Annotated in this window: 44 protein-coding genes and 2 riboswitches (1 of these 46 running past the window's edge); of the genes, 26 read left to right on the top strand and 18 right to left on the bottom strand. The window is 72.0% G+C overall.

What is annotated here, in order from left to right:
* The coding region (locus tag ACZ6B8_RS33080) for an alpha-1,4-glucan--maltose-1-phosphate maltosyltransferase (protein WP_471609584.1) at positions 1 to 1961 on the bottom strand (1961 nt) is incomplete at its 3' end.
* Positions 1962 to 2357: 396 nt separating this feature from the next.
* On the bottom strand, positions 2358 to 2786 hold the full coding sequence (locus tag ACZ6B8_RS33085; RefSeq protein ID WP_471086074.1) for an RICIN domain-containing protein: 429 nt from the start codon (positions 2784 to 2786) through the stop codon (positions 2358 to 2360).
* Positions 2787 to 3095: 309 nt separating this feature from the next.
* Between ACZ6B8_RS33085 and ACZ6B8_RS33090 the strand changes: the two genes are divergently transcribed.
* The 5 genes from ACZ6B8_RS33090 to ACZ6B8_RS33110 all read left to right on the top strand — a co-directional run bounded on the left by ACZ6B8_RS33090 (position 3096) and on the right by ACZ6B8_RS33110 (position 12925).
* Positions 3096 to 3572: a nuclear transport factor 2 family protein gene (locus ACZ6B8_RS33090; protein ID WP_471086077.1), complete on the top strand. Its 477-nt coding sequence runs from the start codon at positions 3096 to 3098 to the stop codon at positions 3570 to 3572.
* A 102-nt stretch (positions 3573 to 3674) separates the two neighbouring features.
* Positions 3675 to 5024 carry a carboxylesterase/lipase family protein gene (locus ACZ6B8_RS33095; RefSeq protein ID WP_471609585.1) on the top strand — a complete coding sequence of 450 codons (1350 nt, stop codon included), beginning with the start codon at positions 3675 to 3677 and terminating at the stop codon, positions 5022 to 5024.
* Between the two features lie 105 nt (positions 5025 to 5129).
* On the top strand, positions 5130 to 7760 hold the full coding sequence (gene glgP, locus ACZ6B8_RS33100) for an alpha-glucan family phosphorylase (protein ID WP_471609586.1): 2631 nt from the start codon (positions 5130 to 5132) through the stop codon (positions 7758 to 7760).
* Positions 7761 to 7899: 139 nt separating this feature from the next.
* Positions 7900 to 12354 carry an RHS repeat-associated core domain-containing protein gene (locus tag ACZ6B8_RS33105; protein WP_471609587.1) on the top strand — a complete coding sequence of 1485 codons (4455 nt, stop codon included), beginning with the start codon at positions 7900 to 7902 and terminating at the stop codon, positions 12352 to 12354.
* Positions 12355 to 12358: 4 nt separating this feature from the next.
* Positions 12359 to 12925 (top strand): hypothetical protein, encoded by a 567-nt coding sequence (locus tag ACZ6B8_RS33110; protein ID WP_471609588.1) that lies wholly within the window; start codon positions 12359 to 12361, stop codon positions 12923 to 12925.
* 58 nt (positions 12926 to 12983) lie between these two features.
* On the opposite strand, the gene ACZ6B8_RS33115 is transcribed toward ACZ6B8_RS33110, so the two are convergent.
* The 5 genes from ACZ6B8_RS33115 to ACZ6B8_RS33135 all read right to left on the bottom strand — a co-directional run bounded on the left by ACZ6B8_RS33115 (position 12984) and on the right by ACZ6B8_RS33135 (position 22615).
* The gene (locus ACZ6B8_RS33115; RefSeq protein WP_471609589.1) at positions 12984 to 14606 is read right to left on the bottom strand and encodes a M4 family metallopeptidase; all 1623 of its coding nucleotides are present in this window, start codon (positions 14604 to 14606) and stop codon (positions 12984 to 12986) included.
* A gap of 388 nt (positions 14607 to 14994) precedes the next feature.
* Positions 14995 to 17070 carry a M4 family metallopeptidase gene (locus ACZ6B8_RS33120; protein ID WP_471609590.1) on the bottom strand — a complete coding sequence of 692 codons (2076 nt, stop codon included), beginning with the start codon at positions 17068 to 17070 and terminating at the stop codon, positions 14995 to 14997.
* A 723-nt stretch (positions 17071 to 17793) separates the two neighbouring features.
* Complete coding sequence (locus ACZ6B8_RS33125) at positions 17794 to 18612, bottom strand: PaaI family thioesterase (RefSeq protein ID WP_471609591.1); 819 nt, start codon at positions 18610 to 18612, stop codon at positions 17794 to 17796.
* A gap of 107 nt (positions 18613 to 18719) precedes the next feature.
* The gene (locus ACZ6B8_RS33130; RefSeq protein WP_471609592.1) at positions 18720 to 20624 is read right to left on the bottom strand and encodes an ABC transporter ATP-binding protein; all 1905 of its coding nucleotides are present in this window, start codon (positions 20622 to 20624) and stop codon (positions 18720 to 18722) included.
* A complete protein-coding gene (locus tag ACZ6B8_RS33135) occupies positions 20621 to 22615 on the bottom strand; it encodes an ABC transporter ATP-binding protein (RefSeq protein ID WP_471609593.1) in 1995 nt (664 codons plus the stop codon). Before ACZ6B8_RS33135 ends, ACZ6B8_RS33130 begins: the two co-directional genes overlap by 4 nt.
* Positions 22616 to 22836: 221 nt before the next feature.
* Between ACZ6B8_RS33135 and ACZ6B8_RS33140 the strand changes: the two genes are divergently transcribed.
* The 4 genes from ACZ6B8_RS33140 to ACZ6B8_RS33155 all read left to right on the top strand — a co-directional run bounded on the left by ACZ6B8_RS33140 (position 22837) and on the right by ACZ6B8_RS33155 (position 26477).
* Entirely contained in the window at positions 22837 to 23739 is a 903-nt protein-coding gene (locus ACZ6B8_RS33140) for an ABC transporter ATP-binding protein (protein WP_471609594.1), read from the top strand.
* Positions 23736 to 24518: an ABC transporter permease gene (locus ACZ6B8_RS33145; protein ID WP_471609595.1), complete on the top strand. Its 783-nt coding sequence runs from the start codon at positions 23736 to 23738 to the stop codon at positions 24516 to 24518. Before ACZ6B8_RS33140 ends, ACZ6B8_RS33145 begins: the two co-directional genes overlap by 4 nt.
* 83 nt (positions 24519 to 24601) lie before the next feature.
* A complete protein-coding gene (locus tag ACZ6B8_RS33150; RefSeq protein ID WP_471609713.1) occupies positions 24602 to 25855 on the top strand; it encodes a sensor histidine kinase in 1254 nt (417 codons plus the stop codon).
* A complete protein-coding gene (locus ACZ6B8_RS33155) occupies positions 25845 to 26477 on the top strand; it encodes a response regulator (RefSeq protein ID WP_471086116.1) in 633 nt (210 codons plus the stop codon). The genes ACZ6B8_RS33150 and ACZ6B8_RS33155 overlap by 11 nt, the downstream gene beginning before the upstream one ends.
* A gap of 76 nt (positions 26478 to 26553) precedes the next feature.
* Here the strand turns inward: ACZ6B8_RS33155 and ACZ6B8_RS33160 are convergent, their stop codons facing one another.
* From ACZ6B8_RS33160 to glgX, 3 genes are all read right to left on the bottom strand, one after another.
* Positions 26554 to 27942: a carbohydrate-binding protein gene (locus ACZ6B8_RS33160; protein WP_471609596.1), complete on the bottom strand. Its 1389-nt coding sequence runs from the start codon at positions 27940 to 27942 to the stop codon at positions 26554 to 26556.
* Between the two features lie 204 nt (positions 27943 to 28146).
* A complete protein-coding gene (locus ACZ6B8_RS33165) occupies positions 28147 to 29100 on the bottom strand; it encodes a LysR family transcriptional regulator (RefSeq protein ID WP_471609597.1) in 954 nt (317 codons plus the stop codon).
* A gap of 102 nt (positions 29101 to 29202) precedes the next feature.
* Entirely contained in the window at positions 29203 to 31536 is a 2334-nt protein-coding gene (gene glgX, locus ACZ6B8_RS33170) for a glycogen debranching protein GlgX (protein ID WP_471086125.1), read from the bottom strand.
* Positions 31537 to 31808: 272 nt separating this feature from the next.
* Between glgX and ACZ6B8_RS33175 the strand changes: the two genes are divergently transcribed.
* The 7 genes from ACZ6B8_RS33175 to ACZ6B8_RS33205 all read left to right on the top strand — a co-directional run bounded on the left by ACZ6B8_RS33175 (position 31809) and on the right by ACZ6B8_RS33205 (position 39035).
* Positions 31809 to 32903, top strand: coding sequence for a L,D-transpeptidase (locus ACZ6B8_RS33175; RefSeq protein ID WP_471086129.1), 1095 nt, complete (start codon positions 31809 to 31811; stop codon positions 32901 to 32903).
* Positions 32904 to 33123: 220 nt separating this feature from the next.
* Entirely contained in the window at positions 33124 to 34365 is a 1242-nt protein-coding gene (locus tag ACZ6B8_RS33180) for a L,D-transpeptidase (RefSeq protein WP_471086132.1), read from the top strand.
* A gap of 86 nt (positions 34366 to 34451) precedes the next feature.
* Positions 34452 to 35219: an enoyl-CoA hydratase/isomerase family protein gene (locus ACZ6B8_RS33185; protein ID WP_471609598.1), complete on the top strand. Its 768-nt coding sequence runs from the start codon at positions 34452 to 34454 to the stop codon at positions 35217 to 35219.
* A 128-nt stretch (positions 35220 to 35347) separates the two neighbouring features.
* Complete coding sequence (locus tag ACZ6B8_RS33190) at positions 35348 to 36007, top strand: ATP-binding protein (protein WP_471086138.1); 660 nt, start codon at positions 35348 to 35350, stop codon at positions 36005 to 36007.
* A gap of 386 nt (positions 36008 to 36393) precedes the next feature.
* The gene (locus ACZ6B8_RS33195; protein WP_471609599.1) at positions 36394 to 37188 is read left to right on the top strand and encodes a polysaccharide deacetylase family protein; all 795 of its coding nucleotides are present in this window, start codon (positions 36394 to 36396) and stop codon (positions 37186 to 37188) included.
* Positions 37188 to 38372: a YncE family protein gene (locus ACZ6B8_RS33200; protein ID WP_471609600.1), complete on the top strand. Its 1185-nt coding sequence runs from the start codon at positions 37188 to 37190 to the stop codon at positions 38370 to 38372. Before ACZ6B8_RS33195 ends, ACZ6B8_RS33200 begins: the two co-directional genes overlap by 1 nt.
* A 111-nt stretch (positions 38373 to 38483) precedes the next feature.
* Entirely contained in the window at positions 38484 to 39035 is a 552-nt protein-coding gene (locus ACZ6B8_RS33205; protein WP_471086147.1) for a glycoside hydrolase family 25 protein, read from the top strand.
* Positions 39036 to 39053: 18 nt separating this feature from the next.
* On the opposite strand, the gene ACZ6B8_RS33210 is transcribed toward ACZ6B8_RS33205, so the two are convergent.
* The 3 genes from ACZ6B8_RS33210 to ACZ6B8_RS33220 all read right to left on the bottom strand — a co-directional run bounded on the left by ACZ6B8_RS33210 (position 39054) and on the right by ACZ6B8_RS33220 (position 40855).
* The gene (locus ACZ6B8_RS33210) at positions 39054 to 39713 is read right to left on the bottom strand and encodes an NADPH-dependent F420 reductase (protein WP_471609601.1); all 660 of its coding nucleotides are present in this window, start codon (positions 39711 to 39713) and stop codon (positions 39054 to 39056) included.
* A 128-nt stretch (positions 39714 to 39841) separates the two neighbouring features.
* Positions 39842 to 40054, bottom strand: coding sequence for a hypothetical protein (locus tag ACZ6B8_RS33215; RefSeq protein WP_471086153.1), 213 nt, complete (start codon positions 40052 to 40054; stop codon positions 39842 to 39844).
* A 108-nt stretch (positions 40055 to 40162) separates the two neighbouring features.
* Positions 40163 to 40855, bottom strand: a complete 693-nt coding sequence (locus ACZ6B8_RS33220) for a FadR/GntR family transcriptional regulator (RefSeq protein ID WP_471609602.1) — start codon at positions 40853 to 40855, stop codon at positions 40163 to 40165.
* Between the two features lie 227 nt (positions 40856 to 41082).
* Between ACZ6B8_RS33220 and leuA the strand changes: the two genes are divergently transcribed.
* Complete coding sequence (gene leuA / locus ACZ6B8_RS33225; protein ID WP_471609603.1) at positions 41083 to 42885, top strand: 2-isopropylmalate synthase; 1803 nt, start codon at positions 41083 to 41085, stop codon at positions 42883 to 42885.
* Positions 42882 to 43694: an ABC transporter ATP-binding protein gene (locus tag ACZ6B8_RS33230; protein ID WP_471609604.1), complete on the top strand. Its 813-nt coding sequence runs from the start codon at positions 42882 to 42884 to the stop codon at positions 43692 to 43694. Before leuA ends, ACZ6B8_RS33230 begins: the two co-directional genes overlap by 4 nt.
* An 81-nt stretch (positions 43695 to 43775) precedes the next feature.
* On the opposite strand, the gene ACZ6B8_RS33235 is transcribed toward ACZ6B8_RS33230, so the two are convergent.
* Positions 43776 to 43988 carry an EF-hand domain-containing protein gene (locus tag ACZ6B8_RS33235; RefSeq protein WP_358709394.1) on the bottom strand — a complete coding sequence of 71 codons (213 nt, stop codon included), beginning with the start codon at positions 43986 to 43988 and terminating at the stop codon, positions 43776 to 43778.
* 155 nt (positions 43989 to 44143) lie between these two features.
* On the opposite strand from ACZ6B8_RS33235, the gene ACZ6B8_RS33240 reads away from it, so the two are divergent.
* Entirely contained in the window at positions 44144 to 45739 is a 1596-nt protein-coding gene (locus ACZ6B8_RS33240) for an alpha/beta hydrolase (RefSeq protein WP_471609605.1), read from the top strand.
* 30 nt (positions 45740 to 45769) lie between these two features.
* Here ACZ6B8_RS33240 and ACZ6B8_RS33245 read toward each other — a convergent pair whose 3' ends face one another.
* The 4 genes from ACZ6B8_RS33245 to gcvT form a co-directional block, all read right to left on the bottom strand.
* Positions 45770 to 47140, bottom strand: a complete 1371-nt coding sequence (locus tag ACZ6B8_RS33245) for an L-serine ammonia-lyase (protein WP_471609714.1) — start codon at positions 47138 to 47140, stop codon at positions 45770 to 45772.
* Between the two features lie 189 nt (positions 47141 to 47329).
* The gene (gene glyA, locus ACZ6B8_RS33250; RefSeq protein WP_471086167.1) at positions 47330 to 48592 is read right to left on the bottom strand and encodes a serine hydroxymethyltransferase; all 1263 of its coding nucleotides are present in this window, start codon (positions 48590 to 48592) and stop codon (positions 47330 to 47332) included.
* Positions 48593 to 48615: 23 nt separating this feature from the next.
* The gene (gene gcvH, locus ACZ6B8_RS33255; protein WP_471086169.1) at positions 48616 to 48993 is read right to left on the bottom strand and encodes a glycine cleavage system protein GcvH; all 378 of its coding nucleotides are present in this window, start codon (positions 48991 to 48993) and stop codon (positions 48616 to 48618) included.
* Positions 48994 to 49090: 97 nt separating this feature from the next.
* A complete protein-coding gene (gcvT, locus tag ACZ6B8_RS33260) occupies positions 49091 to 50224 on the bottom strand; it encodes a glycine cleavage system aminomethyltransferase GcvT (protein WP_471609606.1) in 1134 nt (377 codons plus the stop codon).
* A gap of 35 nt (positions 50225 to 50259) precedes the next feature.
* A riboswitch (glycine riboswitch) is annotated at positions 50260 to 50373 on the bottom strand.
* A riboswitch (glycine riboswitch) is annotated at positions 50374 to 50482 on the bottom strand.
* Positions 50483 to 50641: 159 nt separating this feature from the next.
* Between gcvT and ACZ6B8_RS33265 the strand changes: the two genes are divergently transcribed.
* The 7 genes from ACZ6B8_RS33265 to ACZ6B8_RS33295 form a co-directional block, all read left to right on the top strand.
* Positions 50642 to 51334: an AAA family ATPase gene (locus ACZ6B8_RS33265; protein ID WP_471086803.1), complete on the top strand. Its 693-nt coding sequence runs from the start codon at positions 50642 to 50644 to the stop codon at positions 51332 to 51334.
* 44 nt (positions 51335 to 51378) lie between these two features.
* Positions 51379 to 52158, top strand: coding sequence for an enhanced serine sensitivity protein SseB (locus tag ACZ6B8_RS33270; protein WP_471609607.1), 780 nt, complete (start codon positions 51379 to 51381; stop codon positions 52156 to 52158).
* Positions 52159 to 52357: 199 nt separating this feature from the next.
* A complete protein-coding gene (locus tag ACZ6B8_RS33275) occupies positions 52358 to 53170 on the top strand; it encodes an enhanced serine sensitivity protein SseB C-terminal domain-containing protein (protein ID WP_471086178.1) in 813 nt (270 codons plus the stop codon).
* Between the two features lie 332 nt (positions 53171 to 53502).
* Positions 53503 to 54507: an ABC transporter permease gene (locus ACZ6B8_RS33280; protein WP_362373856.1), complete on the top strand. Its 1005-nt coding sequence runs from the start codon at positions 53503 to 53505 to the stop codon at positions 54505 to 54507.
* A 101-nt stretch (positions 54508 to 54608) separates the two neighbouring features.
* A complete protein-coding gene (locus tag ACZ6B8_RS33285) occupies positions 54609 to 56363 on the top strand; it encodes an ABC transporter substrate-binding protein (RefSeq protein ID WP_471086182.1) in 1755 nt (584 codons plus the stop codon).
* Between the two features lie 132 nt (positions 56364 to 56495).
* The gene (locus ACZ6B8_RS33290; protein WP_362373859.1) at positions 56496 to 57497 is read left to right on the top strand and encodes an ABC transporter permease; all 1002 of its coding nucleotides are present in this window, start codon (positions 56496 to 56498) and stop codon (positions 57495 to 57497) included.
* Positions 57494 to 57671: the 5' end (the start) of an ABC transporter ATP-binding protein gene (locus ACZ6B8_RS33295; protein WP_471086186.1), read on the top strand. The gene runs 920 nt beyond the window's last position; 178 of the gene's 1098 nt are visible here — the first part of the coding sequence; the start codon lies at positions 57494 to 57496; the stop codon falls past the right edge of the window. Before ACZ6B8_RS33290 ends, ACZ6B8_RS33295 begins: the two co-directional genes overlap by 4 nt.

A 57671-nucleotide genomic window follows, 5' to 3' on the forward strand; every position in this document is an offset into this window, starting at 1 on the left:
GGTTCGAGGCGCACGTAGTTGGTCCTGCCCCAGTGGTAGGTGTCGCCGGTGAGCTCGTCGCGCACCGGCACGGTCTCGTCCCAGCCGAGGCCGAGTTGTGGCATGTTCAACGAGACCGTCGCCTCCTGGGTGTGGTGCGGGTCCAGGTTGACCACCACCAGAACCGTGTTCGAACCCTGCGCCGTGGCGGCCGACTTGGAGTAGGCGATCACCGCGTCGTTGTCGGCCCGGTGGAAGTGCAGGTCGCGCAGTTGCTGCAGGGCGGGGTTGGCGCGCCGGACCGCGTTGAGCGCGGTGATGAGCGGGGCGATCGTGGTGCCCGAGCGGGCGGCGGACTCCCAGTCGCGGGGCCGCAGTTCGTACTTCTCGGAGTGCAGGTACTCCTCGCTCCCGGGTCGCGCGGGGACGTTCTCGCACAGCTCGTATCCGCTGTAGACGCCCCAGGCGGGCGAGAGCGTGGCGGCGAGCACGGCGCGCGCCTCGAAGGCGGGCCGGCCGCCCTCCTGGAGGTAGGCGTGCAGGATGTCGGGGGTGTTCACGAAGAAGTTGGGGCGCAGGACGTGGGCGGTCTCACGCGACAACTCGGTGAGATAGTCGGTGAGTTCTTCCTTGCTGTTGCGCCAGGTGAAGTACGTGTACGACTGCTGGAAGCCGATGGCCGCGAGGGTGCGCATCATCGCGGGGCGGGTGAACGCCTCGGCGAGGAAGACGACGTCGGGGTCGGTGGCGTTGATGTCGGCGAGGACCCGCTCCCAGAAGACGACCGGCTTGGTGTGCGGGTTGTCGACGCGGAAGATCCGTACGCCGTGGTCCATCCAGAAGCGCAGCAGCCGTACGGTCTCCGCGACGAGCCCCGGCATGTCCTGGTCGAAGGCGATCGGGTAGATGTCCTGGTACTTCTTCGGCGGGTTCTCCGCGTACGCGATGGAGCCGTCCGCGCGGCGCCGGAACCACTCGGGGTGCTTCTCCACCCAGGGGTGGTCCGGGGAGCACTGCAACGCGAAGTCCAGCGCCACTTCGAGCCCGAGCCGCCCCGCCTCGCCCACGAACGCGTCGAAGTCCTCCAGCGTGCCCAGATCCGGATGGACCGCGTCGTGACCGCCCTCGGGTGAACCGATCGCCCACGGCACCCCGACGTCGTGCGGCCCCACCGAGAGGGAGTTGTCGGGACCCTTGCGGAAGGTGGTGCCGATGGGGTGGATCGGCGGCAGATACACGACATCGAAGCCCATGGCCGCGATCTCCGGGAGCCGTCGCGCGGCCGTGCGGAACGTACCCGAGACGGGCGGCGCGTCCGCGCGCACCTCGGCGCCCTCCGAGCGCGGGAAGAACTCGTACCAGGAGCCGTACAGCGCCCTGCGCCGCTCCACGATCAGCGGCAACTCCTCGGATGCGGTGACGAGTTCGCGCAGCGGGTGCCGGGCGAGGACGTCCTCGACCTCGGGGACGAGGGCGGCGGCGAGCCGGGCCGCGGGGGAGCGGCCGGTGTCGCGCAGGGCGTGGGCGGCGCCGGTGACCACGGCCCGTTCGGCGCGGGGGACGCCGTCGGCGGCGCGTTCATGGAGGCGGGCGCCCTCCTCCAGGACCAGGTCGGTGTCGAGGCCCGCGGGTATCTTGATCCGCGCGTGGTGGCGCCACGTCGTGAGCGGATCGCCCCAGGCTTCCACGGCGTACGTCCAGCGTCCCTCGGCGTCCGGGGTGACGTCGGCGCCCCACCGGTCGGTGCCGGGCGCGAGCTCCCGCATCGGGGTCCAGGGACCCGGCCGGCCCGCGGGGTCGCGCAGCACGACGTTGGCGGCGACCGCCTCGTGCCCCTCGCGGAAGACGGTGGCGGTGACCTGAAACGTCTCTCCCGGCACCGCCTTCGCCGGTTTTCGCCCCCCGTGGACGACCGGGCCGACGTCCAGGACGGGGATGGTGGGGTGTGCGGGTGAGCCTGGCGGGGTTGAGCCAAGAGGCATGTCTGACCGCTCCTGTCCGCGTGCACGGATACGTGGGTGGGGAGGGGTTCCGCGGGGCGTGCCGGCCGGTGCGCCGACATGCGTACCGCAGGAGCCTTCCCACTCCCTTCGGGTGCGCAATCCGGCGCTTTGTTAACTACTAGTGCGTAAGGACCCGTGCAAGACCGGCCCCGCCATGAATGGCGTGACCGGACCAATTCGCATATGCCGTAGGACGTGTTGCCCTGTCCGCATATGCCGCGGGGGTGAAGGGGCGCCGGAAGAAGTCTCATCCGGCACGTGCGGAGGAAGTCGGGAGGGCGAAAAGACTGGCCGGAAGTCCCGGGTCGCCGGGGCGTGGAAAAGGCCCACCGCCGGGTGACGGTGGGCCATGAGAGGTCGGTCGGATCGGCCGGATCAGATGGAGTCGAAGCGCCACATCTGGCTGTTCTCGCCCTGCCAGGGCTCCAGCGTGAGCTGGGTTCCCTCCTTCTCCGACCTGAGGGTCGCCACTCCGTCCATGTACGGGAAGTGGATGCGGAACTTGCCGTCGCCGACCGGCTCGATCGACCACCGCTCCGGATAGGGCTGGTTGGCGATCATCGGCGGGAAGATCTTGAGGTCGCTGAGGGCGAAGTGCGCCTCGTGCGAGGTGACCTTGGACCGGAACACGTAGAGGTTGCCGCTGGTGTGGGTGACCTCCCACTGCTGGTTCTCGCCCTTGTGGTAACTCCAGCCGATGATCGGCACGTTGGGCTCGGCGGTGCCTCCGCTCAGGTCGACGACCCGGTCCTCGTACGCCGCGTTCCTGAGCACGTACACGCCGTTGGAGATGATCTCGGCCATGAGGCCTCCCTGGTGTGTCGCACGCGCCGGCCGCGGTGGTGCGGGCGGTCCGGCGGCGCCTGTCGATCGGACGCCCTCAACCTAGGAGGCGACCGGATGGCCCGATAGATGTGGTTCTGGTCGTGGCAGGGTGTTTTGGTGCGGCTGAAGTGCATCGTCACGTACGTCACCCTTCTCCCGGGGCGCACTGAACCACCGCACCCGGTCCGCCCGCCGCCCCGGTCCCAGAGCAGGACCGGCGGATCACCGGCGGACCTCGAGGTCCGATACCCGCCGGTGCCGGGCGGCCCACCGCGATCGGATGGGGGCATGACGACACAGACGGACGCCGCGCCCCCGGCCGAGAGCCTGCGGGTGCTGACGGCCATGTACGCGGCCGAGGCGGAGTACCTGGCGGCGGGCGGCCCCGGCCGCGCCTCGTTTGCCCTGCTCGCGCCCTACTTCTCGCCCGAGGTGGTCCTCCACCAGGCGGCCGCGCTGCCCTACGGCGGCACCTGGCGGGGCCACGACGGCATGGCGCGGTTCTTCCTCGCCATGAGCGAGGCATGGGAGGTCTTCGACATCACCCGGCAGGAATTCCTCGCCACGGGGGAGACGGCGGTGGTGCACAGCGACATCCGCGCCCGCGCCCGCGCGACCGGACGCACGCTCGCCTTCCCGGTCCTCCAGACGCTCACGGTCCGGGACGGACGCATCACCGAGGTCCGGCCCTTCTACTGGGACACGGCGTCGATCGCGGCGGCGTGCGGGGCGGGCCGCGGCCGGCAGGCCGGGCCCGTCGAGTAGGGGCGCGATCCGCCGAACAGGGCACTCTCTCAGGCGAGTTCCGTCCCGCACCCCGCGGACCCCTGTTGCGTACGGATCCGCATGTGGTGTCAGGTGGCACCCATGACCCACCGCCCGCACCCGGCCGCCGTCGCTGCCACCACCCATGGACCCGTGCGCGGCGAGCACCGGCCCTACGGGACGCGTTTCCTCGGCATCCCGTACGCCGCCCCGCCCGTCGGCGCCCTCCGTTTCGCGGAGCCGCGGCCGCCCACGCCCTGGGCCGAGCCGCTGGACGCCACCGCGTACGGCCCGACCGCCCAGCGCCGCGGCTTCGGCGCGGACGCCACCATCCCCGAGCCCTCGATCCCCGGTGAGGGCACCCTCAACCTCAACGTCTTCACCCCCGCCGCGGACGCCTCGGCCGCGCTGCCCGTCCTGGTCTGGATCCACGGCGGCGGATACGTCGCCGGATCCGCCGCCAGCCCCTGGTACGACGGGTCCGCCTTCTGCCGCGACGGAGTCGTCCTCGTCTCGATCGGCTACCGGCTCGGCATCGAGGGGTTCCTGCACCTGGACGACGCCCCCGACAACCGCGGCGTGCGCGACTGGATCGCCGCCCTGGAGTGGGTGCGCGACAACATCGCGGCCTTCGGCGGCGACCCCGCCGAGGTCACGGTCGCCGGGCAGTCCGCGGGCGGCGGCGCCGTCCAGACGCTCCTCGCCGCGCCCGCCGCCCGCGGCCTGTTCCGCGGCGCGCTCGCGCTGTCCGCCGCGCTGCCGCACCCGCAGGACCGGCGGTCCGGCCACGCCGTGGCCGCACTGTTCACCGCGCGCACCGGCGTACCCGCCACCGCCGCCGCCCTGCGAGACCTGCCGGACCAGGAGCTGCTCGCCCTCCAGGACGCGCTCGACGCGCCGGGACCCGACCGCGCCGGGCTGCCGGGCCTGCTCCTGGCCCCCTTCGCCGACGGCGATCTGCTGCCCCGCCCGGCGCTCGACGAGCTCACCGAGGGAGAGAGCGGCGCCGACGTGCCGCTGCTGCTCGGCTTCACCCGGCACGAGTTCAACGCGTTCGGCGGCCAGGACCTCACCGACCGGGTCTTCCGCCGGCCGAACCTCGCCGTCGCCGAGGCGCGCGCGGCCCGCGGTTGCCCCGTTTGGCTGTACGAGTTCGGCTGGCCCTCACCGGTGCCCGGCGCCACCGAGGGCCTCGCCTTCCACTGCCTCGATCTGCCCTTCGCCTTCGACCTGCTCGACGCCGAGGGCGTCACCGCCGCCGCGGGCCACGCGCCGCCGCAGGCGCTCGCCGACGCGATGCACGGGGCGTACACGGCCTTCGCGCGTGACCTCGACCCCGGCGAGGACTGGCCCCGCTACACGCCGGAGCGGCGCGCCGTCCGGATCTGGGAGGCCGGCGCCCGCACCGCCGACGACCCGCTGCGGGTGCTGCGGGAGGCCCTCTCCGACTGATGTGCTCCCCGTGCGCCGTGGTTGAGGAGGGCGGCACACGGCTACCGTCGATGCGAGCCGTCGACACGCTCACGCGCACGTACACGCCGTACGAAGGTGGAGACCGTGAAGGCAATCCGTCGATTCACCGTACGACCCGTCCTGCCCGAGCCCCTCGCCCCGCTGGCCGAGCTGGCCCGCAACCTGCGCTGGTCCTGGCACCCGCGCACCCGCGACCTCTTCCGCGCCGTCGACCCGCGGCTGTGGGAGGCGTCCGGCTGCGACCCCGTGCGCCTGCTCGGCGGTGTGCCGGCCGCGCGGCTCGCCGAGCTCGCCGCCGACGCCGAGTTCCTGCGGCGGCTCGCGGAGGCCGCCGACGACCTGCGCGAGTACGTCACCGGTGACCGCTGGTACCAGGAGCAGGCCAGGGGCGACGGCGGCCTCCCGCGGGCCGTCGCCTACTTCTCGCCCGAGTTCGGCATCACGGCCGCCCTGCCGCAGTACTCCGGCGGCCTCGGCATCCTCGCCGGCGACCACCTGAAGGCGGCCAGCGACCTCGGCGCCCCGCTCATCGGCGTCGGGCTGCTCTACCGGCACGGCTACTTCCGCCAGTCCCTCTCCCGCGACGCCTGGCAGCAGGAGCACTACCCCCTCCTCGACCCGAACGAGCTCCCCCTCACCCTGCTCCGCGAGACCGACGGGACCCCCGCGACCGTCGCGCTCGCGCTGCCCAGCGGCCGCTCGCTGCGCGCCCACGTGTGGCAGGCACAGGTCGGGCGGGTACCGCTGCTCATGCTCGACTCCGACGTGGAGGAGAACGACCCCGGCGAGCGCGACGTGACCGACCGGCTCTACGGCGGCGGCAGCGAGCACCGGCTGCTCCAGGAGATGCTCCTCGGCATCGGCGGCGTGCGCGCCGTCCGCGCGTACTGCCGGCTGACCGGCCACCCCGACCCCGAGGTCTTCCACACCAACGAGGGCCACGCCGGCTTCCTCGGCCTGGAACGCATCCACGAAATGGCGCTGGACGACGTCGGGTTCGACGCGGCCCTGGAGTCCGTACGCGCCGGGACCGTCTTCACCACCCACACCCCGGTCCCCGCCGGCATCGACCGCTTCGACCGCGAGCTGGTCGCGCGCCACTTCGGCCCCGCCGCCGAGCTGCCCCGCATCGACGTGGCGGACGTCCTGCGGCTCGGCATGGAGACCTACCCCGGCGGCGAGCCCAACCTCTTCAACATGGCCGTGATGGGGCTGCGCCTCGGCAGCCGCGCCAACGGCGTGAGCACCCTGCACGGCGCGGTCAGCCGGGAGATGTTCGCGGGCCTGTGGCCGGGCTTCGACGCCGACGAGGTGCCGATCGACTCCGTCACCAACGGCGTGCACGCCCCGACCTGGGTGGCCCCCGAGGTCTTCCGGCTCGGCGCCCGCCAGATCGGCGAGCGGCGCACCGAGGACGCGCTGTCCGTCGGCGGCTCCGACCGCTGGGACGCGGTCGCCGACATCCGGGACGCCGACATCTGGGAGCTGCGCCGGACCCTGCGCGAGCAGCTGGTCCACGAGGTGCGGCGGCGGCTGCACGCCTCCTGGCGGCAGCGCGGCGCGGCCACCGCCGAGCTCGGCTGGATCGACGGCGTCCTCGATCCGGACGTCCTCACCATCGGCTTCGCCCGCCGCGTCCCTTCGTACAAGCGGCTCACGCTGATGCTGCGCGACCGGGACCGGCTGATGGAGCTGCTCCGCCACCCCGAGCGGCCGGTGCAGATCGTCGTCGCGGGCAAGGCGCACCCGGCGGACGACGGCGGCAAACGGCTCATCCAGGAGCTGGTCCGGTTCACCGACGACCCGCGGGTGCGGCGGCACATCGTGTTCCTGCCGGACTACGGCATGGCGATGGCGCAGAAGCTCTACCCGGGCTGCGACGTGTGGCTGAACAATCCGCTGAGGCCCCTGGAGGCGTGCGGGACGAGCGGGATGAAGGCCGCCCTGAACGGCTGCCTCAACCTCTCGGTCCTCGACGGCTGGTGGGACGAGTGGTTCGAGCCGGACTTCGGCTGGGCCATCCCCACGGCGGACGGCGCCGCCATCGACGAGGACCGCCGCGACGACCTGGAGGCCGCCGCGCTCTACGACCTCCTGGAGCAACGCATCGCGCCCCGCTTCTACGAGCAGGGCCCCGGCGGTCTGCCCGACCGCTGGATCGAGATGGTCCGCAGGACCCTGACCCGGCTCGGCCCGAAGGTGCTCGCGGGGCGCATGGTGCGCGAGTACGTGGAGAAGCTGTACGTTCCCGCGGCGCGGGCGCAGCGCGCCCTGGACGCCCCGGCCGCCGTCGAACTGGCCGACTGGAAGGCCCGGGTGCGGGCGGCCTGGCCGCGGGTCGGCGTCGACCACGTCGAGGCGTCGGCGAGCGGCGCGACGGCCGAACTGGGCGCCACGCTCTCCCTGCGGGTGCGGGTGCACCTGGGCGAGCTGACCCCGGACGACGTGGAGGTGCAGGTCGTCACGGGCCGCGTCGACCCGGAGGACCATCTCGCCGACGCCTCTTCGATGCCGCTGAAGCCGGTCAGCGGGCCCGACGGGGAGGGGCGTCGGGTGTACGAGGGGCCGCTGGCGCTGGACCGCACCGGGCCGTTCGGCTACACGGTGCGGATCCTGCCGGCGCACCGGCTGCTGGGCGGCGGGGCCGCCGAGCTGGGTCTCGTCGCGATTCCGTCCGAGGCGACGGGGGAGGAGGCGGGGGTCCTGATGCGGTGAGGGAGGGGTCCGGTCACCGGGCGGCGGAACGAACTTCAGCTTTGCGGAGTGGCTGGGTATCGTCGTAGCGCCCTGGAGCCTCTCGCTCCACCAGGAGTCGAGAAGGCCGGGGTGCGCGACTTTTACGGGGGAATGAGCAGTGTCGTACCGTCCTGCCGATTGGCATGTCCTTGACCTGGAGAAGGATCCGACACCGGGTGATCCGCACCGGGTGCGGTCGTTGGCCAAAAATCTCCACGACTTCTCCGACGACGTCGGCCGGGTGCTGCGGGACATCAAGGGGATGGCGGGCGAGGACGCGATCCTCAAGTGGGCGGGCAAGACGGCGGACGCGTTCACGGAGAAGTTCGAGGACGCCCCGGAGAAGCTGAAGAAGCTCAAGAAGAGCTACTCGATGGCCGGGGACGCGCTGGCCGCGTACTGGCCGGAGCTGGAGCGCGCCCAGTCCCTCGCGGACAAGGCGCTGGCCAAGGGCCGCGAGGCGCAGGCGGACCTGTCCTCCGCCAAGTCCCGCCTGTCGTCGGCCGATTCGTGGGTGGAGAGGGCCGGCAAGGAAGCCGACAAGTACAAGGACGACAAGGACTCCGGTGGCGGCAAGGACGTGCCCGAGCCCGACCCGGACAAGGTCAAGGCCGCCACCCGTAACGCCACCTCCGCGGAGAAGGCGCAGAAGTCCGCCCAGGGTGACGTGGACTCGGCCAAGAGCGCGCTGGACGCGGCGAAGAAGATGGCCGAGGACGCGCGCAAGATGCGCCAGGAGGCGGCCGGGACTGCGAAGAAGAAGATCGACGAGGCCTCCGACGCGGGCATCCGGAACCGGCACTGGTGGGAGGAGGTCGGCGACTGGGTCACCGACAACTGGGACACCATCGTCGCCGTCTGCAAGGTCGTCGTGGCGGTCGTCGGCGTCATCGCGATGATCGTCGGCGGACCGATCCTCGCGGCGATCGTCATCGTGGCCGGTGCGATCGTCCTCGCGGACACCTTGAGCAAATACGCGAAAGGCCAGGCCACGTTGATGGACGTGGCGTTCGCGGCGATGGACTGCATCCCCGGCGGCAAGGGCCTCACCACCGTCGCCAGAGCGGCCAAGGGCCTGAAGGCCGCCGCCCGCGGACTGCGCTCCGGGGGAGTCCGCAAGGCCCTCGCCGGCGGACTGAAGAAGATGGCGCGCAAGGCCAAGTCGAGCAAGGGCCGCTGCAAGAACGGCGACCCCATCGACATGGTCTCCGGCGAGATGCTCATGGAGCGGGCCGACGTCGAACTGCCGGGCCTGCTCCCGCTCGCCCTGCGGCGCACGCACCTGTCCACCTACCGCTGGGGCCACTGGTACGGCGACTCGTGGGCCTCGACGCTGGACGAACGGGTCGAGATCGACGACCAGGGCCTCGTCTACCTCACCGAGGACGGCCAGTTGCTGTCCTACCCCCACCCCGGGCCCGGCGGCGATCCGGTGCTGCCCGCGCACGGCCCCCGCTGGCCGCTGCACGTCGACGCCGCGGGCACGGTCACGGTCAGCGACCCGCACGCCGGTCACGTCCGCCACTTCCCGTCCACCCCGCCCGACACGCCGGAAATGGGCGCCACGGAACGGTGCCTGCCGCTGCGCGCCATCACCGACCGCAACGGCAACCGCGTCGACATCGACCACGACGCCACCGGCACGCCCACGGCGATACGCCACACCGGCGGCTACCACCTGAAGGTCGACACCGACGACCACCGCGTCACCGCGCTGCGCCTGCTCACCCCCGGCGCGGGCGCCGAGGACGCCCTCAGCGGCACGCTGGTCGCCGCGTACGGGTACGACGAGGTCGGCAATCTGGCCGAGATCCACGACTCGGCGGGGCCGCGGCTGCGGCTCGACTACGACGACGAGGCCCGCATCACGTCCTGGACCGACAGCAACGGCACCTGGTACCGCTTCCGTTACGACGCCGAGGACCGCTGCGTCCGCGGCGAGAGCACCGCGGGCCACCTGGCCTGCACCATCGAGTACCGCCCCGGCGAGCGGGAGACCCGCTACACCGACGCCCTCGGCCGGACCACCGTCTACCGCTACAACGACCTCAGCCAGCTCACCTCCGAGACGGACCCGCTGGGCGGCACGGTCCACACCGAGTGGGACGACTGGAACAACCTGCTCGTCCGCACCGACGAGCTGGGGCACCGGACCGAGAACACCTGGGACGAGCGGGGCGACCTGACGGAGATACGTCTGCCGGACGGCACCCGCACCAGCGCGGCGTACAACGACCTCCACCTGCCGATCGAGATCGTCGGCGCGGACGGCGCCGTCCTGCGCCAGACGTGGGACGAGCGCGGCAACTGCACCGGCATGACCGGCCCCGACGGCCTGACGTACCGCTTCACCCACGACGCCACCGGAGCCGTGGCCACCGTCACGGACCCCCTCGGCCACACCACCGGACAGCGCTGCGACGCGGCGGGCCTGCCGCTGCGGGTCACCGACCCGACGGGCGCGGTCACCCGCTACGACCGCGACGCCTTCGGCCGCGTGGTCACGGTCACGGACCCGACGGGTGCGCTCACGCGCCTGGAGTGGACGGTGGAGGGCAACCCGTCGCGACGCACGGAGGCGGACGGCTCGACGCAGTCGTGGACGTACGACGGCGAGGGCAACTGCGTCTCGCACACGGACGCGACGGGCGCGACCTCGACGTACGAGTACACCCACTTCGACCTGATCGCGGCCCGCACGGACCCCGACGGCGTCCGCCACGAGTTCCACCACGACACCCAGTTCCAGCTCCGCCAGGTCACCAACCCGCAGGGCCTGACCTGGAGTTACGAGTACGACCCGGCCGGCCGGATGGTGGCGGAGACGGACTTCGACGGCCGCGCCCTGACGTACGCCCTGGACGCGGCGGGCCGGCTGGTGAGCCGTACGACGCCCGCGGGGGACGAGATCACCTTCGAGCGGGACGCGCTGGGCCGCACCGTCACGAAGCACGTGGCGGGCGCCGGGACCACGCACTACGCCTACGACGCGACGGGCCGCCTCGTCCGGGCGGCGAACCCGGACGTCACGCTGACCCTGGAGCGGGACGCGTCGGGCCGTCTCCTCTCCGAGACGGTCGACGGCCGCACCCTGACCTACACCTACGACGCCCTGGGCCGGCGCACCGGCCGCACCACACCGTCCGGCGCGACGAGCACCGGGACGTACGACGCGGCGGGCAACCGCACCGGGCTGACCACGTGCGGGGTGCGGATGGCGTTCACGTACGACCGCGCGGGCCGGGAGCTCACCCGCACGGTCGGCGCGGCCCTGCGCCTGTCGAACGTGTACGACGCCGTGGGCCGTCTGGCGCGACAGGACCTGACGGGCCCGGGCGGCACGCACGTCCAGCACCGCGCCTACACCTACCGCGCGGACAACCATCTGACCGGCGTGGCGGACCGGCTGGGCGGCGAGCGGCGCTTCGACCTGGACGCGGTGGGCCGCGTCACGGCCGTCCACGCGGCGGGCTGGACGGAGAGCTATGCCTACGACGAGGCGGGCAACCAGACCCACGCCTCCTGGCCGGCCTCCATGCCGGGCCACGAGGCGACCGGCGCCCGCACCTACACCGGCACCCGCGTCACCGCGGCCGGCGGCGTCCGCTACGCCTACGACACGGCGGGCCGCGTCACCCTGCGCCGGAAGACCCGCCTGTCCCGCACGCCCGACACCTGGCACTACGCCTGGGACGCGGAAGACCGCCTCACGTCCGTGGTGACCCCCGACGGCACCCGGTGGCGCTACCTCTACGACCCCCTCGGCCGCCGCACGTCCAAGCAGCGCGTGACCAAGGACGGGGTGGCGGAACAGGTCGACTTCACCTGGGACGGCACGACCCTCTGCGAACAGACGAGCCACGCTCCGGGCGCCCCGGAATCAGTGACCCTCACCTGGGACCACGACGGTCTGCGTCCCCTGGCCCAGACGGAGCGCAAACACCTCACCGACGAGGAGGTGGACGCGCGCTTCTACGCCATCGTCACCGACCTCGTCGGCACCCCGACCGAGCTCCTCGACGAGAACGGCGCCATCGCCTGGCGCACCAGGACCACCCTGTGGGGCACCACGGTCTGGAACCGGGGCGCCACCGCCTGCACACCGCTGCGTTTCCCCGGCCAGTACCACGACCCCGAGACGGGGCTGCACTACAACCACTTCCGGCACTACGACCCGGAGACCGCCCGCTACCTCACCGCGGACCCGATCGGCCTCAACGGCGGCTTCGCGCCGCACAGCTACGTCCCCAACCCGTTCATGTGGGCCGACCCTCTCGGCCTGTCGCTCCTCGACGTCAGCAAGAACGGCGTGCACATCGTCGTGCACGAGTACGACGTCGACAAGCCGGCGCACGCGCACGTCACCGGTGGCGGCGGGCGCGAGGTCAGGATCGGGCCGAACGGCAAACCCATCGACGGACAACCGGAGTTGTCGCGCAAACAGCAGCAGGCGGTGGAGCATTACAAGCCGGAGATCCGGAAGGCCGTCAGGAAGCTCGGTCGGCGAAACCAGGCGGAGGAGCGGGCCGAACGGGAGCAGCGCGAGACCGCCAAGAAACCCTGCAAGGGATGAAGCGATGACATTGCACTCCGACGTGGCCGCGCTGCTGGCGGAGGCCGGCATCGAGGACGTGGACGTCGACGAGATCGTCGCGGACGACCACGCCCGGACGGCCGCGTACCTCCGCGTGGTCTCGGTGCTCGCCGCCTCGCGGAACCGGGACCGGGACCGGGACCGGGACCGGGCGATCGTGGCCGCGATCCTGCGCGACCCCGACGTCATGGGGGCCAGGACGGCGGTGGTCGCCCTCGTGGACGCGATGGCGCGCGAGGTGAGCGGGCCTGCCGAGTTCCGGCAGTGGTCGGACGAGTTGCTGCCGGAGATCGACCGGTTCGAGGCCGAGGGGGGCCGCGCGTTCATCCGCCGCCGCATCCAGGACTGGCTGTTCTGGCTCACCGTCAAGGACGGCCACGTCCCGACCCCGGACGAGTTGGCCGAGGTCACCGACTGGATGCAGCGCCACCTCGCCGAGTTCTCGACGTCACCGGAGGTGCTCGCCGTGGTGGCCGAGTCGGCCCGGACCAAGAAGACGCGGAACATCGCGAAGAACCGGGCGGGCAGCCGCGAGCTCAGGGCGGAGTGAACGAGAAAGGCGGCACCCGGGGGAGGAAGGACCCCCGGATGCCGCCGGTCGCGCGTCGTTACTTGACCGCGACGCCCGTCCAGGCCGCGCCCACGGCCTTGGCCTCGGCCGAGTCCGCCCCGTACAGGTCCGTCGCCGCCTTCAGCGTGCCCTCACGGGCCGCCTTGTAGTCGGTCGTCGACGTGAAGTACGTCGTCAGGGCCTTGAACCAGATCTTCTCGGCCTTGTCGCGGCCGATGCCCTCGACCTTGGAGCCGTCGGCGGTCGGGGAGTCGTACTGGACGCCGTTGATCTCCTTCGCGCCGCTGCCCTCGGACAGCAGGTAGAAGAAGTGGTTGGCGATGCCCGAGGAGTAGTGGACGTCGACGTTGCCCGCGTCCGCGCTCCAGCTGTCCAGGGACTGGCCGTCCTTGGAGGGCTTGTCCATGTAGCGCAGCGGGGAGCCGTCGCCGTTGATGTCGATCTCTTCGCCGATGAGGTAGTCGCCGATGTCCTCGGGGCTCTTGGCGTTGAACTCGACGGAGCTGCCGAAGATGTCGGAGGTGGCCTCGTTCAGGCCGCCGGACTCGCCGGAGTACTCCATGTTGCCGGTGGCCGAGGTGACGCCGTGCGACATCTCGTGGGCGGCGACGTCGATGGAGGTGAGGGGCTTCTTGTTGCCCTCGCCGTCGCCGTACGTCATGCAGAAGCAGCTGTCGTCCCAGAAGGCGTTGACGTAGCTGTCGCCGTAGTGGACGCGCGAGGTGGCTCCCTTGCCGTCGCCCTTGATGCCCTCACGGCCGTGCACGTTCTTGTAGTAGTCCCAGGTGACCTGGGCGCCGTAGGCGGCGTCGACGGCGGCGGTCTGCGGGTCGTCCGGCTTGCCGGTGCCCCACGTGTCGTCGTCGTCGGTGAAGAGCTTGCCCTCGCCGCTCTCGCCGTTCTCCAGGTTGAACGTGGAGTGGCCGCCGCGGCTGTCGTCGGTCAGCTCGAAGCCGCTGCCGCCCTTCTTGGAGCCGATCTCGACCTTGCCGCTGTACTGGCTGTTGCCCGTGCCGTTCTCGACGGCCTGGTGCTCGAACAGCTTCTTGCCGGTCACGGCGTCGGTGATGACGTGCAGTCTGCTGGGCGTGCCGTCCTTCTGCACCCCGGTGACGACCGTCTCGTAGGCGAGGACCGGCTTGCCGGTGGCGGCCCAGATCACCTTGCGCGGCGACTGCGCGTCGGCCTTGGCGGTCTTCGCCTCGGCGGCCGTGGACTCGGCGGACTTGGCCGCGGTGCCCTTGGCGACCTTGGCGTCGGTGGAGGCGACCTTCACGGACGCCTTGGTGGCCTTGGTGACGCCCTTCACCTCGCCGCTCTTGGCGGTGTGCACGACGAGGTCGCCGCCGAGGACGGGCAGGCCGTCGTAGGTGCGCTCGTAGCGGGTGTGGACGGTGCCGTCGCGGTCCTTGACGACATCGCGGACGACGAGGTTCTCCTTGGCGCCCAGGCCGATCTTCTCGGCGGTGGCGGCCTTCTCGGCGTTCGCGTCCTTGAGCAGGCCCGCCTTGGCCGAGGTGGAGAGGGCGGCGGGGGCGCCGGACGGCGCGGCCGGCTGGGCGGAGGCGCCGGTGGTCAGTCCTGCGGTGAGCAGCGCGCCGGCCGCGACGGCGGTCGCGATGGCCAGGGTCGAACGCTTACGGGATATGTGGGGGGTCACGCAGGCTCCTTCTGTGGGGGGCCCGGGTGGTGTTGGGGAACTACCCGGGCATGAAAGATGCGGTGCGGGTGTGGTTCTTGTGTCGTGCGAGGGAAGAGTGTCATTCGAGCCAGGTACATGTCAGCCCTTGAGCTGATGTTGGCCGGAAATCGTCCGTTGAGCGATGGTCAACATACGTAATGCGAACAGGGTGTGAACGGAAATGCCCTGTGAACGAGCGCGCCGCCCCGGGGAGTTGATCAACCCGGGGCGGCGGCGTTCGTCGTGCTCGTGGTGCGCGGGAGGGACGCCCCGCCCGCTGTTCACGGGTGGGGCGCCCCTCCGGGCCGTTTGCGAAGGGAACCTTGCGGTGCCTTCCGGCCGGTTTACCGGAGAGTGAGCTTCCGGTTTACGGGAAGGTGACCTTCCAGCTGTTGATGTAGCCGGTGTCCTGCGCGGCCTTGTCCTGGACGCGCAGCTTCCAGGCGCCGTTGGCCACCTCCGAGGAGGCGTTGACCGTGTAGGTCTCCTTGACGTTGTCCGCGGAGTCCGAGGCGCTGGTGCCCTTCAGCGGGTAGACCGTCCCGTCGGGGGCCAGCAGGTCGATCTTCAGGTCACCGCGCCAGGTGTGCACGATGTCCACGCCGACCTTCAGGGCGCTCGGCGCGTTGCCGGTGCGGCCGGTGACGTTGACCGTCGAGGTGACCGCGGCACCGTTGTCCGGGATGCTGACGTCCGTGGTGTTCTCGAAGGACGTGCCGCCGCCCGGGTCGCCGCCGGGACGGCCGCCGACGTTCACGCCGGCCCAGGCGTTCGCCACGGCGTTGTACTCGGCGCTGGTGGTGCCGTACAGCTCACCGGCGGCGGCGAGCGTACCGGTGCGCGCCGCGGCGTAGTTGGTCGTGCTGGTGAACTTGGTGGTGAGCGCCTTGAACCAGATCAGCGACGCCTTGTCCCGGCCGATGCCGGTCACCGGCAGCCCGTCCGAGGTGGGCGAGTTGTAGGAGACGCCGTTGATGACCTTGGCGCCGCTGCCCTCGCTCAGCAGGTAGTAGAAGTGGTTGGCGACACCCGACGAGTAGTGCACGTCGACGTTGCCGATGCCGGAGTACCACGAGTCCTTGGACGCGCCGTCCTTGCTCGGCTTGTCCATGTAGCGCAGCGGGGTGCCGTCGCCGTTGATGTCGATCTTCTCGCCGACGAGGTAGTCACCCACGTCCTGCGGGTTGTTGGCGTTGAACTCCACGGCCGCCGCGAAGATGTCCGAGGTGCCCTCGTTCAGGCCGCCGGACTCACCGCTGTACGTCATGTTGCCGGTCGCCGACGTCACGCCGTGCGTCATCTCGTGGGCCGCCACGTCGATGGACGTCAGCGGGGCCGCGTTGCCCGAGCCGTCGCCGTACGTCATGCAGAAGCAGCTGTCGTCCCAGAAGGCGTTGACGTAGTTGTTGCCGTAGTGCACCCGGGAGTACGCGCCGACGCCGTCACCGCGGATGCCGGAGCGGCCGTGCACGTTCTTGTAGTAGTCCCAGGTGAGCTGGGCGCCGTAGGCGGCGTCGGCGCCGGCGGTCTCGACGTTCGAGGGCTGGCCGTTGCCCCAGATGTCGTCCGGGCCCGTGAAGAGGGTGCCGGTGCCGGAGGTGCCGTGGTTCAGGTTGTACGTCTTGTGGCCGCCGCGCCCGTTGTCGGTGAGGGTGTAGTTCGACCCCGACTGGGCGCTGCCCACGGTGACCTGACCGCTGTACTGCGTGTTGCCCGTGCCGTTCTCGATGCCCTGCCACTGGAAGAGCTTCTTGCCGGTGGCGGCGTCCGTGATGACGTGCAGCTGGTTCGGCGTGCCGTCGTGCTGCAGGCCGCCGACGACCGTCTCGTAGGCGAGGACCGGCTTGCCGTCGGCCATCCAGATGACCTTGCGGGGCGCCCGGTCCGCGTCGGCCTTCTTCGAGCCCGCCGCCTTCGCGGCGCCGAGCGCCTGCTTCTCGGCGGCCGACGCCTTCACGTCGGCGCTCATGTCGACGCCCTTGAGCTGCGCCTTCGCGGCCTTGGTGACGCCCTCGGTCTTCCCCGACTTCGCGGTGTCGACGACCAGGTCGCCGCCGAGGACGGGCAGGCCGCCGTAGGTGCGCTCGTAGCGGGTGTGGACCGTGCCGTCACGGTCCTTGGTGACGTCGCGGACGACGAGCTTCTCCTTGGCGCCGAGGCCCAGGTCCTTGGCGGTGTCCGCCTTGGTGGCGTTGGCGTCGCGGAGGAGTTCCGCGCGCTGGGCGGGGGTGAGCTTGGCGGCCAGCGCGCCGGGGTCGACCTTGCCGAGCTTCTGGGCGGAGGCCTTGGGGGCGTCCGCCTTCGGGCCGTCGGCGGAGGCGGGACCCGCCTGCACGGCCACCGCGAGCAGAGCGGCGACTGCGGAGAGGGCGCCGGCGGCGGTCGCACGGGTGCGGACCGAACGGCTGTGGGAGGTGGGTCTGTGGGAGGTGTTTCTCAACACGGACTCCTTCTGCGCGGCCGCGGGGTTGCGCGGCCAGAACTACCGGACGGCTGGGTCGCCGTCCGGGCAGAGCAAGGCGGAACGCAGAACTGGGCGGTGCACAACGGGTATTGCGTGAAGAGGAACCGTCGCCTTGTTGAAAGCCGTGCGGCGGTCGAGGGGAAGAGTGGCACCAGAGCCGTGTGTCTGTCAGGAGCGCATCAAGAGTTGGCCGGAATCAGTCCGTTGGCCGGTGGGACGCGTTCGGTATGCGGAGTTCGGCCGAGCGGGCCCGCCGACCGGTGTCGGGCCCGGAGGGCGGGCGGCGGTCACGGAGTGGCGGTGGGGCATTCCGGTTGACCCCGGGCGCGGCGATCTCCGTCCCGGGTGGCGGGGGCGCACGGCATGGCGTCCGTGGCCTGGTGAGCGGTCCGGCGCCGGGCGAGGTGCGTACCGGTGGGTACGGAAAGCGCCGTCCCGTCGGCCCCTGGCGCGGTGGCGCGTACGGGGCGCGCGGGGGTTCCGTGCCGGGGGCCGGGCGGCCCGGCGGGAGGGCCGGCGCGGGCCCGGAGTCGACCGTGTGACGCCCCCCGGGCCGGGCCTGCGCCCGCTGTTCGAAAGCCGGTGTGCGGCACGATGAGGGGCCGCATGTGGCTGTATTTCGCCGGTGGTCCACTCCTGTGGCGTGCGGGCGCTGCGGCACGGCGCGGGCGTTTCGGCCCGGAACGTCCCGGCCGTGGCGCCTCACGCCCCGGCCGGCTCCTCCTCCCGCGGGCTCCGCGGTGCGATCCACAACGCCTCGCCCACCGCGCACAGTTCGCCCGCCGCCGTGGCCACCGCCACGCCCATCGTGTGTTTGCGGCCCGACCTGGCCGTCGGCCAGGCGAAGGTGATGTGGTCCTCGCCCGTCGCCGCCGGGCGCAGCAGGGTCGCCGTCAGGGAGGCCGTGAGCGCGCCGGCCGGCAGCTCGCCGAGGTGGATCCCGGCCCACGCCGTCGCGCAGTCCAGGGTCGCCCAGAGCATCTCGGGCCGCAGCCCTCGGTCGTCCGCGAACGCGGGGTGGGGTGTCCAGGCCGCCGCCACGATCTCCCGGCCCGGCACCCGCGTGCAGTGCTGGCGCAGGCCGCGGTCCGGCGTCCGGTGGCCGCAGCCGAAGCAGTCCAGGGGCGTTCCGTCCTCGGCGCGGCCCACCAGCCCGGCGCTGCGGAACGCCTCGGAGGCCGCCGTCGCCTCCGCCAGGGTCGGCGAGGGCGGCGCGGCGGTCGCGGCGAGCTCCGGGGCAGGGGTCGCGGTCGCGAGTAGGGTGCCGGACGCGTCCGTCAACCGGGCGCCGCCTGCGTCGAGTCCGGCCAGGTGGAGCGGCGCGTCGACCGGCGTCGCCGCCCGGAAGTCGATCCGTACGGTGCCGGCCGCCGCGCGTTCGGCGAGCAGTCCCGCGACGTAACCGCCGTAGGCGACGCCCGGGTAGCCCTGGTAGAGCGCGGGGATGGTGAGGACGTCCCGTAGTCCGGGGCCCGCGCCGGTGTGGGTCCCTGTGTGGGGCCCTGTCTTCGTCTCCGTCATGAAGTCACTCAACTCCCCGTTCTCGTGCGGTTCTTGGTTGCCTCTGCCGGTTCTCCGTACGTGGTGAGAGTCATCCGCTTCCGGATCGCATACGGGACATCCCGCCCTCACCCCACCACGCTGTCCCGCCACGCCCGGTGCAGGTCGGCGAACGCCCCGGTACCCGCGATGAGTTCGCCGGGGCTGCCGTCCTCCACGACGCGGCCGTGTTCCATGACGAGGACGCGGTCGGCGATCTCCACCGTGGAGAGGCGGTGGGCGATCACCACGGCCGTGCGACCGCGCAGCACCGTGTGCATCGCGCGCTGCACCGCCCGCTCGCCCGGGATGTCCAGCGAACTCGTCGCCTCGTCGAGGATCAGCACCGCCGGGTCGGCCAGCAGTGCCCGCGCGAACGCCACCAACTGCCGCTGGCCCGCCGAGATCCGGCCGCCCCGCTTGCGCACGTCCGTGTCGTACCCGTCCGGGAGCGAGGCGATGAAGTCGTGGGCGCCGATGGCCTTCGCGGCGCGCTCGACCTCCTCGCGGGTGGCGTCCGGGCGGCCGATCGCGATGTTCTCCGCGACCGTCCCGGAGAACAGGAACGCCTCTTGGGTCACCATCACGACCCCGCGCCGCAGCTCCGTGCCCGCGAGCTCGCGCAGGTCGACGCCGTCCAGGAGGACCCGGCCCTCGGTCGGGTCGTAGAAGCGGGCGAGCAGCTTGGCCAGCGTGGACTTGCCCGCGCCGGTGGAGCCGACCACGGCCACGGTCTGCCCGGCGGGCAGCGTCAGGTCGAAGCGGGGCAGCACCTCGCCGCCCGTGCGGTAGGCGAACCGCACCCCGTCGAACCGGACCTCGCGTCCCGGGTGGTCGGACTCCAGGACGGGCAGCGGGCGCGCGCGGGACGCGGGCGGCTCGGGCACGGTGGGCCTCTGGGCGAGCAGGCCCGCGATCTTCTCCAGGGAGGCGGCAGCCGACTGGTAGGAGTTGAGGAACATGCCGAGCCGGTCGATCGGGTCGTACAGGCGCCGCAGGTAGAGCACCGCGGCGGCGAGCACGCCGAGCGCGAGCCCGCCGTCCGCCACCCGCTGGGCGCCCCACAGCACGATCGCGGCGACGGCGGTGTTGGCGACGAGCCGCGAGCCGACCACATAGCGGGCCATCTCCAGCATGGCGTTGCCGTTGGTCCGCTCGTGGCGGCGGTTGAGCTCCCCGAACTCGGCGTCGTTGGCCCGCTCCCTGCGGAACGCCCGTACCGGCCGGATGCCGTTCATCGTCTCCGCGAACTTCACGATGACGGCGGCGATGGCGGTCGAGCGGTTGCGGAACATCGCTCCCGCGCGCCGCTGGTAGAGGCGTACGAGGAGGTAGAGCGGCACGAAGGAAGCCACCGCCACCGCGCCGAGGCCCAGGTCGAGCCAGAGCAGCATCGCCGAGATGTAGACGAAGGAGAGCAGGACGGTGATGAGCTCCTGCAGGCCCTCGCTGAGCAGTTCGCGCAGCGACTCGACGTCGGTGGTGGAGCGGGAGATGAGCCGCCCCGAGGTGTACCGCTCGTGGAAGTCGACGCTGAGCGCCTGCGCGTGCCGGAAGATGCGGCCGCGCAGGTCGAGCAGGACGTCCTGGTTGACGCGCGCGGAGGCGACGATGAACGCGTACTGGAGCGCGCCGGACGCGGCCGCGCAGCACAGGTAGCCGACGCCGACGGCGATCAGCGGGCCGTAGTCGTCGGCGCGCACGGCGGGCACGCCGCGGTCGATGGCGTACGCGACGAGCAGCGGACCCGCCTGCACCACGGCCTGCTGGAGGAGGAGCAGTACGGCGGCGAGCGTGACGCGGCCGCGCAGCGGCGAGAGCAGCGAGCGCAGCAGGGCGCGGGTGGCGCCGGGCGGCGCGGGCAGCTCGTCGCGGTCGAAGGGGTCGCCGGGGGCGGGGGAGCCCTCGGGCGGCCCGGGCGGTGCGGGGCGGCCGGACTCCTCCGGTTCCTCCGGGTCGAGCGGTTTCTCCCGTACGGATGTCGACGAGGTCATCGGGCAGCCTCCTCGGCGGGGCGGTGGGGGTCGGGGGTGACGGGGCCGGGCTCGGGGTCGGCGGTGCCCTCGGCTGCGGTGTCCGCCCCCGACATCAGCCAGGCGTACTCCGCGTTCTCCCGCAGCAGGTGCTGATGCGTGCCGACGGCGGCGACGCGCCCGCCGGACAGCAGCGCGACCCGGTCGGCGAGCAGCACCGTGGAGGGGCGGTGGGCGACGACCAGCGCGGTCGTGTCCGCGAGGACCCGCCGCAGCGCCGCCTCCACCAGCGCCTCGGTGTGGACGTCGAGCGCGGACAGCGGGTCGTCGAGGACCAGGAAGCGGGGGCGGCCCACCACCGCGCGGGCCAGCGCGAGCCGTTGGCGCTGGCCGCCGGAGAGGCTCAGGCCCTGCTCGCCGACCTGGGTGCCGGTGCCCTGCGGGAGCGCGTGCGCGAAGTCGGCCTGCGCCACGTCGAGGGCGCGGCGCAGCTCCGTGTCGCCCGCGCGCTCGTCCGCGCCCATCAGGACGTTCTCCCCGACCGTCGCCGAGAACAGGGTCGGCTCCTCGAAGGCGACGGCGACGAGCGAGCGCAGCCGTTCGCGGTCCATCGCCGTGATGTCCTCGCCGTCGAGCGTGATGCGGCCATCGGTCGCCTCGTGCAGCCGCGGCACCAGCGCGGTGAGCGTCGTCTTGCCGCTGCCGGTCGCGCCGACCAGGGCCATGGTCTCGCCGTGGCGCACGTGCAGGTCGATGCGGGCGAGGACGGCGGGGGCGTCCGGGTCGGCGTCGGGATACCGGAACTCCACGCCTTCGAACCGCAGTCCGCCACCGGCACTGGTCTCGACGCCTGCGCCGCCGGCACCGGCTCCGCCTTCCGTACCGGCGGCCTTGTCGCCGGCACCGGCACCCGCCCCGCCCGCACCGCCGCCCGAGCCCTCCGACGGCGTGCCCTCCGACGACGTGACCTCGGCAGGTGCCGCACCCGCCGCACCCGCACCCACCGCACCTCCCGCGTCCTCCGGCTCCGCGTCCATCACCTCGAAGTACCGCTCCGTGGCCGTCGCCGACTCCTGGCTCATCGCGAGCAGGAAGCCGATCGACTCCACCGGCCAGCGCAGCGCGAGCGCCGTCGACAGGAAGGCGACCAGCGTGCCCGCCGACAGGCCGCCGTCCGCGACCCGCACCGTGCCGAGCACCAGCGCCGCCCCGATCGCCGCCTCCGGCAGCGCCATGATCACGGCGTAGATCGCGGCCAGGATCCGGGCCTTGACCAGCTCGGTGCCGCGCAGCGTGCGCGACAGCTCGCGAAAGGCCCGCGCCTGGCTGCGGTGGCGGCCGAAGCCCTTGATGATGCGGATGCCGAGCACGCTCTCCTCGACGACCGTCGTCAGATCGCCGACCTGGTCCTGCGCGCGCCGCGCCGCCACGGTGTACCGCCCCTCGTAGTACGCGAGGGCGATCACCATCGGCACCACGGGCGTGAGCAGCACCAGGCCGAGGGTGAAGTCCTGCCCGAGCAGGATGACCACGCCGACCAGGATGGTCGCGCCGTTGACCAGCAGGAACGTCAGCGGGAAGGCGAGGAACATGCGCAGCAGCATCAGATCCGTCGTGCCGCGCGAGAGCAACTGCCCCGACGCCCACCGGTCGTGGAAGGCCACCGGGAGCCGCTGCAGATGGCGGTAGAGGTCCGCGCGCATCGCGGCCTCGACGCCCGCGAGGGGCCGGGCGATCAGCCACCGCCGCAGCCCGAAGAGCAGCGCCTCCGCGACGCCGAGCAGGAGCAGCAGGAGAGCGCCCAGCCACACCCCTCCCGTGTCCCGGTCCGCCACCGGGCCGTCCACCATCCACTTGAGGACGAGAGGGAAGACGAGCCCGGTGCAGGAGGCGATGATCGCGACAATCGCCGCTGTGATCAGGCGTGTTCGGACCGGCCGGACGTACGGCCAGAGCCGCAGGAGTGTCCGTACGGTCGACCGTTCCCCGGTGGTGGCAGCTGAATTCGGCATCAGGAGCGAGCCTACGGATCGCCACTGACAGAACCCACCGAGTTTTGGACCGTAGGCGGTACGGCGCTGGTCCTCGGACCGCGGCCCCGTACCGGCCCGCGTACCGGCCCCCGTGGCGGCCCGCGCCCCCTGGTCGTACCCCGCCATCAACCGATCGGCTGATGCGCCTTCGAGCGGGTCGGCCGATGTGCGCACCCCCGCCCACCAGCCATTCTCGACACATGCCCCTCATCGAAGTGCACGGACTCAAGAAGGCCTACGGCGGCCGCCCCGTCGTCGACGGCGTCTCCTTCGCCGTCGAGGAGGGCGAGATCTTCGGCATCCTCGGCCCCAACGGCGCGGGCAAGACCACCACCGTCGAGTGCGTCGAGGGCCTGCGTGTCCCCGACGCCGGCTCCGTCCGCGTCGCCGGGCTCGACCCGGTCGCCGACCACGAGCGGCTCACCCGCATCCTCGGCGCGCAGCTCCAGGAGAGCGAGCTCCAGGCGAAGCTCACCGTGCGCGAGGCCCTGGAGCTGTACGCCGCGTTCTACCCGAACCCCGCCGACTGGGGGCCGCTGGCCGAGCGGCTGCGGCTGACCGACAAGCTGGACAGCCGCTTCGGCAAGCTCTCCGGCGGCCAGAAACAGCGCCTGTTCATCGCGCTCGCGCTGATCGGCAACCCGAAGGTCGTCGTCCTCGACGAGCTGACCACCGGCCTCGACCCGCGCGCCCGCCGCGACACCTGGGAGCTCATCGAGGAGGTGCGCGCCGGCGGCGTCACCGTCCTGCTCGTCACCCACTTCATGGAGGAGGCCCAGCGCCTCTGCGACCGCGTCGCCGTCATCGACAAGGGCCGGGTGGCCGCCCTCGACACCCCGGCGGGCCTGATCAGCCGGGCCGCGAGCTCCACGGTCATGTCGTTCACCCCGTCCGCGCCGCTGGACGAGCGCGTGCTCGCGGCGCTGCCCGCTCTCACCTCCGTCGAGCACCGCGACGGCCGCTACACCCTGAACGGCACCGACGAGACCGTCGACGCCGCCATCACGCTGCTCGCCCGGCACCACATCACCGCCCACCAACTCCGGGTCGCCGACGCCACGTTGGACGACGCCTTCCTCGACCTGACGGGAGCAACGGCATGAGCGCCGCCGCAGTCCTGCCCACCGACCGGAACGAGCGGCGCCGGGCGTCCCGCGCCGTCCTGAGGGCCGAGCTGCGCCTCTTCCGCCGCGAACCGGCGGCCATCTTCTGGATCATGGTGTTCCCCACCGTCCTCCTGGTGGTCCTCGGCTCCATCCCGTCCTTCCGGGAGACCAGCGACGCGCTCGGCGGCCTCCGGACGATCGACGCGTACGTGCCGGTGACGGTGATCCTGCCGCTGATCATGGCGGGGCTGCAGGCCATGCCGCCGCTCGTCACCGGCTACCGCGAGCGCGGCATCCTGCGCCGGATGTCCACCACGCCGGTGCGCCCCGCCGCCGTCCTCGGCACCCAGATGGGCCTCTACGGCACGGCCGCCCTCGTCTCGGCGCTGCTCTCCCTGACCGTGGGCCGGCTCGCCTTCGACGTGACCCTGCCGCGCCAGGCCTTCGGCTACGCTCTCGCGCTGCTCCTGGCCATCTCGTGCGGGCTCGCCCTGGGCGCCCTGGTCTCGGCGCTCGCCCGCACCACGAAGGCCGCGACCGCCATCGGCTCCGCCGTCTTCTTCCCGATGATGTTCAGCGCGGGCGTGTGGCTGCCGGTCCAGGCGATGCCCGACGTACTGCGCCGCATCGTGGAGGTCACCCCGCTCGGCGCCGCGTCCCAGGCCCTCAACGAAGCCGCGGCCGGCGACTGGCCCGGCTGGCTCCACCTGGGCGTCCTCGCGCTGTGGACCGTGGCCCTGTCGGCCGGGGCCGCCCGCTGGTTCCGATGGGAGTGAGCCCTCCGGTGTGGTCCGCCGGGGGCACCGAGGTCGCCGGGGTGGACGACACTGGACCGGTGAGCACGAACACGACGGCCGCCATGATCACCGTCGAACAGCGCTGGGGCACCTTCCACCGGTGGGGCCCCTACGTCCTGCTGGGCTTCGGCGTCCTCATGTCGGTCGCCACCAGCGGTGTCGTCGGCATGGGCCGCACCGAGTGGTACGTGGCCGGCGCCCTGACCGGCGCCGGTGCCGCGCTCCAGGCGGGATGGGGCGTGCTGGCCCGCTCCCGGCCCGGCCCCTCGACCGCGGGCACCCTCTACTACGCGCTGCGCTGGGCCATCGCCTTCGCGCTGACCTGGCTCAACCCGTTCTTCGCGTTCTACGCCGTCGTCGGCTACTTCGGCGCCGAACGGCTGCTGCCGCCGCGCCTGGTCAAGCCCGGCCTCTTCGCCACCGCCGTCACCATGGCGGGCTCCCAGTCCGGCGGGCTGCCGCCGGCCAACGGCCTCGGCTGGGGCGTCTTCGGCGGACTGCTCGCGGTGAACGTCGCGCTGCTCTCCGTCTTCGCCCACCTCGCCGCCCAGGAGGACGAGCGGGCCCGCGTCCAGGCCGTCACCATCACCGAACTGGAACGCACCAACACCGCGCTGCAGCAGGCGATGGACGAGAACGCCGCCCTGCACGCCCAACTCCTCGTGCAGGCCCGCGAGGCGGGCGTCGCCGACGAGCGGCGCAGGCTCGCCGCCGAGATCCACGACACCATCGCACAGGGCCTGACCGGCATCATCGCCCAGCTCCAGGTCGTGGCGGGCGCCGACGACACCGGGAACAAGGCGCTGGCCCGCGAGCACCTCGGCCGCGCCGCCGACCTCGCCCGGCACAGCCTGGGCGAGGCCCGCCGCTCCGTGCACAACCTCTCGCCGGCGCCGCTCGCGGACGACCGGCTGCCCGAGGCACTCAAGAAGACCGTCGCCGAGTGGGCGGACCGCACCGGCGTCCGCGCCGAGTTCACCGTCACCGGCACCGCCGAGGACCTGCACGACGAGATCGAGGCGACGCTCCTGCGCATCGTCCAGGAGGCGCTGTCCAACGCCGCCCGGCACGCCGACGCGGGCCGCCTCGGGGTGACCCTGTCCTTCATGGGCGACGAGGTCAGCCTCGACGTCCGCGACGACGGCCGCGGCTTCGACCCGCTCGCCACGGCGGTGCGCACCGGCACCGGCGGATTCGGCCTCGACGGGATGCGGGCCCGCGCCGAACGCGTCGCCGGTTCGCTCACCGTGGAGTCGGAGCCCGGCGGCGGTACGGCGGTCTCGGCTCGCGTACCGTTGGTGCGCCATGAGCACTGAAGTGATCACTCTCCTCCTCGTCGACGACCACCCCGTCGTCCGCGACGGCCTGCGCGGCATGTTCCTCTCCGCCCCCGGCTTCGAGGTCCTCGGCGAGGCGTCGAACGGCGTGGAGGCGGTGGCCCTGGCCGGCGAACTCGACCCGGACGTGGTCCTGATGGACCTGCGCATGCCCGGCGGCAACGGCGTCGACGCGATCACCGAGCTCACCCGGCGCGGCGCCCGCTCCCGCGTCCTGGTCCTCACCACGTACGACACGGACTCCGACACGCTCCCCGCGATCGAGGCGGGCGCGACGGGATACCTGCTCAAGGACGCCCCGCGCGAGGAGCTGTTCACCGCCGTCCGCGCCGCCGCCGAGGGTCGCACGGTCCTCTCGCCCGCGGTCGCCTCCCGGCTCGTCTCACGCGTGCGCGCCCCCGGCAACGAACCGCTGAGCACCCGCGAGAGGGAGGTGCTCGTGCTCGTCGCCAAGGGCACGTCGAACCGCGCGATCGCGGCGGAGCTCTTCATCAGCGAGGCCACGGTCAAGACGCATCTCACCCACATCTACGGCAAGTTGGGCGTCAAGGACCGGGCGGCTGCGGTGGCCACGGCGTACAGCAGGGGAATCCTGGGCTGAGGGGGGGGGGCTGTCGCTGGGTGCGGGGAACCGCGCGCCCAGCGACAGCCGCCCCCGCGGCCCACGGACGAACCGGTCAGACGGCCTCCCACAACGCGGGCGTGTGGGGCGGCTCCCATCCCGGCTGCGCCTGGTGCCCCTGGAGGCAGCGGTACGTCGACCCGCCGTAGGTGACCGAGTCGCCCGGCGCGTAGACCTTGCCGGCCGCCCAGCTGCCGCCCGGCTCGGGGTCACCGGGGCCGGGGTCCCCGCCGCCCGTGGTCTTCAGGGTCAGGCCGAACTGCTGGAGCAGCGGATTGATCGGCTGGTAGAACGTCGTGCCGCCGCTGGAGCAGTTGCCCGAGCCGCCCGATGTGACGCCCTGCGCCTGGCTCCCGGAGATGAAGGAGCCGCCCGAGTCGCCGGGCTCCGCGCAGACCGAGGTCCGCGTGACGCCGTTGATGGTGCCCTCGGGGTAGGTGACACTGGTGTTGTGCTGCTGGATCGTGCCGCAGTGCCACCCCGTCGTGGAGCCGGACCGGCAGACCGACGCACCCACCGGGGACTGCGTGGAGCCCCCGACGCCGACCCGCTGGCCGCCCTGGCCCTTCACGTACGGGGTGGCGGTCCACTGGGCGTTGGTGGCGACCCAGGCCATGTCCAGACCGGGGAAGACGGACGCCTGGAACGTGCCCTGGGCCACCTGGTTGTAGCCGCTGGTCGCGGTGCCCGCGCGCCCGCAGTGGCCCGCCGTGGCGAAGCCCTGCTGGGCGCCCTTGGTGACCGGGAAGCCGATGGAGCAGCGGCCCCCGCCCATGTAGTACGCCTCGCCGCCCACCAGGTCGTACAGCGGTCGCGGCCGCTCCTTGGTCCGCTCGACGCGTACGAGGGAGGGGTCCACGCCCGCCGCGGCGACGAGGGAGTCCGCCGCGGCGGCCCGCACGGCCCGCACCACGACCGCGTTGGCGCGCACGTCGACGTACCGGACGGGCACGTCGCGCGCCGCCGTCCGGCCCGCTGCCCGGTCCAACCGGGCCTGTGCCGCGTCCAGTTGGGCGGTGGAATGGTCGACCACCTTCGCCTCGGCGCCCCGCGCCTCGATCGCGGGGACGTCGGCGGCGTCGGTGGTGGCCACGGTGAGCCGCGCGGAGGTCGCACCGTGCACCCAGGCGCCCGCGAAGTCACGGCCGAGCGCGTTCCGCAGGGCTCCCGCGACGGCGCCGGCCTCGGCCTCGTGGACCAGCCGGGCCTCGGCCTGCGCCGCCGTGAGGCCGAGATCGCGCCGCATGGCCCGCAGGGCCTGGGGAGAGGTCGAGCCGACGGCGGCGGTCGCGGCGGGGGAGGAGGGTACGGGGTCTCCTTGCGCGGAGGAGGAGGCGGCGGCGGAGGCAGACGCGGATCCGGGAAGCCCGGCGAGGACCAGCGCGCCGGCCGCGACCGCCGCGGCACACGCGGCCGTGACGCGGCGGTGATGGGTGGGGAGCATACGAGGTCTCCTCGGGGAACCGGGGACGAGCGGGGATCGCCCCACACCGTAGAACGCTCAACTGCCGCCCATCAGCTGTCGGTTCACCCCCGGTACCGACGTTATGGAAGCCCCTCCAGGAGCCCGCGCAGCCGACTTCGACCTACGGGGCCGGGACCACGGGGCCGAACACCCCTCACCCCCGGCTGAGCCGAACGCGCCCCCTCACCCCGGTGGAGCCGACGGCGCGGAGAGCCAGGCCGTGTAGCTCTCGCTGCGGGCCGCCGCCTCCGCGTGGGCGGCCCGCGCCTGCGCGAAGACCGCCGCCGCGGTGTCGTGGGCCGGCGCCGCCGGGTGCCAGCCCAGCAGATGGCGCCAGTACAGCGGCGCCCCCGCCAGCGGTCTGGTCACCAGGCCCGGCGTCGGCGGGAACGTCGCCCGGCACAGCCCCACCGCCCGCCCCACCTGCACCAGATGCACGCACGAGGCGACGTCCGTCTCGTACACGCACGCCGGCGTGAACCCCGCCCGCGCGCACGCCGCGGAGAAGCAGTCCGCGAAGCAGCCGTCGCCCGGCACGTCCGTCCACGCCTCGTCCGCGAGCAGCGCGAGGTCGATCTCCGGGCGGCCGGCCAGCGGGTGGCCGGTGGGCAGCATCACGAAGACCGGGTCCCGGGCCACCTCGCGCCACACCAGGAGCTCGCTCTCCGGCGGCGCGCTCGCCCCGCACGTGCCGACCAGCGCGAAGTCGAGCCGCCCCGCCGCTGTACGGGCCGCGATCTCCCGCTCCGACCACGAGGTGTGCGTCGTCACCGACGCCCCGGGATACGCGGCCGCGAGCCGGTCCACGAGGGCGCCGAGCAGCGGCCCGTGGATGCCGCCGAGCCGGAACCCCGCACCGACCTGCCAGGCCTGCGCGAACCGCTGCGCCTCCTCGCGCAGATCGCTCACCGCGGGCAGCACCACCCTGGCCCGCGCCAGCACGAACTCGCCGAGCGCGGTGGCCCGTACGCCGTGCCGCCCGCGCTCGAAGAGCTCACCGCCGAGCGTGCGCTCGATCCGCTTCAACTGCGTGCTCAGCGCCGGCTGGGCGAGCCCGAGCGCGGTGGCCGCCTTCGTCAGGCTGCCCGCGTCGGCGATCGCCCGGATCGTCCTCAGGTGCCGCAACTCCAGGTCCATGACGTGAGCTTGGAGCCACCCCCGGGCCGGGGCAAGACTCTGGTCCGGACCAGAAGTGATCATCGCAGGGCCATCGGTACGGGCGGCGGGCGCGGACGGAGATCACCCCAACCCGTCGAGCACCCGCAGCAGCACCACCGACCTCCCCTCCACCGTCAGCACCGCGCCCGCCCGGTGCACCGCCCCCGGCGCCGCCGCCTGCTCCTCCGCCGAGGTGTCCACGACCACCTCGTAGGCCCCGGCCCACGGCGGACCGGGCAGCACGAACGCCGACGGCCGCTCCGCCGCGTGCAGGACCGCGAGGAAGCTGTCGTCGACGACGGGCGCGCCCCGCGCGTCACGGCCGGGTATGTCCCGTCCCGACAGATACATGCCAAGCGTCGCCGTGGGTGCGTACCAGTCGGCCTCCGTCATCTCCGTACCGCCCGCCGTGAACCACGCCAGATCGCGCAGCCCGTCCGCCGAGTGGGCCCGCCCGGAGAAGAACGCCCGTCTGCGCAGCACCGGGTGACGGTGTCGCAGCTCGATGAGGCGCGCCGTCAGCGCACACAGCTCCCGCCACCCCGGCTCCTCCCGGAGCCCCCAGTCGACCCAGCTGATCTCGTTGTCCTGGCAGTAGGCGTTGTTGGAGCCCCGCTGGGTGCGGCCCATCTCGTCGCCCGCGACCAGCATCGGCACCCCGGTGGAGAGCAGCAGCGTCGTCATCAGGTTGCGCAGCTGCCGGCGGCGCAGCGCCGTGACGTCCTCGTCGTCGGTCTCGCCCTCGGTCCCGCAGTTCCAGGCCCGGTTGTCGTCGGAGCCGTCCCGGTTGCCCTCGCCGTTGGCCTCGTTGTGCTTGCGCTCGTAACTGACCAGGTCCCGCAGGGTGAACCCGTCGTGCGCCGTCACGAAGTTCACCGACGCGTACGGCCGCCGCCCGCCCCACGCGTACAGGTCGCTCGACCCCGAGAGCCGGTACCCCAGATCCCGTACGTCCGGCAGCGCGCCCCGCCAGAAGTCCCGCACCGCGCCCCGGTAGCGGTCGTTCCACTCCGTCCACAGCGGCGGGAACGCCCCCACCTGATAGCCGCCCGAGCCCACGTCCCACGGCTCCGCGATCAGCTTCACGCGCCGCAGCACCGGATCCTGCGCGATCACCGCGAGGAACGGCGAGAGCATGTCGACGTCGTGGAAGGAGCGCGCGAGCGCCGCCGCGAGGTCGAAGCGGAACCCGTCCACCCCCATCTCGGTCACCCAGTACCGCAGCGAGTCGGTGATCAGCCGCAGCACGTGCGGCTGGACGACCTGCAAGGTGTTCCCGCAGCCCGTGTAGTCCGCGTACCGCCGCGCGTCGCCCGGCTGCAACCGGTAGTAGCCGCGGTTGTCGATGCCCTTCAGGGAGAGCATCGGACCGAGCTCACCGGCCTCCGCGGTGTGGTTGTAGACCACGTCGAGGATGACCTCGATGCCCGCCTCGTGCAGCGCCCGCACCATCCGCTTGAACTCGCCGACCTGCTCACCCCTGGTGCCGGACGCCGCGTACGCCGCGTGCGGGGCGAAGTAGCCGACCGAGTTGTAGCCCCAGTAGTTGCGCAGGCCCCGGCGCAGCAGATGGTCCTCGTGCGCGAACTGGTGCACGGGCAGCAGTTCCACCGCCGTCACGCCGAGCCGTACGAGGTGCTCCAGCGCCGCCGGATGCGCCAACCCCGCGTACGTACCGCGCAGTTGCTCGGGGACTCCCGGATGCAGCTTGGTGAAGCCGCGCACGTGCAGTTCGTAGATGACGGAGTCCGCCCACGGTGTCTTGGGCCGCCGGTCGTCCGCCCACTCGTCGTCCGGCGCGTCGTCGTGCACCACCACGCCCTTGGGCACGTGAGGCGCCGAGTCCCGCTCGTCGCGGACGGTGTCCGCCACATGCTGCTGGGGCCAGTCGCGCACGTGCCCGTACACCTCGGCGGGCAGCCGGCCGTAGTCGTTGCCCGGACCGCCGTCCACCGCGCGGGCGTACGGATCGAGGAGCAGCTTCGCCGGGTTCCAGCGGGCGCCCGTCCAGGGGTCCCAGCGGCCGTGCACCCGGTAGCCGTACCGCTGCCCGGGGCGCACGCCCGGCACGAAGCCGTGCCAGATCCCGTGCGTCAGCTCGGTGAGACGGCAGCGCGTCTCGACGGTCCGGGACCCCTCCGTGTCGAACAGACACAGCTCGACCGCCTCCGCGCCGCCCGCCCACAGCGCGAAGTTGGTGCCCGCGACGCCGTCGGGACCGACCCGGAAGCGGGCGCCCAGCGGAGTCGGCGCGCCCGGCCAGACCGGGCGGCTCGGCGCGGCACGGGACGCGGCCCGGCCCCTGCCGTTCACCGTCGGGGCGGGCCGCCCGGTCGTGCCGCGCCCCGCCGTCCGTGCCTTCTGCGCTGCCTCTTGCTCGGGCTGCGCTGCCTCTTGCTCGGGTGCGCTCGACACCTGCTCGCCTCCCGCGGCTCCGTCGGCCGACGCGCGAAGAAGGGCGTGCGGCGTCCCGGCCGCGGCTCCCCCCTACGTCGTCCTCACCACTGTTCTGCCCACCGCGCGCGTCGCACTCACGTTTCCCCGGCAGGGGGACGGTCGTTGGGACCCACGTGAGACAGGTTGCGAGGCGCGCACGGCGCGCAGGGGCCGCGCTGGCCGCGGCGGTGACATGGGCGGGCCTGCTGGCCGGGGCGTCCGGCTGCTCCGCCGACGGGCCCGAGGGATTCATGGGGAAGCCGCGCTCGCCCGCGGACGCGATCCGGGTGTCGCCCGGTGACGACAGCAAGGGGATCAAGCCGGAGGAACGCATCGAGGTCAAGGTCCCCGACGGCCGTCTGGAGTCGGTGAAGGTCGTCCGGACGCAGGACGCGCAGGAGTTCGACGTGCCGGGCCGCATCGACGAGGACGGCCTGACCTGGCGCCCCGTCGACGACGGACCGCTCACCCTGGCCTCCACCTACGAGGTAGACGCCGTCGCCCTGGACGGTCACGGCCGCCGCTCGGCCCGGCACACCACCTTCCGCACGCTCGTCCCCGACGAGCGCTTCATCGGCTACGTCGCGCCGGAGAACCGCGCGACGGTCGGCACCGGCATGATCGTCTCCCTGGAGTTCAACCGGGAGATCGAGAACCGCGACGCCGTCCAGCGCGCCATCCGCGTCACCGCGCACCCGGACGTGGAGATCCGCCCGCACTGGTTCGGCAAGAGCCGCGTCGACTTCCGCCCGGAGAAGTACTGGAAGCCCGGCACCAAGGTGACCGTCGGCCTCCGGCTGCGCGACGTCGAGGCCGCCCCCGGGATCTACGGCCTCCAGGACAAGAGCTTCTCGTTCACCGTCGGCCGCCAGCAGGTGTCCCTGGTGGACGCCGCCGAACACACCATGGAGGTCCGCAGGGACGGCGAGCTGGTCTCCACCGTGCCGATCACCGCGGGCGCCCCCAAGACCACCACGTACAACGGGAAGATGGTCGTCACGGAGATGCTGGAGGTGACCCGGATGAACAGCCGTACCGTCGGCTTCGGCGGCGAGTACGACATCCCCGACGTCCCGCACGCGATGCGCCTGACGACCTCCGGCACCTTCCTGCACGGCAACTACTGGTCGCCGGACGCTCCCGGCAACACCAACGTCAGCCACGGCTGTGTGGGCCTGCGCGACGTGAAGGGCGGCAGCTCGAAGACGCCCGCCGGCTGGTTCTTCGACCGGAGTCTGATCGGGGACGTCGTCGAGGTGGTCAACAGCAATGACAGGAAAGTCGCTCCTGACAACGGCCTCGGCGGCTGGAACATGGAGTGGAAGGACTGGGTGAAGAACGGCTGAACCGCCGGGTGGTCGTGAGGTGATCCCCGGGTGTCCGGCCGGGTGTCACCGAGTGATCATGATCCGCCCGCACCCCAGGGGCAGTTGGAACGGAACGGTGACATTGGCGGGGCGCCGACGCCGGGAACCGTGTGATTGTCTAGCGCTTGCGCGTGTCCTAAACGCGCAGGTGCACTGGGGTGCGGGCTCGGATCGGGCCCGGCGAGGGGAGACGACAATCGTGAACGGGCGACCGATATCGGGGGCGTCGGTGGGTGCGCGGGTGCGCGCGCGGCGACGGGGCGCCAGGGGACTGACGGCAGTGGTGTCGGGGGCGACGCTGCTGTTCGTCGCGGCATGCGGGGGCGGCTCGGACTCGGGCGGCGAGGGTGACGGCAAGGGCGAGGCGGACAAGAACGCCCCCTCCGCGGCCGTCGTGACGATAGCCCCCAAGGACGGCGCGGACTCGGTGGCCACCAGCGGCGCCCTGAAGATAGGCGCCGCGAAGGGCAAGCTCTCCGAGGTGAAGGTCGAGGACAGCAAGGGCAACCCGGTCCCCGGCAGGATCACGGCGGGCGGCACCGCGTGGAAGCCCGCGCACCACCTCGCCTCCGCCACGAAGTACAAGGTCCACGCGGTGGCCAAGGACGCCGACGGCCGCGCGTCCGCCAAGGACACCGCCTTCACCACGCTGACCCCGAAGAACACCTTCATCGGCCAGTTCAACCCGGAGGACGGCTCCACGGTCGGCGTCGGCATGCCGTTCTCGGTCAACTTCACCCGCGGCATCACCGACCCGGAAGCCGTCGAGAAGGCCATCGAGATCAAGACCGAGCCGTCCGTGCCCGTCGAGGGCCACTGGTTCGGCAACGACCGCCTGGACTTCCGCCCGGAGAAGTACTGGAAGTCCGGTACCAAGGTCACCGTCAAGCTCAACCTCGACGGCGTCGAGGGCCGCCCCGGCGTCTACGGCAAGCAGGCCAAGACCCTGAACTTCACGATCGGCCGCAGCCAGGTCTCCACCGTCGACGCCAAGACGCACCAGATGAAGGTCGTCCGCGACGGCAAGCAGATCAAGAAGATCCCGATCACCGCGGGCGCCCCCGGCACCACCACGTACAACGGCGAGATGGTCATCAGCGAGAAGCTGCAGGTGACCCGGATGAACGGCGAGACCGTCGGCTTCGGCGGCGAGTACGACATCAAGGACGTCCCGCACGCCATGCGGCTCTCCACCTCCGGCACGTTCCTCCACGGCAACTACTGGTCGGGCGGCGCCTTCGGCAACACCAACGCCAGCCACGGCTGCATCGGCCTGAGCGACGTGCGCGGCGGCTACAGCAAGAAGACGCCCGCCGGCTGGTTCTTCGAGAAGTCGATGATCGGTGACGTGGTCGTCGTGAAGAACTCCGCGGACAAAACGATCCAGCCCGACAACGGCCTGAACGGCTGGAACATGTCCTGGGAGCAGTGGAAGGCCTAGTCCCGCCACCGCTCCACGCACGGCCCGGCGCACTGTGACCAAGTGCACCGGGCCTTTCGGCGTTAACCCCCGCTAACGTGCCTGTCATGACTGCACACCTCGAAGTCGCCGAAGGCGTCGGCACGATCCGACTCGACCGCCCCCCGATGAACGCCCTGGACATCGCCACCCAGGACCGCCTCAAGGAGCTCGCCGAAGAGGCGACCCGCCGCGACGACGTACGCGCGGTGGTCATCCACGGCGGCGAGAAGGTGTTCGCGGCCGGCGCGGACATCAAGGAGATGCAGGCCATGGACCACGCGGCCATGGTCGTGCGCTCCGGGGCCCTGCAGGAGTCGTTCACCGCCGTGGCCCGCATCCCCAAGCCGGTCGTCGCCGCCGTCAACGGCTATGCGCTCGGCGGCGGTTGCGAGCTGGCGCTCTGCGCCGACTTCCGGATCGCCGCGGACAACGCCAAGCTCGGCCAGCCGGAGATCCTGCTCGGCGTCATCCCCGGCGCGGGCGGCACCCAGCGCCTGGCCCGTCTGATCGGCCCGTCCAAGGCCAAGGACCTCATCTTCACCGGCCGCCACGTGAAGGCCGACGAGGCGCTGACCATGGGCCTCGTCGACCGCGTCGTCCCCGCCGCCGAGGTGTACGAGCAGGCGCACGCCTGGGCCGCGCGGCTCGCCCGGGGCCCGGCCATCGCGCTGCGCGCCGCCAAGGAGTCCGTCGACGCCGGCCTGGAGACCGACATCGACACCGGCCTGGCCATCGAACGCACATGGTTCGCGGGCCTGTTCGCGACCGAGGACCGCGAGCGGGGCATGCGCAGCTTCGTCGAGGAGGGTCCGGGCAAGGCGAAGTTCATCTGAACTGGCCTTGATCCAGGCTCAGTTGACGCCAAGGGGGCGGCGGGCGGGCCGGCGTGTCCCTCGAAGGGGCGGATTGTGAGCGGCTTGACGGATCCTTGGGCATCCGCGCTCCCGGGCCCCCCGCGATCATGCGTAGACGGGTGGTCATCGCAGGTCAGGGTCGATTCCGCAGCGCTTCCCTGCCAGTGGCATATGTCAACACGGCCCCCCGGAATGGTTGGTTCCGGGGGGCTTATTCCGCCGGAACGGCCCCGCGCGGCGCCTCGGGCGGCCATGATGGGGGCATGGCGGGGCTGGAGGGTTATGAACGGCCGCGGCGGCGGGGCGGTGCGACCGCGGCCCGGTGGTCGCCGGCGGTGGAGGACGAACACGCGCTCAAGGCGCTCGAGTTGTTCGGCAACCCCACGGACGCGGAGGTGCCGCTCCCCTCGCGCCCGGAGTCCGCGGCCATCGCGCGCCGCCTCGCCCAGGTCGTCGTCCTCCGCCACTGGGGCCTCTCCCCGAAGCTCACCGAGGACGTCGTCCTCCTCGTCTCCGAACTCGTCGGGAACGCCGTGCGGCACACCGGCGCCCGGATCTTCGGCCTGCGCATGCAGCGGCGGCGCGGCTGGGTCCGCGTGGAGGTCCGCGACCCCTCGCGCGGGCTGCCCTGCCTGATGCCGGTCCACGAGATGGACCTGAGCGGCCGCGGCCTGTTCCTCGTCGACAAGCTGTCCGACCGGTGGGGCGTGGACCTGCTGCCGCGCGGCAAGACGACATGGTTCGAGATGAGGGTCGCCGACCGCTGACGGACGCGGTCCGGATACGCGAAAGCCCCCGGCGGCCGTGTTCGGCGCGAGGGGGCCTTCGTGAAGCGGCGTGGAGATCGGGGTGTGATCCACGGCCGCCGGGACGACCTGAGCCCGGGTCAATGGGGGTCGTGTCCCCGACTATGGCAGACGGGCGTCGACGATCCAAAGCGGCATGTCCATCGATAAGCGGGCAAACCATGACAGTTTAGAGGTGAATCCTTGGTGAGATGGGACACCTGCCTGGTAAACGCTGGTTAAGCGGCGGCTGTGACAGGCGATACGCAAGGCCCTGGCGACCGGCCGCGGCCCCTGGGTGCCGACCCGTCACCACCCCGAAGCGGGCAATAAGCATCTTTCGCCTGTTTTTCCCATTAAATGGGCGGGTGATCGAGACCGACCGCCGCAGAGCCCTGTGCGCGGGCGCCGGCCTACTCGCCGCGGGCGCGCTCACCACCGGGTGCGCCGCGACCGGCCCCGCCCCCGCCCCCGACCGACCGCCCGCACCCGAGTCGCCCGGCCCACCGGGCAAGGCCCGCCGCCCCGCCCCCGCGGCCCCCGCGCCGCGCCGCTTTCCCGGCCTGCCCGCCCAGATCACCCACGGCCCCCGCACCCGCCCCCAGGTCGCGCTCACCTTCCACGGCCAGGGCGACCCGGCCATCGCGAAGGCGGTGCTCACCGAGGCGGAGAAGGCGGGCGCCAAGGTCACCGTGCTCGCCGTCGGCAGCTGGCTCGACGCCCACCCGGACATGGCACGGCGCATCCTGGACGGCGGCCACGACCTGGGCAACCACACCCTCCACCACCTCGGCATCAACGACATGCCGGAGGCCGACGCCTACGCCGAGATCACCGGCTGCGCGGACCGGCTGCGCCGCCTCACCGGCTCCATCGGCACCTGGTTCCGCCCCTCGCGCACCCCCACGGCGACCCCCCTCGTCGAACGCCTCGCCCACCGCGCGGGCTACCCGCACGTCCTCTCCTACGACGTCGACTCCCTGGACTTCACCTCGCCGGGCGCCCCGGCCGTCACCCGCACGATCGCGGGCGAGATCCGCGCGGGGTCCGTCGTCAGCCTGCACTTCGGGTACGCGGACACGGTCGCCGCGCTCCCCGCCGTCCTGAAAGAACTGGAACGCCGCGGCCTGCGCGCGGTCACGACCACGGAGCTGCTGACCTGATGTCCCAGAAACACAACCTCACCAAGCGCACCGCGGCCGTGCTCGCCGCCGGCGCCGCGCTCGCCGTCCTCGCCGGCTGCGGCGGCGACCAGCACGCCGACGAGGCCCTCGGCACCGAGGGGGTGCGCAAGCCCGCCAAGCCGAAGACGGCCCCCGGCCTGCCCGGCATGCCGCCCGTCCTCGACCCGAAGGACGTCTATGCCGCCGACCGGCCGAACGCCCTGCAGCCCGTGACGAAGAAGTTCCTGAACCGGGTCTACGTGCCCAACACCAACTCCAACACGGTCTCGGTCATCGACCCCGAGAAGTACGAGGTCGTCAAGACCATCAAGGTCGGCAACCAGCCCCAGCACGTCGTCCCCTCCTGGGACATGAAGACGCTGTGGGTCAACAACGACCTCGGCGACAGCCTCACCGCGATCAATCCCGTCACCGGCAAGGAGGGCCGCACGGTCGAGGTCTCCGACCCCTACAACCTCTACTTCACGCCGAACGGCAAGCACGCCATCGTGATGGCGTCCATGGACCGCGAGCTCGTCTTCCGCGACCCCAAGACCATGAACCGGGTCAAGACCGTCCCGGTGACCTGCGCGGGCGTCAACCACGCCGACTTCTCCATGGACGGCCGCTACTTCATCGTCTCCTGCGAGTTCTCCGGCGAGCTGCTGAAGGTCGACACCGAGAAGATGGAGGTCGTCGGCCAGCAGAAGATCCCGTTCAAGGGCGCGATGCCGCAGGACGTGAAGCTGTCGCCGGACGGCAAGACCTTCTACGTCGCCGACATGATGGCGCACGGCGTGTGGGTCCTGGACGGCAAGAAGTTCACCAAGCCGAAGCTGCTGCCCACCGGCAAGGGCTGCCACGGCCTGTACGTGAGCCGCGACTCCAAGGAGATGTTCATCTCCAACCGCGGCGAGGGCACCATCTCCGTCTTCGACTTCACCAAGAACAAGCTCACCAAGAAGTGGAAGCTCCCGCAGGGCGGCAGCCCCGACATGGGCGGCGTCTCGGCGGACGGCAACACGCTCTGGCTGTCCGGGCGCTACGACTCCGAGGTGTACGCCATCGACACCCGCACCGGCGTCCAGCTGGCCCGCATCCCGGTCGGCGACGGACCGCACGGCCTCGCCGTCTACCCCCAGCCGGGCCGCTACTCGCTCGGGCACACCGGGATCTTCCGTTGAACGATTGATGGTTGACGGTTCACCGCGGCCGACAACGGGCACCAAACGGGCAGTTCAGGAAGTCCAGGAAGTTCAGGCCTCCTGCCTTCCCCCCACCCCCTGGAGGCGCCCGTGATCCGTGGCATCGACGTGAGCTCGCACCAGTCGACCTTCGACACGGACGGCCTCTCCTTCGTCTTCATCAAGGCGACGGAGGGCCGTTCGTACATCAATCCGAAACTGGCCGCCCAGACGAAGCTCGCCCGCGACGGCGGGTGCGTGGCCGGCTTCTACCACTTCCTGTGGCCGGGGAACATCACCGCCCAGGCGGAGTACTTCGTGAGCAAGGCGCCGGAGAAGGCCGGCGACCTGCTGGCGGTCGACTGGGAGACGACCGGGGACGGGACGCGCGCCAGCAACGCGGAGAAGGACCGCTTCATCCGCGAGGTGAAGCGGCTGCGCCCCCAAAACCGGGTCCTGCTCTACTGCAACCGCGACTTCTGGTTGAACCGGGACACCACGTCCTACGCGGGCGACGGACTGTGGATCGCCGACTACGTGACGGCGGGCAAGCCGCGCATTCAGGCGAAGTGGACGATCCATCAGTACACGTCGACGCCGCTGGACAAGGACGTGGCCGCGTTCGCGAGCGAGGCCGTGATGCGGGACTGGGCCACGCTCTGACGTCCCCGGCCGGGTGGCTCAGGCGCGCCACTCCGCGGTGCGCTCCCGCGACGCGGCGTCCAGCGCCGCGCGGATCTCGTCCACGCCGCCGGTGTGGCCGTACACGGGGGTTCCGGGCTGCTGACGCCAGGAGTCGTCCTGGCCGCCGTTGTCGACGGTGTCGAAGCCGAGCTCGTCGATGAGGTCACGGACGACCTTCTTCGCGGCCTCGTCGTCACCGGAGACGGGCAGGGCGACACGGCCCGGGGCGCCCTGGGGGAGCGGCTTGTCGCGGATGTCCTGGGCGTAGGTGCCGTTGAACGCCTTGATCACGGAGTGACCGATCTGCCGCTCGGTCCAGCGGCTCTCGGTCAGCCCCTCCTCGATCTCGGCGATCCTCCCGTCGCGCTGCTGCGGGTAGTAGTTGCCGGTGTCGATGACGGCGACGCCGTCGGCCGCGCCGTCGAGGAACCCCGCGGGCAGGTCGGGCACGGCCTTGAGCGGGACCGTCACGACGACGACCTGCGCGCCGTTCGCCGCCTCGGCGGCGGTGACGGGCTTCGCGCCGGTCTCGTCGGCGAGGGCGGTGAGGGTGTGCGGGCCGCGGGAGTTGGCGACGGACACGTCGTGGCCGAGGGCGGTGAGGCGACGGGTGAGGTTGCCGCCGATGTTGCCCGCGCCGATGATGCCGATCTTCATGACTGACCTGACCTTCCGGAGTTCCGCTGTCTTAACGGAGGCAACCTCCGGAATGGCCGGGGTATTCCGGGCGGGCGCCGGCGATCGGGGCGGGGTTCTCGGGTCGCCGGCGTCCCGGGGTGCTGTGCCTACTTGTTGACGCTGGCCATCAGGTCCTTGGTCTGCTTCTCGACGACGGGGACGAGGCCGGCGACGACGTCGACGCCGTCGTTGGCCACGTCGCCCACCGGCACGGGGTTGCTCTGCGAATGGCTCTCCTGCGCCTGGGCCGCACCGGAGAAGGACAGGGCGGCACCCGCGAGGGCGACGGCGGCGAGGACGCGCTTGGTGTTGTTCGTCATGGCCTGCCAACGATCACCCCCAGCGCGGGTCACGGGCGGCCCCACGCACCTCACGGGCCACACCGGTCGTGCCGGGGCCGGGTCTCGTGCGGCATCTGGCGGGCGGGCCTAAGCGCGGGCGCGCAACAGGGTGAGTGTGGCGTCGAGTTCCTCCTGGGCCACCCGGGCCGCCCGTTCCGCGTCCCTCGCCTCGACGGCGGCCACCAGGGCGGCGTGCGCGGCGTCCCCGTGGTTCGCCTCCTCGGCCCGTACGTCGGTGAGTTCGAGCAGGTCGACCAGGCCGGTGCGCAGGGCGGGTGCGAACTCCGCGAAGAGGTCGGTGAGCACGGGGTTGTGCGCCGCCGCCACGACCGCCGCGTGCAGGGCGATGTCGGCGTCCACGAACGCGGGGTCGGCCCCGGCGGCGGCTGCCCTGCGGCCGTCGAGCGCGGCCCGCATCGCCGCGAGGTCCTCGTCGGTGCGGCGCAACGCCGCGAGCCGCGCCGCCTGGACCTCCACCAGCATGCGCACCTCGTACACGTCGGCGACCGCCGCGCGCCGCAGCCGGGCCGGCCAGTCCGCGACCGGCTCCGTCGCGATCACGAAGACCCCGGCGCCCTGCCGGGACCGCACGAGGCCCGCGCCGGCGAGCGCGCGCAGGGCCTCGCGGAGGGTGGAGCGGCCCACGCCGAGTTCCTGGGCGAGGGTCGTCTCGCCGGGCAGCCTGGTGCCGACCGGCCAGGTGCCGTCGGTGATCTGCTCGCGGAGCCGGGCGGTGGCCTGTTCGACGAGGGGGCTGGGGCGTACGGAGCCGAGCGGCATGGGGTGGGCCTTGGGCCTTTCGGGCGGGAGTACGGCGTCGGGGTACGGGCCGAACTTGTCTGAGGAGTACTTGTCTGAGGAGCTGATGTGTGGCTAGTGTAGCCCCATGATCTTCCGCGGTCTCCTTCTTCTCGGCTGCCGCGGCGGGGCCTGAAGCGACCGGCACCCCGCCGCGGGGTGCCGTGCTGCCGGTCCGCCGACCGAGCTCAGGAGCAGGAGAACCCCGCATGAACCCCGTCACCGCCCCCGGCATCCCCGGCCCCGGCACCCCCGTCGACGGCGTCCCCGGCCCCACGTACGACTGGAATCCGCAGCGCCCCGGCCCCATGCCGCACCACCGCTACCGCCCCTACCAGGATCGGGTCACCGTCCCCGGCGCGCGGCGGAGTTGGCCGGACGCCCGGTTCGAGCGCGCCCCCCTGTGGGTGCCCGTCGATCTGCGCGACGGCAATCAGGCGCTGGCCGAACCGATGGACACCGAGCGCAAGCGCCGCTTCTTCGACCTGCTGGTCTCGATGGGGTTCAAGGAGATCGAGGTCGGCTACCCCTCGGCCAGCAGGACCGACTTCGACTTCGTGCGGGACCTGGCCGGGCGGGCCGCGCGCGGCGAGCTGCCCGAGGACGTGACCGTCGTCGTCTTCACCCCCGCCAGGTCCGAACTGATCGACCGCACCTTCGCGTCGATCGACGGGCTGCCGCGCGCCGTCGTGCACCTGTACATCCCCACCTCGCCCGTCTGGCGCGACACCGTGCTCGGCCGGTCGAGGGCCGAGGTGCGCGCCGTGGCCCGGGAGGCCGCGGCGCACATGGCGCGGCTCGCCGACGAGCGGCCGCACGCCGACATCAGGTTCCAGTTCGCGCCGGAGACGTTCAACCTCACCGAGCCCGACTACGTCCTGGAGGTCTGCGACGGGCTGACCGAGCTGTGGGACGCGAGCCCCGACCGGCCCGTGACGCACAACCTGCCGGCCACCGTCGAGATCGCCAGCCCGAACGTGTACGCCGACCAGATCGAGTACATGCACCGCCACCTCGCCCGCCGCGACTCCGTCGTCCTCTCCGTCCACCCGCACAACGACCGCGGCACCGGCGTCGCCTGCGCCGAGCTCGCCGTCCTGGCGGGCGCCCAGCGCGTCGAGGGCTGTCTGTTCGGCAACGGTGAGCGGACGGGCAACGTCGACCTGGTGACGCTCGCCCTGAACCTGTACGCCCAGGGCGTCGACCCCATGGTCGACTTCTCCGACATCGACACCGTGCGCGAGGTCGTCGAGCACTGCAACCGGCTGCCCGTGCACCCCCGCCACCCCTACGCGGGGGACCTCGTGCACACCGCGTTCTCCGGCACCCATCAGGACGCCATCAGCAAGGGCTTCGCCCAACATGCCCGGCGGGCGGCCGAGTTGGGTGTCCCGGAGCGTGAGGCGCCGTGGGAGGTGCCGTATCTGCCGATCGACCCGGCGGACATCGGCCGCAGCTACGAGGCCGTCATCCGCGTCAACTCCCAGTCGGGCAAGGGCGGCATGGCGTATCTGCTGCAGACGCGGCACGGTCTCGACCTGCCGCCGTCCCTGCGCCCCGACTTCTCGCGCGTGGTGCAGGAGGCCACCGACGACAGCGGCCGGGAGGCGACGGCGAAGGAGCTGTACGAGCTGTTCCTGGCGACGTACGTCGTGCCGGGCCGGGACGGCGAGGTGGGCCTGAGCTCCTGGACCACCGACCGGGCCCCGGGCGGCGCCCACCGCTTCGTCTGCACCCTGCGGGTGGGGGAGCGGGCCGGGGACTTCGAGGGCGTGGGCAACGGCCCGCTGTCCGCCTTCGTCGACGCCCTGGCCGCCGCCGGGATCACCGTCGGCATCCTGGACTACGCCGAGCACGCCGTGCGCGAGGGCGACGGCAGCGAGGCGGTCGCGTACGTACGGTGCCGGGTCGGCGACGTCGACCGCTGGGGCGCGGGCCTGGACACCTCGATCCTGACCGCCTCGGTGCAGGCCGTCCTCGCCGCGGTGAACCGGGCGGATGCCGGCCGATGACCGCCATCCCGCCCGGCGGCGACCCGGCCGCCCCCCTCCTGCACGCCGACCGCGTCACCGTCGTCCGTGACGGGCGGCCCATCCTGGAGGACGTCACCTTCACCGTCCGCCCCGGCGAGCACTGGGCGCTGCTCGGCGCGAACGGCGCGGGCAAGTCGACCCTGCTCGGCCTCTGCGGCGCCGTCACCCACCCCACGCGCGGCACGGTCGAGGTGCTCGGCCGCCGCCTCGGCACCGTCGACCTGCGCGAGCTGCGGGCCTACGTGGGCCATGTGAACCCGCGCCATCCGCTGCGCTCGCCGCTGCCGGTCCGCGAGGTGGTCCTCACCGGCCTCACCAACAGCATCGCGACGGTGCCGCGGTGGCGGCCCACCCCCGGGCAGGAGGAGCAGGCCGACCGGCTCATCGCCCTGCTCGGCCTCGCCCACCGGTCCGAAGACCGCTGGCCCACGCTGTCCCAGGGCGAGCGGGCCCGCACGCTCATCGCGCGGTCGCTGATGCCGAGCCCGCGCCTGGTCCTGCTCGACGAGCCGGCCACCGGCCTGGACCTCGCCGGGCGCGAACGCCTCCTCGACAGCCTCGACACCCTGCGCGAGGCCCACCCGGAGCTCGCCACCGTGCTGGTCACGCACCACCTGGAGGAGCTGCCCGCGGGCACCACGCACGCGCTGCTGCTGCGCGACGGGCGCGCCCTCGCCTCCGGGACCGTCGACGAGGTGCTGACGGGCGACCAGGTCGGCACGTGCTTCGACCACCCCGTCCGGCTGGAGCGCAGGGACGGGCGGTGGAGCGTGCGCACCAGCCGCTGACGCGCCCCGGCGGGGGAGCGGGCGGGTACGGCGAAGGGCCCGGCGCGCCATCGTGCGCCGGGCCCTTGTCGTCCGCCGGACCTACTTGTTCAGGCTCGCCCAGAACTCGTCGAAGGAGAGGCGCTTGTCCGCGTTGGTGTCCTTCGAGCCGATCACGGCTTCGGCCACCGCCTCGGTCTGGTAGAAGTCGCCCATCCTGGCCATGGCGCTCTTCCACTCGGCTGCCGTGATGAAGCCGTCGCCGTCCGCGTCGAACTGCTCGAACGTCTTGCGCGCTTCCTCGATGTCCGCCACCGGATCCACCCCTTCTTCGTGCACTACTGACGGGGGTCAGGGTAGCGGGAGCCCCGGCGCGTGCCCCTCGCGGGGATTGGTCGCCGGGCGGTGGAGCGGGACGGCGGCCGTACCCGTCTTCCCAGGGCGAGCACATCGAACCTGGGAGCGACCCGTTGAACCCCGTCCACCCCCGCCGCCGGTCTTGGCGGGACGCAGGCCGCCCGCTCGCCCTCGCCCTGTCCGCCCTCACCGCCGCCGCACTCACCGGCTGCACCGCGCCGGGTGAGGCCGCCCCGGACGACGGAAAGACGGCCCCGCGCCCCGAGCTCCAGCGGTTCTACGGGCAGCGGCTGGCCTGGAAGAGCTGCGGCGACCTGCGCTGCGCCCGCCTCACCGTCCCTCGGGACTACGCCCGCCCTGACGACGGCAAGACCTTCGTGCTGCCGGTGGTGAAGGCGCAGACGGCCGACCCGGACCGGCGCATCGGCTCGCTCGTCTACAACCCGGGCGGACCGGGCGCCTCCGGCGTGAGCGACCTGAAGGCGGACGGCGGCGAGGCGTTCACCGCGCGGCTCCGCGCCCGCTTCGACATCGTCTCCTTCGACCCGCGCGGCGTCGGCGGCAGCGTCCCCGCGGTCTCGTGCGCGGAGACGGACGAGGAGGAGACCGACGAGGGCGAGGGCCCCGAGCCCCTCACCCCCCGCACCCCGGCCGACCGCGCCCGCGCGGTGGCCGAAGCCGACGGGCAGGCCGCAGCCTGCGTGCGGGGCAGCCGCGCCGTCCTGCCGCACGTCGGCACCGTGGACGCGGCCCGCGACCTGGACGTCCTGCGCGCCGCGCTCGGCGACCGCAGGCTGACCTATCTCGGCTGGTCGTACGGCACGAGCCTCGGCACGTCGTACGCCGAGCAGTTCCCGCACCGGGTCCGTGCCCTGGCCCTGGACGGCGCCGTGGACCCCGCCCTGGACTGGCGGCAGCGCGCGCTGAGCCAGGGTGCCGGGTTCCGCAGGGCGGTCGACGACTACGCGGAGTACTGCGCCGACATCGCGGGCGACAGCTGCCCCGGCTCGACCCCGGCGGAGATAGCGGCGCTGCTCGACGGGGTGTACGCGCGGGCGGCCCGCGCGCCGCTGCCGGTCACCGACGAGGAGTTGCACGAGGTCGACGCCCGGACGGTGCTCGACGTCGTCACGGCCACGATGTACAGCCCGGAGGACGACTGGGAGGAGCTGTCGCGGGCGCTGGAGGCGGCGGACGACGGCGACGGGACGCGGCTCGCCCGCATGGCCGAGTCGGACTCCCCGGCCACGGAGTCCCGCCGTACGCACCGCCCCCGTTCCCGGGCCGCCGCCGAGAACGACGACGACGCCATCGTCGCCGTCAGCTGCCTCGACGTGCCCCACCCGCGCACGGAGGCGCCGTACTGGAAGGCCCTCGGCGCCGCCGAGAAGACGGCGGGCAGTTATGGGACGACGAGCGTGCTCGACGAGCTGACCTGCAAGGACTGGCCCACGGGGCCCGGCGCGGGACACCCGCACCGGGTCCGGGCCGACGGGGTGGCGCCGGTCCTGGTCATCGGCACCACGGGCGACCCGGCCACCCCGTACGAGGAGGCCGAGAGCCTGGCCGGGCAGTTCCCGGGCGGCATGCTCCTGACGTACGACGACGTCGGCCACACCGCCTACGGGCGCGGCGGCCGCTGTGTCTCGGACGCCGTCGACGCCTACCTCATCGAACGGAAACGGGTCCGCCCCGGCGCGACCTGCTGACGCGCACCGAGGGGCGGACCCGCACCGGGGTCAGCACTCGATGATGTTGACCGCGAGGCCGCCCCGCGCCGTCTCCTTGTACTTGACGCTCATGTCGGCGCCGGTCTCCTTCATGGTCTTGATGACCTTGTCGAGGGAGACCTTGTGCGAGCCGTCGCCGCGCAGCGCCATCTTCGCGGCGGTCACGGCCTTCACGGCCGCCATGCCGTTGCGCTCGATGCACGGGATCTGCACGAGGCCGCCGACCGGGTCGCAGGTCAGGCCGAGGTTGTGCTCCATGCCGATCTCGGCGGCGTTCTCCACCTTGGAGGGGGAGCCGCCCATCACCTCGGCGAGGGCGCCCGCCGCCATCGAGCAGGCGGAGCCGACCTCGCCCTGGCAGCCGACCTCGGCGCCGGAGATCGAGGCGTTCTCCTTGAAGAGCATGCCGATGGCGCCGGCCGCGAGCAGGAAGCGGACCACGCCCTCCTCGTCGGCGCCCGGGACGAAGTTCATGTAGTAGTGCAGGACCGCGGGGATGATGCCCGCGGCGCCGTTCGTCGGGGCGGTCACGACGCGGCCGCCCGCGGCGTTCTCCTCGTTCACGGCCATCGCGTAGAGGGTGATCCACTCCATCGCGCGGGCCTGCGGGTCGCCCTCGGCGCGCAGCTGGCGGGCGGAGTTGGCGGCGCGGCGGCGGACCTTCAGGCCGCCGGGCAGGATGCCCTCGCGGGACATGCCGCGGGACACGCAGGCCTGCATCACGCGCCAGATGTCCAGGAGCCCCTCGCGGATCTCCTCCTCCGTGCGCCAGGCCTTCTCGTTCTCCAGCATCAGCGCGGAGATGGACAGGCCGGTCTCCTCGGCGCGGCGCAGCAGCTCGTCGCCGGTGCGGAAGGGGTGCTTGAGGACGGTGTCGTCCGGCACGATCGGGTTGGCGCCCTCGACGGCGTCCTCGTCGACCACGAAGCCGCCGCCCACGGAGTAGTACGTCTTCTCCAGGACGAGGGCGCCCTCACGGTCGTACGCGAAGATCGTCATGCCGTTGGCGTGGTACGGCAGGGCCTTGCGGCGGTGCAGGACCAGGTCCTCGTCGAAGTCGAAGTCGATCTCGTGCACGCCGAGCAGGTTGATGCGGCCGCTGCTCTTGATCTCGTCCACGCGGTCGTCGGCGCTCTCCACGTTCACCGTGCGCGGCGACTCGCCCTCCAGGCCGAGCAGGACGGCCTTGGGGGTGCCGTGGCCGTGGCCGGTCGCGCCGAGCGAGCCGTACAGCTCGGCCCGTATCGCGGCGGTGTGGGCCATGAGGCCCTCGTTCTTGAGGCGCCCGGCGAACATCCGGGCGGCGCGCATCGGACCGACCGTGTGGGAGCTGGACGGGCCGATGCCGATCGAGAACAGGTCGAAGACCGAGATGGCCACGGGAAACTCCAAGGGTGGTTGGTAGACGCCGTTGTCTGCCGGGGTGGAGCAGAAGTACAAGGCGGTGCGGAACTGCGGGACCACGAGCGGGTCACGTGGTGCGGGGCACCCCGCTCACTGTCCAGTGTGCGGGGTGCCCCGACGTTTCGTACGTACGAACAAAAGCGTACGAACAAAAGGGTACGAAACTCAGCCCAGGCCGGGGTACAGCGGGTGCTTGTCGGCCAGTGCGGTGACGCGGGCCTTCAGGGCGTCCGCGTCGAAGCCCGGCTTGAGGGCCTCGGCGATGATGTCGGCGACCTCCCGGAAGTCCTCCTCCTGGAAGCCGCGCGTCGCGAGCGCCGGCGTGCCGATCCGCAGGCCCGAGGTGACCATCGGGGGGCGCGGGTCGTTCGGGACGGCGTTGCGGTTGACCGTGATGCCGACCTCGTGGAGGCGGTCCTCGGCCTGCTGGCCGTCGAGCTCGGAGTCGCGCAGGTCGACCAGGACCAGGTGCACGTCCGTGCCGCCGGAGGCCACGCCGACGCCGGCGGCCTTGGCGTCGTCCTGCACCAGGCGCTCGGCCAGGATGCGGGCGCCGTCCAGGGTGCGCTGCTGGCGCTCCTTGAAGTCGTCCGATGCGGCGACCTTGAAGGAGACGGCCTTGGCGGCGATCACGTGCTCCAGCGGGCCGCCCTGGAAGCCGGGGAAGACCGCGGAGTTCAGCTTCTTCGCGAACTCCTTGTCGCGGGCGAGGATGATGCCGCCGCGCGGGCCGCCGAGCGTCTTGTGCGTGGTGGAGGTGACCACGTCGGCGTACGGCACCGGGTTGGGGTGCAGTCCGGCGGCGACGAGCCCGGCGAAGTGCGCCATGTCGACCCACAGCTTGGCGCCGACCTCGTCGGCGATGCGGCGGAACTCGGCGAAGTCCAGCTGACGCGGGTAGGCGGACCAGCCCGCGATGATCACCTTCGGGCTGTTCTCCTTGGCCAGGCGCTCGACCTCGGCCATGTCGACCAGGCCGGCCTCGTCCACGTGGTAGGCGACCACGTTGAACTGCTTGCCGGAGAAGTTCAGGCGCATGCCGTGGGTGAGGTGCCCGCCGTGCGCGAGGTCCAGGCCGAGGATCGTGTCGCCGGGCTGGGCGATGGCGAACAGGGCGGCCTGGTTGGCGGAGGCGCCGGAGTGCGGCTGGACGTTGGCGTACTCGGCGCCGAACAGGTCCTTGACCCGCTCGATCGCGAGTCGCTCGGTCACGTCGACGTGCTCACAGCCGCCGTAGTAACGGCGGCCGGGGTAGCCCTCGGCGTACTTGTTGGTGAGGACGGTGCCCTGGGCCTCCATGACGGCGACCGGAGCGAAGTTCTCCGAGGCGATCATTTCCAGGGTGGACTGCTGGCGGTGGAGCTCGGCGTCGACGGCGGCGGCGACGTCCGGGTCCAGCTCGTGGAGGGGGGTGTTGAGAAGCGACATCACGCGATCCCTAACGGTGTGGGTCAGCCGGCGGCGAAGGCGGTGTACTCATCGGCGGAGAGCAGGTCGCCCGGCTCGTCCGTGATGCGCACCTTGAACAGCCAACCGCCCTCGAACGGGGCGGAGTTGACCAGCGAGGGGTCGTCGACCACGTCCTGGTTGGCGGCGACGACCTCGCCGTTCACCGGGGAGTAGAGGTCGCTGACCGACTTGGTCGACTCCAGCTCACCGCAGGTCTCGCCCGCGGTCACCGTGTCGCCGACCTCCGGAAGCTGCACGAAGACGACGTCACCGAGCGCGTTCGCGGCGTGCTCCGTGATGCCGATCGTCGACACGCCCTCCTCGGCGGCCGACAGCCACTCGTGCTCCTTGCTGTAACGCAGCTGCTGGGGGTTGCTCATGACCTGAATTCTCCTGTACGCGGGTGGGTGCTGCGGAACGGGGACGGTGTGCGGGGGGTCACGTACGGCACCGGGTGCCGTACCGCCCCCCGGGGCATCACTTCTGGCGCTTGTAGAACGGCAGGGCCACGACCTCGTACGGCTCGTGGGTGCCGCGGATGTCCACGCCGACGCCCTGGGTGCCCGGGGCGGCGTGCTCGGCGTCGACGTACGCCATGGCGATCGGCTTGCCCAGCGTCGGGGACGGGGCGCCCGAGGTGACCTCGCCGATCACCTTGCCGTCGGCGACCACCGGGAAACCGGCGCGCGGCACCCGGCGGCCCTCGGCGACCAGGCCGACGAGCTTGCGCGGCGGCGCGGTCTCGGCGCGCTCGGCGGCGGCCGCGAGGGCGGCGCGGCCCACGAAGTCCCCGGCGTTCTCGCTCTGCCAGGTCTTCTCGAACTTCACGACCCGGCCGAGGCCCGCGTCGAACGGCGTCAGGCCGGCGGTCAGCTCATGCCCGTACAGCGGCATGCCCGCCTCCAGGCGCAGCGTGTCGCGGCAGGAGAGGCCGGCCGGGACCAGGCCGGCCGGCGTGCCCGCCTCCAGCAGCGCGCCCCACAGCTTCTCCGCGTCGCCGGGGGAGACGAAGAGCTCGAAGCCGTCCTCGCCGGTGTAGCCGGTGCGGGCGATCAGCGCGGGCACACCCGCGACGGTGCCCGGCAGGCCCGCGTAGTACTTCAGACCGTCCAGGTCGGCGTCGGTGAGCTGCTTCAGGATGCCGGAGGACTCCGGGCCCTGGACGGCGAGCAGCGCGTACGCGTCCCGGTCGTCGCGGACCTCGGCGTCGAAGCCGTCGGCGCGGGCGGTCAGCGCGTCGAGCACGACCTGCGCGTTGGAGGCGTTGGCGACCACCATGTACTCGGTCTCGCCGAGGCGGTAGACGATCAGGTCGTCCAGGATGCCGCCGTCCTCGGCGACGATCATGGTGTAGCGGGCGCGGCCGACGCCGACCGAGCCGATGTTGCCGACCAGCGCGAAGTTCAGGAAGTCGACGGCCTCGGCGCCGGTGACGGTGATCTCGCCCATGTGGGAGAGGTCGAAGAGACCGGCCTTGGTGCGTACGGCGTTGTGCTCGTCGCGCTCGCTGGCGTACCGCAGCGGCATGTCCCAGCCCGCGAAGTCGGTCATGGTCGCGCCGAGCGTCCGATGCACGGCGTCGAGGGCGGTCAGACGGGGGGCAGTGCTCATGAAGGGAACTCCCAGGGCATGACGGGCGAGGTCGATCCTCCCCATCTGTCATCGGAACCTGAGAGGTTCGCCGGGAGCGTCCCGCGATGCGGGACGCACGGCTTGCACCTTGGGTGGGACCGCCGGGGCGGCCCGCTTTTCAGATGTGCCTCGCCCGCGCGGTACGGGGCCTGAGAGATTCAAGGGAGGGACTTGCTCCTTCGGCGCCCCGGGCGGCACAGCGTCTGCTGGTCCCGGAGACTCTCCCGCGCGGATTCAAACGGCCGGTATGGAGTTGGCGGGCACATCATTGCACGCGACCCTGTCCGGGGGGACCCGTGACCGGCCGCGGATCGCGCGGCCCGAGCACGGTTGTGCCGCATTACCTTCTCTTTACACTTGACGGGGAAGCAGTACGTGACCGCTATGGGGAGGCCGATCACGGTGCGCAGCAGGACAGGTGTCTTCGCCACGACCACGGGGGTGGCGCTGCCCAAGCAGGTCGCCGCCCCGGCCTCCGAGAGCTGCGGCCCGCTTCCCGTGGCCGTCGTCCGCGACCTGCGCCGGCGCTCCGGCCACAGCCCGCACCGCCTCACCTTCGGCGCGGGCGACCTGGTCGTCGTCTCCGGGCTGCCCGGCGGGGGCAAGTCGACCCTCATGCGGCAGGCCGTCACCGGCCCCCGCGTCGACTCCCAGGACACCCGCGACCGCTGGGCCGGCCGCATGCCGCGCCTGCTCCCGTACGTGCTCTACCGCCCCCTGGTCCGCCTCGCGCACTACGCCGGGCTGCGCCGCACCCTGCGCTCCGGGGCGAGCGTCGTGGTGCACGACTGCGGCACCCAGCCGTGGGTGCGCCGCTGGCTCGCCCGCGAGGCGGTCCGGCGCGGCGCCGCCCTGCACCTGCTGTTGCTCGACGTGCCGGTGGACACCGCGCTCGCGGGCCAGCGCGAGCGCGGCCGCGGCGTCTCCCGGTACGCCTTCGCACGCCACCGCAGGACGGTCGGCCGGCTCCTCGGCGCCGCCGAGCGCGGCGACCTGCCGCGCGGCTGCGGCTCCGCGGTGCTCCTGGACCGGGCGGCGGCCCAGGTCCTGCGGGGGATCGCCTTCGACGGCCGACCCGCCCGGCGTTAGGGTTCGAGCCGCAGGCAGAGCGGTCGCGAGCAGGGGTTGGACAGATGGACTTTCCGGCGCAGGCATACGCCCATCCGTACGCGGGATGGCCGGGCAACGAACTGGAGGAGGTCCTCGCGGCCTCCCTCGGCGCCGCGGAATCGGCGGGCGGCCGGATCGTGGAGGTCCTTGGCCGCAGCCAGATATGGATCCCGCTGCCGTACGGCGGCGGCCCCGACAGCGGCACCCTCGACCTGCCGACCCTGGAGATCGACGGCCAGGCGTACGTCCCGGTCTTCACCTCCGAGCAGCAGTTCCGCCAGGCGCTCGGCGCCGCCGCCGACCGCATGGGCCGCACGGTGGCGCCCGCCGTGGAGTTCGCCCGCGGCCTGCCCCCGCAGCTGGGCATCGCGCTGAACCCCGACGGCACCGTCGGCGCCCCGCTGCCGCCGGCCGCCGTCGCCGAGCTCTGCAGGACCGGCCGCTCCGCACTGGACGGACCCGCCACCGGCGGCCGCGTGCGGCTCTACGAGCCGGACTGGCAGGAGGAGCCGGTGGACTTCCTGGCCGCCGCGGGCCGCGAGTTCGAGGCGAGCGGGGTCGTGCTCACCGCCCGCCGCTGCCTGGCGAACGTCGAGACCGACGACCCGACGCTCTTCGTCGGCGTCGAACTCGCCACCTGGGAGGGCAACGCCCGCGACCTGCCCATGGAGGCGCTCGGCCGCGCCCTCGGACAGGTCCCCCTCCCGTGGGCGGTGAACCTCGTGCTGCTCGACGTGGCGCAGGACCCGGTGGGGGACTGGCTGCGGGCCCGGGTGCGGCCCTTCTACCGGCGCGCCGGCTGAGGCCGGGCGGCGCGCCGGGAGCGGCGGGCCGGGGCCGGGGGCCCCGTACGACGGGACCCGAGGTGTCGTACGTCAAGTCCGCGCCGGGATCGCCGCTTAAGCTGGTTCCATGACCCGGTCGGGGCGCATCCGTGCCCGGACGGCGGGGTTCTCGGTCAGTTGTCGGGCAGTCGGGTGCGAAGCGAAGGGGCGGTTACGGGTGAGTGCGTCGGGCACGGCCGCGGACGATGGGGCCTCCCCTGCTCGAGCGGAGTCGCGGGCTCCGGGGAAGGTCGAGCAGCTGCTGCACCAGGTGACCCCGGGGCGCTACGACGCCTACGAGGCGCTGCTTCGCGCCCTCGCCGCCGACCAGGTGTGGATGCTGCTCTGGCACGGCCAGGCCGGATCCCCCGACGCCCAGTACGGGAACATGGAGGTCGAAGGCCTCGGCTACGCCCCCTGTGTGACCTCCGCCCAGGAGCTCTCCGCCAGTGGCTGGAACCGCAGTTACGAGGTGGTGCGCGGCACCGACATCGCCCGCACCCTCTACCCCGACCACTACGGCCTCTGGCTCAATCCGCACGCGCCGGGCGGCGGTGTCGGCATCCCGTGGCTGGATCTGCGCCGTATCGCCACCGGCCTCGACCTGCTGCCCGCGGGACCCCTCCGGCTCACCGAACCGAGCATCGAGATCCCGCAGTTCTACGCGCTCCTGACGCAGAACGCGCACCGCACCCCGGTGGTCCGCTCGCTGCGCCGCGCCTGGGTGCAGCCCGCGCTCGGGGCGCCGTATCTGGCCATCGGCCTCGACGTGTACGACACCTCTCCGCCGTCCGTCGACGCCGTGCGGACGATGATGCAGCAGTCCATCCCCGCCGTCCCCGAGGGCCTGCCGGTCTCGACGGTCGCGATGTCCGACGAGGACGACCCGGTCACGATGTGGCTCCGCGCCAACGCCCGCCCCTTCTACGACCGCGAGGCACAGCCCGCACCGGCGCCGGCCGGCGGTTACGGCTACCCGGCGCAGTACTAGCGCCACCGGCCGGCGGCCGTCGGCGTCGCTGAGCAGCGCCGACGGCCGCGATGTCCGTTGTAGTGCTGGTGGGGCCCTATGGGTGGGCGTGACGGCTTGCGCCCCAACTGCCCCGTGTTCGCCCCTCGTTCACTGGCGTCCGGATAACGGAACACCTCGATCAGCATCACGGTTGCGCATCCTTTCCCCGTCAAGTCTGGTAACAGATCGCGACGTGGATGAAGACTCCCGCTCCAAGGGGCCTTCGCCCCCATGTGTACGACGGACTGATCACGTCGCTACAGCGGCAAGTGCGGGCCGGTCACCACCGGTTGAGAGGGGTCCCTGCCACGATGACGGCACCATTGCATGACACACCTGCGGACGCGGATCCGACCGAGGACGTCGCCCCCGCAGTTGATGCAGGGGTGAAGAAGGTCGAGGGGCGGTCCCTCAAGCAGATCGCCTGGAACCGCCTGAAGCGGGACAAGGTCGCCCTGGCCGGCGGCATCACGGTGCTGGTCCTGGTGCTCGTCGCCGTCTTCGCGCCTCTGATCGTGAGCCTGCTTGGCCACCCGCCCAACGACTTCCACCAGGACAAGCTGGACGAGCTGACCGGTCTGCCCACCGGCTCGCTCGGCGGCGTGAGCGGCGACTTCCTCTTCGGCGTCGAGCCCAACAAGGGCCGCGACGTCTTCAGCCGCATCGTCTACGGTGCGCGGATCTCGCTCCTGGTGGCCTTCCTCGCGGCCATCGTCGCGGTCGCCCTCGGCACCCTCTTCGGGATCATCGCCGGCTACTTCGGCGGCTGGGTCGACGCGCTGATCAGCCGCGTGATGGACGTGCTGCTCTCGTTCCCGCAGCTGCTCTTCATCATCTCCCTCGTCTCCGTCCTCCCCGACGACCTGCTCGGTCTGGAGGGGACCAGCGTCCGCGTCGCGATCCTCGTGATGGTCATCGGCTTCTTCGGCTGGCCGTACGTCGGCCGCATCGTCCGCGGCCAGACCCTCTCGCTCCGTGAGCGCGAGTACGTGGAGGCGGCCCGCAGCCTCGGCGGCGGCAAGCGCCACATCCTCTTCCGCGAACTGCTGCCCAACCTGGTCGCGCCCATCACCGTCTACGCGACGCTGATGATCCCGACCAACATCCTCACGGAGGCAGCCCTCAGCTTCCTCGGCGCCGGCGTCAAGCCGCCGACGGCCTCCTGGGGCGGCATGCTGCGCGACGCGCTCAAGACGTACGAGCACGACCCGATGTTCATGGTCTTCCCGGGCGTCACGATCTTCATCACCGTGCTGGCCTTCAACCTCTTCGGCGACGGGCTGCGTGACGCGCTCGACCCGAAGGGGACGCGCTAGAAGGTCCCAATTGGCTTGCCCCTGCCGCATGTCAGGTGGCTTTAACCATGGTTCTCCGGCAGCACTAGGCCAGGGACCGCGATCTCGGAGGTTACGAGAAAATGCCCACAGGTTCCACGAAACGACGGCTCACCAGCGGTGCGGCCCTCGTCGTCGCGGCGCTGGTGACCACCACGGCGTGCGGCGGCGGTGACGGTGGCGACAGCGACTCGAAGGGTGCCGGCTACAACGCGGCGCTGAACAAGATCGCCAACCCTTCCAAGAAGAAGGGGGGCACGCTGAAGATGGTCGGCAAGCAGGACCTCGACTCCGCCGACCCCCAGCGTGCCTACTACGGCATGACGTGGGACTTCATGCGCTTCTACACCCGGCAGCTGGTGACCTACGACACCAAGCCGGGCAAGGCGGGCACGAAGCTGGTCCCGGACCTCGCCACCTCCACCGCGAAGATCTCCGACGACGGCAAGACCTACACGTACAAGCTGCGTGATGGCCTGACCTGGGAGGACGGCTCCAAGCTGACCTCCAAGGACATCAAGTACGGCATCGAGCGCACCTGGGCGACGGACACCATCACCGGTGGTCCGGGCTACATCCGCCAGACGCTCGACCCCAAGGGCAAGTACAAGGGCCCCTACAAGGACAAGGGCGGCCTCGACGCGATCGAGACCCCCGACGACCAGACGATCATCTTCAAACTGCCCAAGCGCAACGGCGACTTCGAGCAGTTCCTGGCCATGCCCACCGGCTCGCCGGTGAAGGAGGCCAAGGACACCAAGGCCAAGTACACCCAGCGACCGTTCTCCTCGGGCCCGTACAAGTTCAAGGAGTACAAGTCCAACAAGAAGATCGTGCTGGTCCGCAACGACAAGTGGAAGAAGTCCTCGGACCCGATCCGCGCGGCCCTGCCCGACGTCATCGACGTGACGATCTCCGCCAACCAGGAGGAGAACGACAAGAAGCTGATGGAGGGTGACTTCGACGTCGACATCAACGGCACGGGCATGACCCAGTCCGGCCGTGTCAGCGCCGTCACCGACCACCGCGGCAACGTCGACAACATGCACACGTCCTTCGTGCGCTACGTCGCGCTGATCCACAACGCCAAGCCGTTCGACAACGCGCACTGCCGCAAGGCCGTGTTCTACGCGACCGACTTCGCGAGCCTGCAGCAGACCCGCGGCGGCAAGGTCGCGGCCGGTGACATCGCCAACAGCACCTTCCCCGTGGCGATCCCGGGCTACAGCAAGTACGACCCGTACGGCGTCCTCGCGCGCAAGGGCAAGCCGGACGCCGCCAAGGCCAAGGACGAGCTGAAGCAGTGCGGCAAGCCCGGCGGCTTCACCACCAAGCTCACCGCCCGCAGCAACAACCCGGGTGAGGTCGACGCGGCCGAGGCGCTGCAGGAGGCGCTGAAGAAGGTCAACATCAACGTCCAGGTCGACTCCCTCGACGGTGCCGACACCTCCAGCATCACCGGCTCGCCGTCCGTCGTGAAGAAGCGCGGCTACGGCATGACGATGAGCGGCTGGGGCCCGGACTTCCCGTCCGGCCAGGGCTACGCGCAGCCGCTGTTCGACAGCCGCTTCCTGAACCCGACCGGCAACTACAACGAGTCGCAGATCAAGGACAAGAAGGTCGACGCCCTCTTCGACGAGGCCATCTCGAAGACCGACCCGGCCGAGGCCGGCGAGGTCTACAAGAAGCTCGACAAGAAGATCCTCGACCAGGCCGACTGGATGCCCTTCCTCTACGAGAAGAACATCACCTGGCGCGGGTCGCGGCTGACCAACGCCTACATGTCCGACGGCTACAACGGCCGTTACGACTACGCCTCGCTCGGCGTCAAGAAGTAACACCCGCCCGGGCAACCGCAGTTGATCGTTCCACCGCCGCCGCATCCCGCCAGTCCGAAGGGCAGGTGATGGCCCCGGGCGGTGGCCGGAGCTCCTCACAAGGGGGCTCCGGCCACCGCCGGGCCGCGCACAGTGCTTGCTTATCTCATCCGGCGCCTGATCGCCGTAATCATCATGGTGCTGGTCGTACTGCTCGCGACCTTCACCGTCTTCTTCATGCTGCCCAAGTGGGCGGGACAGGACATCGCCGTCCTCTTCGCCGGCAAGGCCACCGGAGCCGAGCAGATCGAAGGCATCCGGACCAAACTGGGTCTCGACGACCCGCTGCTCGTCCAGTTCTGGGAGTTCATCAAGGGCATCCCGATGGGCCGGGACTACGTCAACGGCAGTGACGTCACGCACTGCCCGGCGCCCTGCTTCGGCTACTCCTTCCGCACCGAGGCGCCCGTCTGGGAGACCCTCAAGGACGCGCTGCCCGTCACCGGCGCGCTCGCCGCGGGCGCCTGCGTCCTGTGGCTCGCCGCGGGTGTCGCCACCGGTGTCGTCTCCGCGCTCAAGCGGGGCTCCATCTGGGACCGCTCCGCGATGACCGTCGCCCTCGGCGGCGTCTCGCTCCCCGTCTTCTTCACCGGCATGATCGCGATGGGCATCTTCGTCCACAACCTCGGCTGGGTGAAGATCGCGGACAGCCTCAGTACCGACGACTCGGCGGGGGTCTGGCTCCAGACGCTGATCCTGCCGTGGATCGTGCTCGCCTTCCTCAACGCCGCGATGTACGCCCGCCTCACCCGCGCCACCATGCTGGAGGTGCTCGGCGAGGACTACATCCGCACCGCCCGGGCCAAGGGGCTCGGCGAGGCCACCGTCATCCGCAGGCACGCGCTGCGCTCCGCGATGACGCCGATCCTCACCGTCTTCGGACTCGACCTCGGCGTGCTGATGGGCGGCGCCGTGCTCACCGAGTCCACGTTCAACCTGCCGGGGCTCGGCCTCGAAGCGGTCAGGGCCATCAGCAGCAAGGACCTGCCCGTGATTCTCGGCGTGACCCTGTGCGCGGCGCTCGCGATCGCCGTGGCCAACCTCGTCGTCGACCTTATGTACGCCGTCATCGACCCGCGAGTGAGGCTGGGATGACCGAACTGTCCAAGAGCGGAGCCGCGGTGGGCGAGCCCGTCGCCGACACGGCCGCTCCCTCCGCCTTCCTCGAGGTGCGCGACCTCAAGGTGCACTTCCCGACCGACGACGGCGTGGTCAAGTCCGTCGACGGGCTCAGCTTCCAGCTGGAGAAGGGCAAGACCCTCGGCATCG

This window comes from Streptomyces sp. NPDC041122 (assembly GCF_055592445.1).

Bases quoted from the DNA above. Each gene is read 5' to 3' on its own strand.
- ACZ6B8_RS33085 (WP_471086074.1), bottom strand. From the start codon at position 2,786: ATGGCCGAGATCATCTCCAACGGCGTGTACGTGCTCAGGAACGCGGCG.
- ACZ6B8_RS33090 (WP_471086077.1), top strand. From the start codon at position 3,096: ATGACGACACAGACGGACGCCGCGCCCCCGGCCGAGAGCCTGCGGGTG.
- ACZ6B8_RS33095 (WP_471609585.1), top strand. From the start codon at position 3,675: ATGACCCACCGCCCGCACCCGGCCGCCGTCGCTGCCACCACCCATGGA.
- ACZ6B8_RS33110 (WP_471609588.1), top strand. From the start codon at position 12,359: ATGACATTGCACTCCGACGTGGCCGCGCTGCTGGCGGAGGCCGGCATC.
- ACZ6B8_RS33125 (WP_471609591.1), bottom strand. From the start codon at position 18,612: ATGACGGAGACGAAGACAGGGCCCCACACAGGGACCCACACCGGCGCG.
- ACZ6B8_RS33130 (WP_471609592.1), bottom strand. From the start codon at position 20,624: ATGACCTCGTCGACATCCGTACGGGAGAAACCGCTCGACCCGGAGGAA.
- ACZ6B8_RS33135 (WP_471609593.1), bottom strand. From the start codon at position 22,615: ATGCCGAATTCAGCTGCCACCACCGGGGAACGGTCGACCGTACGGACA.
- ACZ6B8_RS33140 (WP_471609594.1), top strand. From the start codon at position 22,837: ATGCCCCTCATCGAAGTGCACGGACTCAAGAAGGCCTACGGCGGCCGC.
- ACZ6B8_RS33145 (WP_471609595.1), top strand. From the start codon at position 23,736: ATGAGCGCCGCCGCAGTCCTGCCCACCGACCGGAACGAGCGGCGCCGG.
- ACZ6B8_RS33150 (WP_471609713.1), top strand. From the start codon at position 24,602: ATGATCACCGTCGAACAGCGCTGGGGCACCTTCCACCGGTGGGGCCCC.
- ACZ6B8_RS33155 (WP_471086116.1), top strand. From the start codon at position 25,845: ATGAGCACTGAAGTGATCACTCTCCTCCTCGTCGACGACCACCCCGTC.
- ACZ6B8_RS33160 (WP_471609596.1), bottom strand. From the start codon at position 27,942: ATGCTCCCCACCCATCACCGCCGCGTCACGGCCGCGTGTGCCGCGGCG.
- ACZ6B8_RS33165 (WP_471609597.1), bottom strand. From the start codon at position 29,100: ATGGACCTGGAGTTGCGGCACCTGAGGACGATCCGGGCGATCGCCGAC.
- ACZ6B8_RS33175 (WP_471086129.1), top strand. From the start codon at position 31,809: ATGGGGAAGCCGCGCTCGCCCGCGGACGCGATCCGGGTGTCGCCCGGT.
- ACZ6B8_RS33185 (WP_471609598.1), top strand. From the start codon at position 34,452: ATGACTGCACACCTCGAAGTCGCCGAAGGCGTCGGCACGATCCGACTC.
- ACZ6B8_RS33190 (WP_471086138.1), top strand. From the start codon at position 35,348: ATGCGTAGACGGGTGGTCATCGCAGGTCAGGGTCGATTCCGCAGCGCT.
- ACZ6B8_RS33200 (WP_471609600.1), top strand. From the start codon at position 37,188: ATGTCCCAGAAACACAACCTCACCAAGCGCACCGCGGCCGTGCTCGCC.
- ACZ6B8_RS33210 (WP_471609601.1), bottom strand. From the start codon at position 39,713: ATGAAGATCGGCATCATCGGCGCGGGCAACATCGGCGGCAACCTCACC.
- ACZ6B8_RS33215 (WP_471086153.1), bottom strand. From the start codon at position 40,054: ATGACGAACAACACCAAGCGCGTCCTCGCCGCCGTCGCCCTCGCGGGT.
- ACZ6B8_RS33220 (WP_471609602.1), bottom strand. From the start codon at position 40,855: ATGCCGCTCGGCTCCGTACGCCCCAGCCCCCTCGTCGAACAGGCCACC.
- leuA (WP_471609603.1), top strand. From the start codon at position 41,083: ATGAACCCCGTCACCGCCCCCGGCATCCCCGGCCCCGGCACCCCCGTC.
- ACZ6B8_RS33230 (WP_471609604.1), top strand. From the start codon at position 42,882: ATGACCGCCATCCCGCCCGGCGGCGACCCGGCCGCCCCCCTCCTGCAC.
- glyA (WP_471086167.1), bottom strand. From the start codon at position 48,592: ATGTCGCTTCTCAACACCCCCCTCCACGAGCTGGACCCGGACGTCGCC.
- gcvH (WP_471086169.1), bottom strand. From the start codon at position 48,993: ATGAGCAACCCCCAGCAGCTGCGTTACAGCAAGGAGCACGAGTGGCTG.
- gcvT (WP_471609606.1), bottom strand. From the start codon at position 50,224: ATGAGCACTGCCCCCCGTCTGACCGCCCTCGACGCCGTGCATCGGACG.
- ACZ6B8_RS33270 (WP_471609607.1), top strand. From the start codon at position 51,379: ATGGACTTTCCGGCGCAGGCATACGCCCATCCGTACGCGGGATGGCCG.
- ACZ6B8_RS33280 (WP_362373856.1), top strand. From the start codon at position 53,503: ATGACGGCACCATTGCATGACACACCTGCGGACGCGGATCCGACCGAG.
- ACZ6B8_RS33285 (WP_471086182.1), top strand. From the start codon at position 54,609: ATGCCCACAGGTTCCACGAAACGACGGCTCACCAGCGGTGCGGCCCTC.